Annotated in this window: 46 protein-coding genes (2 of these 46 cut by a window edge); 29 read left to right on the forward strand and 17 right to left on the reverse strand. The window is 62.2% G+C overall.

Annotated elements, in window-relative coordinates; translation table 11 throughout:
• The 10 genes from AC5P74_RS09915 to AC5P74_RS09960 all read left to right on the forward strand — a co-directional run.
• A protein-coding gene (locus tag AC5P74_RS09915; RefSeq protein ID WP_133050543.1) for an iron-containing redox enzyme family protein crosses the window boundary here: on the forward strand, positions 1-412 show its 3' portion. Its footprint begins 263 nt before the window's first position; the window shows 412 of its 675 coding nt (coding positions 264-675); its start codon lies off the left edge, out of view; it ends in the stop codon at positions 410-412.
• Positions 412-1,272, forward strand: coding sequence for an SDR family oxidoreductase (locus tag AC5P74_RS09920; protein ID WP_133050544.1), 861 nt, complete (start codon positions 412-414; stop codon positions 1,270-1,272). Before AC5P74_RS09915 ends, AC5P74_RS09920 begins: the two co-directional genes overlap by 1 nt.
• Positions 1,253-1,915: a tetratricopeptide repeat protein gene (locus AC5P74_RS09925; RefSeq protein WP_311638570.1), complete on the forward strand. Its 663-nt coding sequence runs from the start codon at positions 1,253-1,255 to the stop codon at positions 1,913-1,915. The genes AC5P74_RS09920 and AC5P74_RS09925 overlap by 20 nt, the downstream gene beginning before the upstream one ends.
• A 24-nt stretch (positions 1,916-1,939) precedes the next feature.
• Positions 1,940-2,614: a response regulator transcription factor gene (locus tag AC5P74_RS09930; RefSeq protein WP_495204901.1), complete on the forward strand. Its 675-nt coding sequence runs from the start codon at positions 1,940-1,942 to the stop codon at positions 2,612-2,614.
• A 17-nt stretch (positions 2,615-2,631) separates the two neighbouring features.
• Positions 2,632-4,020, forward strand: coding sequence for an ATP-binding protein (locus AC5P74_RS09935; protein ID WP_495204914.1), 1,389 nt, complete (start codon positions 2,632-2,634; stop codon positions 4,018-4,020).
• Between the two features lie 224 nt (positions 4,021-4,244).
• Positions 4,245-5,687 (forward strand): putative bifunctional diguanylate cyclase/phosphodiesterase, encoded by a 1,443-nt coding sequence (locus AC5P74_RS09940; protein WP_133050546.1) that lies wholly within the window; start codon positions 4,245-4,247, stop codon positions 5,685-5,687.
• A 149-nt stretch (positions 5,688-5,836) separates the two neighbouring features.
• Positions 5,837-6,826: a GGDEF domain-containing protein gene (locus AC5P74_RS09945; protein ID WP_239507146.1), complete on the forward strand. Its 990-nt coding sequence runs from the start codon at positions 5,837-5,839 to the stop codon at positions 6,824-6,826.
• A 183-nt stretch (positions 6,827-7,009) separates the two neighbouring features.
• Positions 7,010-8,137, forward strand: a complete 1,128-nt coding sequence (locus AC5P74_RS09950) for a hypothetical protein (protein ID WP_495204902.1) — start codon at positions 7,010-7,012, stop codon at positions 8,135-8,137.
• A 51-nt stretch (positions 8,138-8,188) separates the two neighbouring features.
• On the forward strand, positions 8,189-10,168 hold the full coding sequence (locus AC5P74_RS09955; RefSeq protein ID WP_495204903.1) for a BCCT family transporter: 1,980 nt from the start codon (positions 8,189-8,191) through the stop codon (positions 10,166-10,168).
• A gap of 122 nt (positions 10,169-10,290) precedes the next feature.
• Positions 10,291-11,535, forward strand: a complete 1,245-nt coding sequence (locus AC5P74_RS09960; RefSeq protein WP_495204904.1) for a DUF2254 domain-containing protein — start codon at positions 10,291-10,293, stop codon at positions 11,533-11,535.
• A 91-nt stretch (positions 11,536-11,626) separates the two neighbouring features.
• On the opposite strand, the gene AC5P74_RS09965 is transcribed toward AC5P74_RS09960, so the two are convergent.
• On the reverse strand, positions 11,627-12,715 hold the full coding sequence (locus AC5P74_RS09965; protein ID WP_495204905.1) for a serine hydrolase domain-containing protein: 1,089 nt from the start codon (positions 12,713-12,715) through the stop codon (positions 11,627-11,629).
• Between the two features lie 281 nt (positions 12,716-12,996).
• Between AC5P74_RS09965 and AC5P74_RS09970 the strand changes: the two genes are divergently transcribed.
• The 3 genes from AC5P74_RS09970 to AC5P74_RS09980 all read left to right on the forward strand — a co-directional run bounded on the left by AC5P74_RS09970 (position 12,997) and on the right by AC5P74_RS09980 (position 14,916).
• Complete coding sequence (locus AC5P74_RS09970; RefSeq protein ID WP_111150515.1) at positions 12,997-13,446, forward strand: GNAT family N-acetyltransferase; 450 nt, start codon at positions 12,997-12,999, stop codon at positions 13,444-13,446.
• Between the two features lie 113 nt (positions 13,447-13,559).
• On the forward strand, positions 13,560-14,261 hold the full coding sequence (locus AC5P74_RS09975; protein WP_146256392.1) for a hypothetical protein: 702 nt from the start codon (positions 13,560-13,562) through the stop codon (positions 14,259-14,261).
• Positions 14,262-14,337: 76 nt separating this feature from the next.
• Positions 14,338-14,916 carry an MltR family transcriptional regulator gene (locus AC5P74_RS09980; RefSeq protein ID WP_495204906.1) on the forward strand — a complete coding sequence of 193 codons (579 nt, stop codon included), beginning with the start codon at positions 14,338-14,340 and terminating at the stop codon, positions 14,914-14,916.
• A 1,366-nt stretch (positions 14,917-16,282) separates the two neighbouring features.
• On the opposite strand, the gene AC5P74_RS09985 is transcribed toward AC5P74_RS09980, so the two are convergent.
• Together AC5P74_RS09985 and AC5P74_RS09990 are read right to left on the reverse strand one after the other, a co-directional pair.
• On the reverse strand, positions 16,283-17,857 hold the full coding sequence (locus AC5P74_RS09985) for an AAA family ATPase (protein ID WP_428986906.1): 1,575 nt from the start codon (positions 17,855-17,857) through the stop codon (positions 16,283-16,285).
• Positions 17,858-18,089: 232 nt separating this feature from the next.
• Entirely contained in the window at positions 18,090-19,169 is a 1,080-nt protein-coding gene (locus AC5P74_RS09990; RefSeq protein WP_495204907.1) for a site-specific integrase, read from the reverse strand.
• Between the two features lie 103 nt (positions 19,170-19,272).
• Here AC5P74_RS09990 and AC5P74_RS09995 point away from each other — a divergent pair, with 103 nt between their 5' ends.
• A complete protein-coding gene (locus AC5P74_RS09995; protein WP_111007712.1) occupies positions 19,273-20,190 on the forward strand; it encodes a DNA-binding protein in 918 nt (305 codons plus the stop codon).
• A gap of 338 nt (positions 20,191-20,528) precedes the next feature.
• Here the strand turns inward: AC5P74_RS09995 and AC5P74_RS10000 are convergent, their stop codons facing one another.
• Positions 20,529-20,990 (reverse strand): hypothetical protein, encoded by a 462-nt coding sequence (locus AC5P74_RS10000; protein WP_495204908.1) that lies wholly within the window; start codon positions 20,988-20,990, stop codon positions 20,529-20,531.
• Positions 20,991-21,192: 202 nt separating this feature from the next.
• A complete protein-coding gene (locus tag AC5P74_RS10005) occupies positions 21,193-21,522 on the reverse strand; it encodes a YegP family protein (RefSeq protein WP_080376385.1) in 330 nt (109 codons plus the stop codon).
• Between the two features lie 1,554 nt (positions 21,523-23,076).
• Between AC5P74_RS10005 and AC5P74_RS10010 the strand changes: the two genes are divergently transcribed.
• Positions 23,077-23,505 carry a DUF3653 domain-containing protein gene (locus tag AC5P74_RS10010; protein ID WP_346607215.1) on the forward strand — a complete coding sequence of 143 codons (429 nt, stop codon included), beginning with the start codon at positions 23,077-23,079 and terminating at the stop codon, positions 23,503-23,505.
• 36 nt (positions 23,506-23,541) lie between these two features.
• Here AC5P74_RS10010 and AC5P74_RS10015 read toward each other — a convergent pair whose 3' ends face one another.
• The 5 genes from AC5P74_RS10015 to AC5P74_RS10035 all read right to left on the reverse strand — a co-directional run bounded on the left by AC5P74_RS10015 (position 23,542) and on the right by AC5P74_RS10035 (position 37,304).
• Positions 23,542-23,967, reverse strand: coding sequence for a hypothetical protein (locus tag AC5P74_RS10015; protein WP_346607214.1), 426 nt, complete (start codon positions 23,965-23,967; stop codon positions 23,542-23,544).
• A gap of 9 nt (positions 23,968-23,976) precedes the next feature.
• Positions 23,977-24,618, reverse strand: a complete 642-nt coding sequence (locus AC5P74_RS10020; protein ID WP_346607291.1) for a TraX family protein — start codon at positions 24,616-24,618, stop codon at positions 23,977-23,979.
• Positions 24,619-25,721: 1,103 nt separating this feature from the next.
• A complete protein-coding gene (locus tag AC5P74_RS10025) occupies positions 25,722-26,120 on the reverse strand; it encodes an Imm10 family immunity protein (protein WP_180832634.1) in 399 nt (132 codons plus the stop codon).
• Positions 26,121-26,133: 13 nt separating this feature from the next.
• A complete protein-coding gene (locus AC5P74_RS10030; RefSeq protein WP_346607213.1) occupies positions 26,134-31,551 on the reverse strand; it encodes an RHS repeat-associated core domain-containing protein in 5,418 nt (1,805 codons plus the stop codon).
• 113 nt (positions 31,552-31,664) lie between these two features.
• Positions 31,665-37,304, reverse strand: coding sequence for an IPT/TIG domain-containing protein (locus tag AC5P74_RS10035; RefSeq protein WP_346607212.1), 5,640 nt, complete (start codon positions 37,302-37,304; stop codon positions 31,665-31,667).
• Between the two features lie 161 nt (positions 37,305-37,465).
• Here AC5P74_RS10035 and AC5P74_RS10040 point away from each other — a divergent pair, with 161 nt between their 5' ends.
• The gene (locus AC5P74_RS10040; RefSeq protein ID WP_180832631.1) at positions 37,466-38,497 is read left to right on the forward strand and encodes a cytochrome-c peroxidase; all 1,032 of its coding nucleotides are present in this window, start codon (positions 37,466-37,468) and stop codon (positions 38,495-38,497) included.
• Here AC5P74_RS10040 and AC5P74_RS10045 read toward each other — a convergent pair.
• From AC5P74_RS10045 to AC5P74_RS10055, 3 genes are all read right to left on the reverse strand, one after another.
• Positions 38,494-38,910 (reverse strand): hypothetical protein, encoded by a 417-nt coding sequence (locus tag AC5P74_RS10045; protein ID WP_146146946.1) that lies wholly within the window; start codon positions 38,908-38,910, stop codon positions 38,494-38,496. The two genes, AC5P74_RS10040 and AC5P74_RS10045, sit on opposite strands and share 4 nt — an antisense overlap.
• A gap of 891 nt (positions 38,911-39,801) precedes the next feature.
• A complete protein-coding gene (locus AC5P74_RS10050; RefSeq protein ID WP_206620807.1) occupies positions 39,802-40,122 on the reverse strand; it encodes a hypothetical protein in 321 nt (106 codons plus the stop codon).
• A 71-nt stretch (positions 40,123-40,193) separates the two neighbouring features.
• Positions 40,194-40,673, reverse strand: coding sequence for a GNAT family N-acetyltransferase (locus tag AC5P74_RS10055; protein ID WP_206620806.1), 480 nt, complete (start codon positions 40,671-40,673; stop codon positions 40,194-40,196).
• 133 nt (positions 40,674-40,806) lie between these two features.
• On the opposite strand from AC5P74_RS10055, the gene AC5P74_RS10060 reads away from it, so the two are divergent.
• Together AC5P74_RS10060 and AC5P74_RS10065 are read left to right on the forward strand one after the other, a co-directional pair.
• Positions 40,807-43,002 carry an AsmA family protein gene (locus AC5P74_RS10060; protein ID WP_346607211.1) on the forward strand — a complete coding sequence of 732 codons (2,196 nt, stop codon included), beginning with the start codon at positions 40,807-40,809 and terminating at the stop codon, positions 43,000-43,002.
• 73 nt (positions 43,003-43,075) lie between these two features.
• Positions 43,076-43,561 (forward strand): TspO/MBR family protein, encoded by a 486-nt coding sequence (locus AC5P74_RS10065; RefSeq protein WP_235648142.1) that lies wholly within the window; start codon positions 43,076-43,078, stop codon positions 43,559-43,561.
• A 16-nt stretch (positions 43,562-43,577) separates the two neighbouring features.
• Here AC5P74_RS10065 and AC5P74_RS10070 read toward each other — a convergent pair whose 3' ends face one another.
• Complete coding sequence (locus AC5P74_RS10070) at positions 43,578-43,871, reverse strand: hypothetical protein (protein ID WP_235648141.1); 294 nt, start codon at positions 43,869-43,871, stop codon at positions 43,578-43,580.
• 127 nt (positions 43,872-43,998) lie between these two features.
• On the opposite strand from AC5P74_RS10070, the gene AC5P74_RS10075 reads away from it, so the two are divergent.
• From AC5P74_RS10075 to AC5P74_RS10090, 4 genes are all read left to right on the forward strand, one after another.
• Positions 43,999-44,586 (forward strand): biliverdin-producing heme oxygenase, encoded by a 588-nt coding sequence (locus tag AC5P74_RS10075; protein WP_329843520.1) that lies wholly within the window; start codon positions 43,999-44,001, stop codon positions 44,584-44,586.
• Between the two features lie 115 nt (positions 44,587-44,701).
• Entirely contained in the window at positions 44,702-46,942 is a 2,241-nt protein-coding gene (locus AC5P74_RS10080) for an ATP-binding protein (RefSeq protein WP_346607210.1), read from the forward strand.
• Positions 46,939-47,406 (forward strand): response regulator, encoded by a 468-nt coding sequence (locus AC5P74_RS10085; RefSeq protein WP_049414761.1) that lies wholly within the window; start codon positions 46,939-46,941, stop codon positions 47,404-47,406. The genes AC5P74_RS10080 and AC5P74_RS10085 overlap by 4 nt, the downstream gene beginning before the upstream one ends.
• On the forward strand, positions 47,399-49,798 hold the full coding sequence (locus AC5P74_RS10090; protein ID WP_495204909.1) for a response regulator: 2,400 nt from the start codon (positions 47,399-47,401) through the stop codon (positions 49,796-49,798). Before AC5P74_RS10085 ends, AC5P74_RS10090 begins: the two co-directional genes overlap by 8 nt.
• A gap of 2 nt (positions 49,799-49,800) precedes the next feature.
• On the opposite strand, the gene AC5P74_RS10095 is transcribed toward AC5P74_RS10090, so the two are convergent.
• Genes AC5P74_RS10095 through AC5P74_RS10105 form a run of 3 tightly spaced genes read right to left on the reverse strand, consistent with a single transcriptional unit; the run spans position 49,801 to position 51,801 of the window.
• A complete protein-coding gene (locus AC5P74_RS10095) occupies positions 49,801-50,493 on the reverse strand; it encodes a Rossmann-fold NAD(P)-binding domain-containing protein (protein WP_206620799.1) in 693 nt (230 codons plus the stop codon).
• A gap of 13 nt (positions 50,494-50,506) precedes the next feature.
• Positions 50,507-51,181 carry a ChrR family anti-sigma-E factor gene (locus tag AC5P74_RS10100; RefSeq protein WP_346607208.1) on the reverse strand — a complete coding sequence of 225 codons (675 nt, stop codon included), beginning with the start codon at positions 51,179-51,181 and terminating at the stop codon, positions 50,507-50,509.
• On the reverse strand, positions 51,178-51,801 hold the full coding sequence (locus AC5P74_RS10105) for a sigma-70 family RNA polymerase sigma factor (RefSeq protein WP_053496654.1): 624 nt from the start codon (positions 51,799-51,801) through the stop codon (positions 51,178-51,180). The genes AC5P74_RS10100 and AC5P74_RS10105 overlap by 4 nt, the downstream gene beginning before the upstream one ends.
• A gap of 131 nt (positions 51,802-51,932) precedes the next feature.
• Here AC5P74_RS10105 and AC5P74_RS10110 point away from each other — a divergent pair, with 131 nt between their 5' ends.
• From AC5P74_RS10110 to AC5P74_RS10140, 7 genes are all read left to right on the forward strand, one after another.
• Positions 51,933-52,700, forward strand: a complete 768-nt coding sequence (locus tag AC5P74_RS10110) for a hypothetical protein (RefSeq protein WP_206620798.1) — start codon at positions 51,933-51,935, stop codon at positions 52,698-52,700.
• An 81-nt stretch (positions 52,701-52,781) separates the two neighbouring features.
• Positions 52,782-53,732, forward strand: coding sequence for an acyl-CoA desaturase (locus AC5P74_RS10115; protein ID WP_053496655.1), 951 nt, complete (start codon positions 52,782-52,784; stop codon positions 53,730-53,732).
• Position 53,733: 1 nt separating this feature from the next.
• Positions 53,734-55,011 (forward strand): NAD(P)/FAD-dependent oxidoreductase, encoded by a 1,278-nt coding sequence (locus AC5P74_RS10120; protein WP_329843515.1) that lies wholly within the window; start codon positions 53,734-53,736, stop codon positions 55,009-55,011.
• Positions 55,008-55,775, forward strand: a complete 768-nt coding sequence (locus AC5P74_RS10125; protein ID WP_053496657.1) for a DUF1365 domain-containing protein — start codon at positions 55,008-55,010, stop codon at positions 55,773-55,775. Before AC5P74_RS10120 ends, AC5P74_RS10125 begins: the two co-directional genes overlap by 4 nt.
• Entirely contained in the window at positions 55,772-57,031 is a 1,260-nt protein-coding gene (locus AC5P74_RS10130; protein WP_346607207.1) for a class I SAM-dependent methyltransferase, read from the forward strand. The genes AC5P74_RS10125 and AC5P74_RS10130 overlap by 4 nt, the downstream gene beginning before the upstream one ends.
• Position 57,032: 1 nt before the next feature.
• Entirely contained in the window at positions 57,033-57,578 is a 546-nt protein-coding gene (locus AC5P74_RS10135; RefSeq protein WP_065196725.1) for a DUF2878 domain-containing protein, read from the forward strand.
• Positions 57,575-57,671 carry the 5' portion of a DUF1295 domain-containing protein gene (locus AC5P74_RS10140; RefSeq protein WP_346607206.1) on the forward strand. It continues 689 nt past the right edge of the window, so only the first 97 of its 786 coding nucleotides appear in the window; it begins with the start codon at positions 57,575-57,577; its stop codon lies off the right edge, out of view. The genes AC5P74_RS10135 and AC5P74_RS10140 overlap by 4 nt, the downstream gene beginning before the upstream one ends.

Raw genomic sequence — 57,671 nt, forward strand, 5'->3', positions numbered from 1 at the left:
GGACGATATTGCAGCTGCCGGTGGTGATCGGTCCGCTGCTGCAACATCCGAACCCGCACTGGCCACCGAACTCATGGTCAGCTACGCCTACGACACCATCCAGCGCGGGAACCCTGTGGGCTTCTTTGGCATGGTACTGGTGCTGGAGGGCACCAGTGTGGCGCTGGCAACGCAGGCTGCAAACACCCTGCAGACGTCGTTGGATCTTCCGCGCAACGCCTTCAGCTATCTGCTTTCGCATGGCGATCTCGATATCGAGCATGTCGGCTTCTTCAAATCGCTGATGGACAGGCTGGATGATCCCGGCGACCAGCAGGCCGTTGTCCACGCGGCACGCCGCTTCTACGTGCTGTACGGCGATATCTTCCGCACCCTGCGCAGTGGCGGTGCGCGTATGGCGGAGGCGGCCTGATGGACCTGCGTGGACGTACGGTCGTTCTGACCGGAGCCAGCGGCGGAATCGGAAGGTTGCTCTGCGGCGGCCTGGTGGGCGAGGGCGCGCAGGTCGTGGCGGTGGGGCGGGGCCGCGATCGGCTGCAGGCGCTCACCGACACGTTGCCGGAAGGGGGTGTCATACCGGTCGTTGCCGATATCGGCACGGCGGCGGGCCGCGGCACGTTGCTGGCGAAAATCGATGCGCTATCCAGGCCGCCTTCGGTGCTGGTCGTAGGCCATGCAAGCGCCGCCTTCGGACTGTTCGGCGCGCAGACCGAACAGGCGTTGGAGCAGCTGATGCAGACCAACCTGGTTGGCTCCATGCTGCTGATCCGCGCCTTGTTGCCCTTGTTGGAGCGGCAGTCGCACGCCAGCGTGGCCGTTCTCGGCTCGACGTTCGGCAGCCTGGCCTTCCCGGGTTTTGCCGCTTACAGCGCCAGCAAGTTCGGATTGCGCGGCCTGGTCGAAGGACTGGGCCGCGAGTATGCCGGCAGCACAGTCAAGTTCCAGTACCTCTCACCACGCGCCACCCGCACCGATTTCAACAGCGGCGCCGTGGATGCCATGAACGCTGAACTGGGCGTTTCCCACGACTCGGCCGAGAAGGTCGCGACGGCCTTGTTGCAGGCACTGCGCTCTGGCAATCCGCGCTTGCAGATTGGCTGGCCAGAGCGGCTGTTCGCTCGGTTGAACGGCCTGCTGCCCGAGCTGGTGGACCGTAGCCTCCGCAAACAGTTACCCATCGTCAGGCGCCACGCCAGCAGTGGCACCACCGCAGCGAGTTCTTCCGCATCCCCTCCCAGCAAGGACACCTCCCATGAAGCGCACGCAGGGTAAGACCATGTTCTATCTCATTCTTATTGCCGCCGCCGTATTGGTCGGGGTCGCTGCGGCTGCCGAACCATCAGTGCCGGTGGCGCAGATCCGTGACCGCTGGGCCCAGATCAACTACCAGACGCCCAAGCCGCAGCGCGAGGCGGCGTTCATGGCCCTGTCCAAGCAGGCCGCGCAAGCCCGGCAAGCGGCCCCCAGGGATGCCGCTGCGCTGATCTGGGAGGGCATCGTGCTGTCCAGCCTTGCGGGCGAAAAAGGTGGCATGGGCGCACTCAGCCTGGTCAAGCAGGCCCGCGCCGATTTCGAGGCCGCGCTGAAACTGGATCCCCGGGCCCTGGATGGTGCGGCGTATACCAGTCTGGGCGCGCTCTACTACCAGGTTCCGGGGTGGCCGCTGGGCTTCGGGGATGACGATCAGGCGCGGCAGATGCTGAAGAAGGGGCTGGATATCGACCCCAATGGTATCGATGCCAACTATTTCTACGGCGATTTCCTGCGCGATCAGAAGGAGTGGGGCCCGGCGCAGGCGGCGCTGCAGAAGGCACTGGCAGCACCAGCCCGGCCAGGAAGGGATGTGGCCGATGCCGGCCGCCGGCATGAGATCGAAGCCAAGCTGCACGATGTGATGGGCCATCTTGCAAAGTGAAGTCCGCGACTGGACACTGCCTTCATGCGCATCCTCCTCGCCGAAGACGACCGCTCCCTGGGTGAAGGCATCCGGACCGCACTTCGACGGGGCGCCTTCGCCGTGGACTGGGTGGAAGACGGTACGGCCGCACTCCTGGCTGCGCAGGATGGGGATTTTGATCTGGTGGTGCTCGATCTGGGTCTGCCACGGGTAGACGGCATCGAAGTGATCCGCCGCCTTCGGGCGGCGGCAAACCCGGTGCCGATTCTGGTCCTCAGTGCCCGTGAACGCCCGGCCGACCGTACGCTCGGGCTGGACGTTGGAGCAGATGACTACCTCGGGAAGCCCTTCGATACCGCCGAGCTGCTGGCACGCGTCCGCGCGCTCGTCAGGCGCAGCAGCGGACGTTCGCATCCCACGCTGGACGCCGGTGACCTCCATCTTGATCCGGCGACGCTGGAGGCGCGATGGAAAGGACGGACGCTGGATCTGACCCGCCGCGAGTTCTCGCTGCTGAGATTGTTGATGGAGCAGAACGGGCGGCCAATGGCGCGAGAAACGATCCAGAAGCACCTCTACGGCTGGGATGAGGACGTCGCCAGCAACGCGGTGGACGTTCATGTGCATCAGCTGCGGCGCAAGGTCGACCCTGCGATCGTGCGTACCGTGCGAGGCATCGGGTATGCGCTGGGGCAGTCGCCGGAGGCGGATGCATGAGGTCGATGCGACGTACTCTGCTGCTGACCCTGCTGAGCACCTTGGCGGTTCTGATGGCCGTGGCTGGATTCTTCAGCTATCGCGCCGGCCTACAGGAAGCGGGGGAAATGTTCGATGCCCGGCTGGTGCAGTCCACGCGGGTACTGATGGGCCTGGTAGATGAGCCGCTAAGTGATCTGACTGCGTTTCCGGGCGACCCCATTGTGCTGCATGGTTGGCACGGGCACGCTGAAGGCGTGGGCGACGCGCTTGCGTTCAGCGATGGGCATGCCTACGAGAGCAAGCTTGCCTTCCAGGTGTGGGACGCGAAGCAGCGCCTGTTGCTCCGCTCGGATAGTGCTCCCACCCGGCCACTGGCTTCATTGGTGGCCGGGTACGCCAGTCCCGTGATCGACGGCGAACAATGGCGCACCTTCACGCTGCAGACCCGTGGGGGCCGATGGTTCCAGTCTGGCGAGCGGTCGGACATCCGCGAAGAGTTGGCCGAAGATATTGCAGGAGGCACCTTGCTGCCGTTGTTGCTGGCGCTGCCACTTATGGCGCTGGTGATCTGGTGGAGCGTCAATTACGTGACCCGCTCGCTGCAGAGCGTCTCGGACCAGATCGGCAGGCGTGATCCCGAGCGCATGTCGCCACTGGACGCGGCTGACGTGCCGCGCGAGGCGCGAGGACTGGTGCAGGCAGTGAACGGTCTGCTTGGGCGATTGAACGAGGCACTGGCGCGTGAGCGGCGATTTGTAGCCGATGCCGCACACGAGTTGCGCACACCGATCAGTGCGCTGAAAGTGCATGCAGACAATGCACGCATGGCGCCGGATGATGCAGGAAGGGTTCGCGCACAGGAGATGGTCAGCGACTCAGTGGCGCGGCTGGAGCGCCTTGCTTCGCAGCTGCTCACACTCAACCGCGCAGAAGCCGTATCCCGATTGACTTCGGTGCGCCTGAGCCTGGATGGCTTGGTCGGCATGGAGGTGGATGCGCTGCGTCCTATCCTTTCCGTAAATCGACAGTACATCGAACTGAAGCTGGACAGCGCGGAGATCAGGGGTGACGAGGCCGCGCTGAGCGCTCTGGTTCGCAACCTGCTGGAGAACGCCGTGCGCTACACTCCCGTCGGCGGTCGCCTGAATGTCTGCGTGATGCAGGAGGAGGGCAGGGCGTTTCTCATCGTCGCCGACAGCGGTCCGGGCATCGCCGAGGAAGAGCGCGATCGCGTCTTTGACCGCTTCTACCGAGCGCTGGGGAGCCGGGTGCAGGGCAGCGGGTTGGGGCTGTCCATTGTCAGGGAGGTGGCCGATGCCCACGGCGCGGGCGTGACGCTGGGCACCTCACAGAAACTGGGCGGACTTGAGGTGAAAGTGACCTGGCCAGCAGGATCAGCGTATCGAGCCGCGAGTGACAGCTGAGTGCCAGGCGAGCGCGTCTGGCAGGGCGCTCAGCTGCATTGCACTACCACCACACGTGCTGCGACCTGCGCCATAAAACCGACGTTTGGGTGTCCTGCGTTGCTTTGATATTCTCCGGCATGCCGCCTCGCTCCAGCACGTGACGCCCTCCAAAGGCTGAGCTGACATTGCCAAGCACGGGCGGATTCAGGCTAGTGGATGGGCAGTCAGAGGAGCCTCTGGTGATGAGGGATGGCGCGGTACACGCTGGGCTTGGGGTCCTGAAATTCAAAGGCGCAGCTCGCCGCGACAAGGTGTCGGCCATACTGTCCCTCGCAGGAATCTCCTGCATCTGCCTGGGCCTGGCCTGGACATCCTGTTACCTGTACTTCGGTCGGGCCGAACTATCCATTGTGTTTGTTGGCTTGATAGCCGTCGGCATCCTCGCGCTGCTACGAAGCAAGCGCAGTGACGGCACATCAATTCTGATCGTCGCCCACGGAGTGCTGGCAGCTGTCTGTGCGATTGCGGCCATTGATGCGCCCATTGCAGGCGTGCCACGTTCGGTTCACCTGTTCCTTCTGCCCTTGGCCGCAGGTGCTGCTTTCACATTCGAAGCGCGCGAACGCTATGGCTCCCTGGTCTTTCCGTTGCTTTGCCTGGCAATGTTTGCAGCGTTCGCGCTGGGGGCACTCGATCGAATTGCACCTGGCATCTCACCGCCAGTAGAGGTTCGCCACTGGGGCGCACGCTTCAACACGGCGATCTCCATGGTGCTTCTGGCGGCGATCTTCGGCATCTACCGACTGGATATCGGCAAGCGCCTGCGCCTGGAGCGTGAGCTCGGACGCGCAGTGCGCAACGGTGAGATAGAGGTTCACTACCAGCCACAGGTGCATGTCGACGCCGACGTGATCGGCGTTGAAGCACTGGTTCGCTGGCGGCATCCGTCGGCGGGCCTGTTATCGCCAGACTCGTTCATACCGCTGGCCGAAGAAAGCGCATTGATCAACGAGATAGGGCTGGAGGTACTTCGACAGGCCTGCGAACTGCTCGATGGATGGTCCGGGCACGTCCATACGCGTGGCATGCGGGTGGCCGTGAACATCAGTCCGGTTCAACTCTTGGGTGAGGCATTCGTCCCCTCGGTAGCCAAGCTGGTCAATCAAAGCGGAATCAACCCAGCCTTGCTGGAACTGGAACTCACCGAATCCGCACTATCCACTGATACGGCAGAGATGATCGACCGAATGCTTGATCTTGAGGCACTGGGCGTGACCTGGGCACTGGATGATTTCGGCACGGGCTATTCGTCCCTGTCCACACTGCGGACCCTGCCTATTCGCAAGCTGAAGATCGACAGGCAGTTCGTGCAGGAGGTCGCCACCCAGGAGAGTGCTCAACGTCTGCTGGGCAAGATTGTTGAGATCTCCCAGGTGATGGACATGAGCGCGCTGGCGGAAGGGGTCGAGACGGCGGAGCAACGCGACCTGTTGATCTCGCTGGGCTGCGAATCTTTCCAGGGCTACTTCTTCGCGCCACCGATGCCGCTGCCCATGCTGTCCGCCTGGCTGGAGGAACGCCGCGGCTTGTCCGTATCGCACTGCACCGGCGAGATTGAGGGGTCGCTGAGGTCGGGCGCTGTCACCTCGGGCGGGAGCGATACAAGCCGCCGCCGCCTGCGTTGACCTGCCGTTGACAGCAAAGGGACAGACTGCGCAGGAGCAAAGGGCGCCTGGGGACATCATGGACACGGGTGAGGGAAGCGATGCCATTCTTCACTGATTCGGACGAGGTTGCGGTTGAGGGCCTGGGGGCTGCCCGCCGGATTGGGTGGATGCGCTTCGTGGGCGCCTCGCTTGCTGCGCTGCCCATTGCATCGGTGGGTCTGGAGCGCGGCATGGGCAGGTCGGCATGCGTGTTTCTTCTGGTCAATGCGCTGGTCTGGCCGGCCATTGCACAGCTGCTGACACGGCACGCCGCCCGGCCCGCTGTCGTGCAATTCCGTTGCATGGTTGTCGACTCGCTGCTGGGCGGGGCATGGATCGCCTTCATGGCTGTCAGCGCTGTGCCCAGCGCGCTCTTCGCTGCGCTGCTGGTGGCAGACAAGATCGCGGCCGGCGGTACACGGCTGGCGCTGAAGGCCACGGCTGCGCTTCTGCTCGGTTTCCTTGCTGCATGGCTTGCTATGGGCACGCCCTGGCAGCCGGCCACTTCTTCCCGAACATTCCTGCTCAGCCTTCCGTTCCTGTTTGTCTACGGGATCGGATTGAGTGCACTGAGTTGGCGTCTTGCGCGCCGGGTCAGGTCACAGAATCGGCAGTTGCAGCGACTCAGCCGAATGGATCCACTGGTGGAACTGGCCAATCGCGGCTATCTCATGCACCGCGCTCAGCAGATGATCGAAGCGGGGCGCGCTCTGGGCCGCAGGGATTGCCTGCTGATGCTGGACGTGGATGATTTCAAGCGCATCAACGATACCTTGGGCCATCGCACTGGCGATGAAGCACTGCGTCGTATAGCCGCGGTCCTGCGCAGCGTGTCACGCCCTGGCGACACACCGGGACGCCTGGGCGGAGATGAGTTCGCGCTTCTGCTCGCCGGGCAGACGCCGGCTGAGGCCATGCTGCTGGCAGAGAAGATCAGGAGCCTGCTCCACGCTGATACGGGCAGTGATGCCACAATGCTGGACCTGAGCGTGAGCATCGGCATTGCCGCCGCGCCCACGACGACCAGTGCTGAAGAGTGGCTCGCAAGAGCGGACCAGGCACTGTATGAAGCCAAGCGACACGGCAAAAACACGGCGAGCTGCGGCACGGATTGCTGAGCAAACCTGACGCATCGTGGTCGACGTCAATCGCTGACGCCCTGATCGTTGCCAACATCTGACGATCAGGTCGCTTCGTTCGATGGGGACACTGTCCACTCCTGATGACGCGGAAATGTACTGCGTCGGCCATCGGCCGACGCGTTCTTCACAACATGCAGCGTTACACTGGCGCGCTTTCGCATGTGGAACTCGGAGGCAGACAGCCCGATCGTGAGAGCAATTTCCTCTATTGCCATTGCCTTGCTCGCCAGCGTTTCCTTACCCACGGAGGCATCCGAACCTGGTCGGAGCGGCGACTCCTACTTTGAGCCTGGTGGTGCGTTAAGGTTCAATTACGGGTGGCTCGACTACGGGCCGACCAGCCGCCTTCAGCTTGAACTGATGCGTGCAGACCTAGACGCTGGAACCGGACCTTTTTCCTTCTCTGCCCAGTACCGCTGGTACGATGGCTTCGACGCCATACATCACGCCTACGCGGGCTGGCAGTTCTCCGATGCTACCCAGCTGAAGGCAGGTATCCAGCAAGTCCCGTTCGGGCTGCTCCCCACCGTTTCGCAGAGTTTCTGGTTCGGCTCCGGCTACTACCTGGGCATCGAGGATGATTACGATCCGGGCCTTGTGGTGATTCACCGCAGCGGCGGCACGACCTGGCATCTTGGCTGGTTCTCCGGAGACGAGTACGGATCGGGGGCTCGCTACGATCGCTACTCCTTTGATGTGGCGCAGACCGAGGCGTTGCCGTATCGCGAGCGGCAGCGACTGCATGCACGCGTGGAGAACGCGCGCGACTGGGGCGGCGGCGAACTGTTGTTGGGCGCATCAGCGTTCGCTGGCAAGGTGCAGAATACTCAGACACGGCGCCACTACGGACATCAGGGCGCTGCCCTTCATGCACAGTGGCAGCGCGATGGTTGGACCGCACAGTTGCAGTGGGCGCGGTACCGGTATGACGTACCCGGAGATCGCATCGCGATGTCGGCGTTCCAATCCCCCTTCGAAATTGCAGCGCAGGCGGATGTGCCAAGCGCCAACATCGCCTATTCGTTCGGCCAGAAAGGCTGGATGGATGACATCACCTGCTATAACAACCTAAGCATGACTCGCCCAGTCGGGCACCACGCGGGCCTTCGTGATTCGTGGCAGAACGTGACCGGCTGCAGCCTGCAGAAGGGCATCATGCTCACCTATGTCGACTGGATCGCTGGGCGCAACATGTGGTTTGCCGGTGGTGATGGTATCGGCCTCGACGAGGGAGGCCCTTCCCGCTGGCATTCACGGCTGAATTTCAACATCGGCTTCTACTTCTGATCGGCCTCGCGCAAGCCGGAGGCTATTTCACCCAATAGCACGGAGGTATCCATGCAGAGCACGGCTCCGCAACATCCCCCCGTTCGCCAGCGGATCCTTCCGCAGGTGTTCATTCCCACGGCAACCATCGTCATCGCGCTGCTGGCGCTTGCTGCCATCGCGCCCGATAGAGCCACGCGATGGTTCACCGCTGCAAAGTCATGGACTGCCAATGATGCAGGCTGGTTCACCATCCTTGCAGTGGCCGGCTTCCTGGTCTTCGTCGTCGGCGTCGCCATCAGCAGTTACGGCCGCATCAAGCTTGGCCCTGACCACAGTACGCCGGACTACAGCTACGGCTCCTGGTTCGCCATGTTGTTCGCTGCCGGCATGGGCATCGGTCTGATGTTCTTCGGCGTTGCCGAGCCCATCATGCACTACGCCACCCCGCCGGTCGGTTCGCCCGAGTCAGCCGCCGCTGCCCGCCAAGCCATGCGCATCACCTTCTTCCACTGGGGTATCCACGCATGGGCGATCTACGCGGTGGTGGCGCTGTCGCTGGCGTACTTTGCCTACCGGCACAATCTCCCGCTGCGTGTCCGTTCCGCGCTGTATCCGCTCATCGGCGACCGTATTCACGGCCCGTTGGGACATGCCGTAGACACGTTTGCCGCGCTGGGTACCATCTTCGGCCTGGCCACCTCGCTGGGACTGGGCGTCATGCAGATCAACGCCGGTCTGAACTACCTGTTCGGCCTGGAGGTCAGTACGCTCGCCCAAGTTGGCTTGATCACCGTCATCACACTGGTGGCCACCGGCTCCGTCGTGGCTGGCCTGGACAGCGGCGTACGCAGGCTGTCCGAGCTCAACATGATCCTGGCGGCGGCTCTGCTGGCCTTCGTGCTGGTCTGTGGACCCACCGTGCACCTGATGCAGGCACTGGTGCAGAACACCGGCATGTACGTTTCCCAGCTGTTCTCGATGACCTTCAACCTTTATGCCTACGAACCCACTGGTTGGCTGGGTGGCTGGACGCTGTTCTACTGGGGCTGGTGGATTGCCTGGTCGCCCTTCGTTGGCATGTTCATCGCGCGCATCTCACGTGGACGCACCGTCCGTGAGTTCGTGGTGGGGGTGTTGCTTGTGCCGCTTGGCTTCACATTCCTGTGGATGACCATCTACGGTAATACCGCGTTGCACATGGTGCGGGCGGAGGGCATCCAGCAGTTGGTGCAGGCGGTCTCAACCGACAGCTCGATGGCGCTCTTCGAGTTCCTGGAGCACCTACCGCTGACCATGCTGACCTCTTCGCTGGCGGTCATCTTGGTTGCGCTCTTCTTCGTAACCTCAGCGGACTCCGGTGCCCTGGTGATCGACATGCTTACCTCGAAGGGTGAGGAGGAATCGCCGGTCTGGCAGCGGATCTTCTGGGCGCTGCTGGTCGGGGGCCTGGCGATTGCATTGCTGGTGGCTGGCGGACTGGAATCGTTGCAGGCTGCCACCATTGCCAGCGCGTTGCCATTTACGATCGTCATGATCCTGATGTGCTGGGGACTGCTGAAGGCCATGCATCTGGATGCCACCAAGCGCTCGATCCTGCGCGAGGCACGTATCCTGCCGGGAACTAGCGAGGATTGGCGGGCGCGCCTGCGCCTGCTGGCGCACAACCCGTTGAAGATCGAGGTGACCGGCTTCATCGAGCAGCGTGTCATCCCTGCATTGGAGGAGGTTGCGGCTGAGCTCCGCAAGCAGGATCTGCCGGTGCAGGTTTCCAAAGGGGAGGATGGTCGTGCGTGGCTGCAGGTTGGCCATGGCGAGGAGATGGACTTCTTCTACTCGGTACGTCCCCAGCCCTATGAGCCGCCGACGTTCGCCCTGCAGGATCCCCGTCGGCCGGTCAGCGAGGGTACCCGTCATTACCGAGCGGAGGTCTATCTGCGGGAAGGCGGGCAGGACTACGACGTCATGGGGTGGACCAAGGTTCAACTCATCCACGATGTGCTCGATCAGTACGAGCGCCACCGTCAGTTCCTGGACAAGGTGCGCTCGTAGAATCCGTACACAGATGCCGCCCAGATGAGCGGCATCTGCCTTGGGCCGGGCGTAACCGTTCGTTGACGTGGCCTCGGCGCCCGACCGTGCTATTGATGGTCGAACTACCCAGGAAGTAGCCCGTGCTCACCAGATTGAGGCTTGCAGCCAGCAAAGTTACAAAGCGGATGTGGTTCCGCTCGACCCTGTATGGCGCCCTGGGCATCATCACAGCCTTGGCCGGCGCGTTCCTGAAGTTCCTCATTCCCACCGGTCTTGCCGCACGGATCGGCGCAGATTCCGTCGGCAACATTCTTGGCATTCTTGCCGCGTCGATGCTGACGGTCACCACCTTCTCGCTGTCCACCATGGTCTCGGCATACGGGTCCGCGTCCAGCAGCGCCACGCCGCGCGCGGCCCGCCTGCTGATCGAAGACACCCGGGCCCAGGGTGCGCTGGCCACCTTCATTGGTGCGTTCCTGTTCTCGATCGTGGGCCTCATCGCGCTCAGCACCGGCATCTACGGGGACAGCGGCCGGCTTGTGCTGTTCGGGGCAACCATCGCGGTCATCATTGTCATCACAGTAACGTTGCTCAGGGCTATCGAGCAGTTCTCACGCTTTGGCCGCGTTGGCGAAACCATCGATCTGGTGGAGCGGGCGACCAAAGCGGCAATGAAGCGCCGCGCCGAGGAGCCTCGGCTCGGCGGAGCCAGTGCGGTCCCGGTAGGGGAGGGGGCGGTACTGCTGGTTGGCGATCAGGTTGCCTACGTTGAACATGTGGACGTCGCCCGGATCGACGGCATTGCACAGGAACATGATCTGCGCGTTCATCTGCTCTGCCAGCCGGGTACGTTCGCAACTCCGGCCCGTCCCTTGATAGCCATCGAGGGAAAGCCACTTCCGGACGTGCAGAGAGAAGTGATCTCAGCCATTTCCTTCAGTGACGCGCGCTCCATTGAGAATGACCCACGGTTCGGGCTGGTCGTGCTTGCGGAAATTGCCCAGCGCGCCATGTCACCTGCAGTTAACGACCCTGGCACCTGCATCGACGTCATCGGGACCTGTGTCAGGCTGCTCTGCGCATGGGCCAGCCACACTGGGGGCGCTGCGACGTGTGATGTACTTTATCCGCGTGTGCACGTGCAGTGCCTCGATGTCCGCGACATGTTCGAGGATGCATTCACACCAATCTCCAGGGATGCGGCCGGCTCGCTGGAGGTCAACATTCGGCTGCAGAAGGCATTCGGGGCGCTAGCAAGGTCAGCAGACCCCGCCGTTGTGAACGCGGCAGGAGAGCACGCTCGTATAGCACTGTCCCGAGCTATCCAAGCACTCCAGTTCGAGCTTGATCGAAAGGCAATTCAAGCCGCGGCGTTGGAGCGATGATCCTGCTACGCGGTACTCTCAAGCTGGGGACAACATTTGGCAGCTGGTTGAATTGGGTTCGCTAGCTAGCGTGAGTTGGCACCCGGGCGGTTCAGCCCTTGCTTGCGCGCGACCCCAGGTCCAGGCGCTCAGCGATGCCCTGCGGGCCGATGTCTCCGGCGCGATTGACAAGCACTACGACGGTTCGTCGCAGCGAAGGAACGTGTCGGATGTATCCCGTAAAGCCTGCCGTTCCGCCGCCATGCCCCACCACGTCGCCGTCCTCAGTCAACTCCCAGCCAGCGCCCCAGCTGGCTGTAGTACCGTCGGCAAGGCGTGTGCCGCGCCACATCTCACGCAGCAATGTATCGGGGAGCAGCTTGCCCCGGTCCAGCGCTACCGCGAAACGTGCCATGTCGTCGATGCTGGCGAGCAGCCCTCCAGCAGCCCAGGCGGAGCCCGGTGCGGTGATGGGCGGATCGAGCCAATGTCCATCCTGGTAGAGGTGTCCTTGGGCAATGCTGCGGTGGTCGCCGGTGCGACGAGGTCCGGCATCGCGCATGTCCAGCGGCCCCAGAATTTCGTCCTGCAGGAACTGCCAGTAGTCCATGCCCGTCACCCGCTCAATGGCAAGGCCGAGCAGGATGTAGTTCGTATTCGAATAGGCGAATCGTGTTCCTGGGGCGAACTCGAGAGGTGCTTTCCCGACCATTGCCAATAGTTCTCTAGGCGCAGGATCCATCGGCATCAATTCGATAAAGTTGCTCTCGTTCAGATAGTTCGGAATGCCGGATGTATGGCTCAGCAGGCGCGACAGTGTAATGGGCTCCCATGCCACTGGTAATGCATCCACGTAGCGTCCTATAGGCGCGTCCGTATCAAGCCAGCCCCACTGCCGGAGCCGGTACACCAGCAGGGCAGTGAATACTTTGGTGATAGAGCCGATTTCGAACACGGTATGCCGATCGACCCGCGCGGCGCTGGCATCCCTGCGCAGTCCCGCAGTGCCTGTTTCGGCGACCCGTCCTCGCTCCACGACGACTGCAGCCATTCCCGGCTGGTGCTCAGCCTCAAGCAGGGCCGTCAACGACTGGCGGCTCCCAGACAGTCGCCTGCTTGCTCGGACGCCAGGCACAATCAGCCCAGCACCTACGGTGAGCAGGGCGGTACAGAGGCGGCGTCGTGTCGGGGCGTTCGGCATCGGCGATGAGTTGTTGGCTCCGTAGGTGGCGATGATAGAGGGACAATGGCGACCACGACTATTGACGGACCCTTTCTAACGCGCCGACCTTCCCCATCTCTACGGAACGCTTAAGCCGTGCACGCGATGTTGCGACCCCGGGTCGTCGGGCCGGTAGGGAGCTAAAGATTGGGGCTTTAGTCGCCAGCCCAAGCAACCTTGAAAACGCGGCTGCAGCTCGGTAGCCTCAGATAGGCTTCCAGGCATATGGTCCATTTCCTCACCTATTCAGGAGTGAAGCAGTGAGCGTGAATGTCCGTGTCGCAGACGTGGCTGACCTTGAACAACTCGCGGTGCTTTTTGATGAGTACCGCCAGTTCTATGCGCAACCTAGTGACCTGGGTTTAGCAAAGCGATTTATGCGGTCGCGCCTATCTGAGGGTGATTCACTAGTTTTGGTTGCCGAGAATGAAGGAACGGGCGTTGCGGGGTTTACCCAGCTTTATCCGTTGTTCGACTCAGTAAGTACTTGTTCGAGTTTCATTCTCTACGACCTCTACGTCAACAAGCCCTCGCGGCGTTCGGGATTGGCGCGAGCACTCATGGTCGAGGCGGTCGAGCAGGCGCGCCGACGCGGAGCAGGTAGAGTTGAGCTTCAGACCGGTCGAGCTAACATCCCTGCTCAAGCACTCTACGAAGGGCTTGGGTGGGAACGCGATAACGACTTTTACATCTACGCCATCCACCTGTGAGCATATTGTTGGGGAATGGCGAGATCTAATGGGGTATGTCAGATGTCCACTTCTGGCCGGAAGCGAACATCTCCGGGGCATGGGATTAGGGATGTTTATCGAGGGTAGGGTGGATGTCCGTTTCTGGCCGGAAGCACTCGTGGGCCCGGCATGGCAGCACCCGGCCCAAAGTAGCCATTGGTGCGGCCACCGATCGCTACCACCGGGTCCGTCTGTCCGCTGCCTTGTTAGCCGGACCGTGCCGCCCTAAGATCGAGCTGTATCAAGGGGAAGGCCTGGTGCAAGGGGCCTTGCGGATAAATCGTTTGACCGGACCCAAGGGTCCGCCTGTTAAGCAGCTTGCCACCAAGGGGGAAATCATGGATGAACTGGTGATTGGCGTTGTATCTGGCCTAGTTGCATCATTCATCGTGTTTGTGCTGCACAAGCTCTATCTATCGGTGATCCGACCGTGGATTGAGGACCGTGTGTACAAAGACGCGCGAATCGAGGGCCGCTGGTGCATCAGCTACCCAGAAATGTCAGAAGTCGAAGAACAGGTCACGCTGGAACGATCTGCTCACAAGGTCACGGGCCAGATCAACTGCACGAAAGGACCGGATGCAGGAAAGATCTACGACGTCGAGGGGACCTTCAGGAACCTCCTCCTTACTTTGACCTACGCATCCGCGGATCGTTCCGCACTTGATCGTGGCGCGTTCGTTCTGCAACTGAATGGCAATGGTGGCTCGTTCTGTGGTCACTCGTCTTACTACTACAACCAAGATCACTCCATTGTTGGCGCTGCATGTGAGTGGCGCCGCATTGCAGGTTAAGAACTCATTCAAGCCGAATCCGCTTCGCGAGTGGGATTTATTCAAGCGCCAGCCCCCTTCCAGAGATTTGTAGCGTATGCCCGAAAGGCCATTAGACGATGAGGGTCGCGACTTTCCGGAGTCGGATGATCCTGACTTTGAATCAATCAATAGATTCAATCGTGCCCTTTCGGCGCACGACGAGCGCGGCCTCGCTCTCGCACTGGCTGCTTTCGCCGAGGACACGCTGGGCCGCCTACTGCTGACTTACCTTATTGATGGCAAACAAGCAAAGGATCTGGTCGAAGGTTTCAATGCGCCTCTTGGCACGCTTGCTAGTCGCATGAAGGCCGCTTATGCAGTGGGCCTTCTCACAAGGGAGCAGTACGAAGATCTTGAGATCGCACGAAAGATACGCAATGTTTTCGCTCATGATTGGGAGGGCGTCTCCCTGAATCAGCCCAACATCAGAGCCATGATCGGCCAGTTGCATGGTTACAATTTCGATCAGGCTCCTATGACCAGAGAGCCGCGTGATCGACTTCAGCAATCCATTTCAAATGTGCTTACCGAGCTTCGCATCCAGATCGCACAGCACCGTAAGCATCGCAGGCGTGCGCCACAAGTAGGATCTCGCCTCACTACTATTAAGCCGGGCTCAGGCAATTGGGCCTAACGACTCATTCAAGCCCAAGCCGTTCCGCGACGCGGCTTAAATCTAGAGTTGAACGTCCAGTCCTGGCCGGAAGCGGACAGCTGCGGGGCATGGGATTAGGAAGATTTATCGGGGGTAGGGTGGATATTCGCTTCTTGCCAAGGTCAGGCCTTCGATGCCTAGCTCAAGCTGTGCCGCGCAGCAGCATTAGCCTGACTGAAGTATCAACTGCTAATCGATACAAGCACGATTCCAATAGCGGGCCAGTACCACTCGCATAGATTGCTAGGGAATGCAGCAAGCTCCAGGTTCCTCTGGGCCAGTGACCGCATTCGGAGCGAGCCGCCTATGACGCCCCTCGATGCCGAAGTGGATGACCAGCTAGGTAATGATGCGGTTGATCTTTACTGCATTGCGGCTAACAGCGTGTTCCGTTGCGCCTCCTCCTCCTGCGTCGCCAATCGGACCGCCACGAGTGGTGTAACCCAGCTTGTGTTGGTCGAACGCAACAAGGGCCGTGGCTCAAACAACCCGTGAACGCCTCAGGCGCGGAACATGATGGACCCCGCCAGCAACGCCCTCTGCCCCTGGCGCTCCCCATCGCACAATGTTCGCTGGCGAGATTCCAATTGGGCTACCTGATGCATCCACAAAGTGAACATCCCAGTGATACGCTGTCCCTGGAGTGTTCGGATCAGACCATCCGTTGCCGACTGCGTCGGTCCATGCATGCTTTGATTGATGAGCACGAAATGGCTTTACATATCCTCTGTACCACTTGGATGGAGGCTGGAAGGCAAATCCATCCGGAGGGGCTGTATCCGGCAACCTATCGTCAAAGCGCGTAGTCCACGGAACTTCAATATTCCGCAAGGAGGCAACGCATGGAACAGAAGTAATCCCATTAAGACTAGGCGCGCCAATGTGCATACGCCAGCGCGTCTTCTCCACCAGTATCGAGTGGCCAGTGCTATGCGTCCTAACGTTCCGACCTTCTAGGTAGCGAGTAAAGAGCACCACTGACTCGTCGGCAGCGTGCAGTTCGGCCGCTATCGATGCATATCCGCTCGGCCAATCCTGCCCGTCATCTCGGCTGAGCATCTGCTCGAAGCCCCATGCATCTAGACGCCGATCCGCGTTTGGCACGACAACCCTCAGACGGTTTCGCAACAGCTGCAGTGGAGTTCGCACGGCGGGCTCATTGAAAGCGGCAACTACGGGAGCGATGTAGAGGCTTTGAAGCTTTTGCCATAGGTGCCGGGTTGACACCACCTTCGCGTCATACTTGACAGTAAACTTGGTGAGTTGCTCCAGGGACCTCCTCAACGCAGCCGCCTCTGTCTCGGTGCAGTGGCGAGCATCACGAAAAGGAGCGAGCAGCTCAGGGTCAATCAGGACGTTCATAGGGCTCATCCTCCGAAGAGTGCGCCACTTCTGGAAGCTGGCCCTCCACATCGGCATCCTTCCCGAGGCCTGCGACATATATGACCTCCTCCATCAACTGAGCTTGACCCATAAAATCTTTCGGCCAGGTCTCGAGGTCGCCATTCTTGTGCAGGTGGGATGCAGCAACCCTGCTAACTCCGTCAATCTGCTCTACCTCCACAATCGACACGAAACGGCCAAGCCACGACTCCATAGGGGAGTCGGGGTTGGCTTGAGCAATAAGATACCGCAGTCTCCTCACCAGGTGATCGCTGTGAGTTTCTACTATTACTTGCCTTTTCCCGATTGCCAAGGCTACAAACCAGTCCGCCAACATTGCTTGCAGCTTTGGGTGAAGGTGCGCCTCAGGTTCCTCAAACGCACACACTGAGAAGTTGGCTCGCATGAAAGTCAACTGTCGATCCTTCGCAGAGAAAAGCGTAGGGTCTCCAACAAGCCCCATCTCAACGATCGGCAACAAGTATGTAAGGCCACGCCCAACGTGCTGCAGGGTGGCGTTACCGAACAAGAGCCTAAAACCGAGGTCGCCAATCTTCTGAATGGAGAGCGGGGCACTGATGCCCAGCTCGCGCAAGACATGACCCACTGCCTCCTGAAGTGTGGAGACCACTGGCGTCGGGATTTCGTGCAGCGCGGCAGAGCTTGGAGGATTGTACAAGACCCTCTTATCCTGACTCGCGTGAAGGAGCTGCGCAGCCAGCTCACCAGATACGCCAACACCTTCCGGCGCGACAGATGCAGACCGATAAATTGCTGGCTGAATATCGCGTGTCGATGAAAGATAGTTGAGGCCTCTCAGAATGCTCTGCAGATCATCGAGAGGCTGCAAGAAGACTGCCTTGAAACCATTCACCCACGCACGCTGCCTATCACGCGGCCCAATGTTCCTCGTATTAATCGAAATGTACGGAATGAAGTGATCAAGGTTAACCTGGATGCTCTTTCCAACCTCGCCATTACAGCTGACCTCGTAGGCTCCATCATCCATTAGCTCGAATGCGAAGATCAACCATGGCACAACGGCACTGTTCGCATAGGACGCCAACTCAATGTGAGTAAGTGATAGCTTTCCTGACACTTGCGAGAATTGCAGGCTGATACTCGTGACTGCTTCGACGGTCGACTCTGTAGGAAACTGGTGAAGCCATCCGCCACCAATCCGTTCAGCAGCAACTGAAAGTGGCCCCTCTCCCATCTCCTCTAGAACGGCCCCCGTCTCTATGTCGGAAACCCAACTGATCTGGAATCGCGGACCAATGAAGTCTTCACCGTCCGGCCAGCCATAAGTCAGCTCTCGCAATGAGTTGGCATCCACCGCCCCAGCGAGGTGAAGCGGCACCTCCACGCGCGGGAAGTGCAGGGTCTGCTGCAACAGAAGCAGGGCCTGAACAATAGTGCTCTTGCCGCCATTATTGGGTCCGACAAGAACCGTGAGCGGACTAAGCATAACCCGCGTTTCCGCTCCGTGACTCTTGAATCTTTCGACGGAGATCTCCGTCAGACGAGCATTTGACATTTCTTCCTCGTCGGCATCGGCCGATTGACTGGCGGTTTAACCATGATGCGAAGCTCTAGCAGGGCGGCCTCCTATTGGCGATAGACGCCGACCAGCCATGCGAGCCTGGCAACCGTGGCGCTCCCTTCAGCAGGAGCCTCCGGCGGTATATCTCACGCAAAATTGTGGATCTAGGTTATCCGATGACAAGAGCACAGGCGACTAGGGTGAATTGCGCCCCACACACACGTGCCTACTTGAGGAGCCTTGCAGCTGGGTTGTCCTCCACAGCACCCGCCTGGAAGTAGCCTATGACACTTGCCACCGACCGGTGCTCAGTCATAGCCATCACCGCTGGCAACGGAACCCCTTGCTTGCCCGCCTCTGTTACGAACCCTGATCTCAGGCTATGCGCCCCAAAGTCCCCCTCTAACCCTGCCAGGCTAGCCCGCCGTTTGACGATGGCGGCTACAGACCCTGGAAGCAGGGCAGGGCCCACCCGCCCCTTCCAGATTCGTCGGAAGATTGCCCCCTCATGGATATCTGCCGCCTCCAGCCAGATCGCTAACGCTTCAGCACTGCGGCCGAGGATGGGCTTGTCCGGCGTCGAGTCCGCCTTGACTCCGCACTGCTGCGTCTTTGAGTACTCCAGCCGATAGATGTAGCCGTCCTCACCGACCTTGCGAAGGTCTCGCATGTCTGCGGCAGCGATCTCACTCCGCCGGCGCCCGCCGCTGGCAAACCCAAAGCAGAGCAGGGCACGGTCACGCAGGCCTTCTAGGGAGTCCTCGCAGGTGGCCAGCATGGCCTCCAGCTCTGGCCGCGTGATGGCGGTCTTCTTGGTTGGCCGCTCACCGCGCTTGACGGAGGCGCGGCGGGCACGGCTGAGCAAGGTCCGCACGCTCGATAACTCGCAGGGATTGACCAGACGCTTGAGCTTGTGCGCGGTGGACAACACGGCCACGCGCTGAACAACCGTCGACAGCTTCAGCGGCCCGATCTTCGCCTTCAGCCCAGCGGCGACCAAGGCCTGATCCAGCACCGGCGGCAGTTCGTTGATTAGGCCGGTTTTGCTCCTGCGCTGGATATGGTCGACCAGAAACTGGATCAAAACGGCCTCGCTGACCGGCAGCGCCAGCTCGATGCCATAACGCCCCTGATGCCAGCCCGCCCAGTAGCGCAGCGCAGTCGCATAGCTGCGGGTGGTGTTCGCCGCGGCTGCCTCGGCGAGCAATTCGCGCACAGCATCGGCGGCCTGCTGAGCCAGTTGCTGCGGCAGGACCAGATGAGTGGCGGTCTCCGGCAAGGTCGAAGTAGTGGAATTGCGCTTCATAGTATGTAATGTACGCTATGAAACACGGCTCCTACTAGTGATAATCATCACTTATCGCGAGTACGTTACCAGCAGAGTAGGGCGTCAGTACTGGAGACTTCGCATGGCCCGCGGCATCACCGAATCCGACGTCCACACCGCCGCCGACGAGCTGGTGGCCAAGGGCGAGCGCCCGACCGTTGAGCGGATCCGGGCTCACCTGGGGACCGGCTCGCCGAACACCGTGACTCGCTGGCTGGAAACGTGGTGGAACCAACTCGGTACGCGCCTGCAGCCAGCGCGGCCGGACCTGGACGATGCGCCAGCGGTGTTGGCGGAACTCGCCGGGCAATGGTGGGAGTTGGCGTTGAAGCATGCACGGGAGGTCGCCCATCGAGAGCTTGCAGAGGCTAAGCAGTCGTTGGCCGCCCAGCGTGATGCACAGGAGGCAGAATCCCGGCTTATAGCTGACGAGCTGACGCAAGTCCGTTCAGAGCGTGACGCTGCAATCACTGGCGAGAGGATCGCATCGACACAAGCTGCAGAGCTGCAGCAGCTGGTTGACCAGCTCCGTCTGCAGATCTCAGAACTCGCAGAGCAGCGAGACCTCGAGCTTAGAAGAGCCGATCGAACTGAGGAAGCGAGACAGCAACTTGACGTCCGGCTTCATGAAGCCCTAGAGACGGCGAAATCTGAGCGGGAAGACTGGACCGAGTACGTCAGATCTGTCGAGAATCGGACACTGAGCGACGTCGATCGAGCACGTCAGGAGGTCAAGGAACTCCAAGCGCAGCTAAGCAAGGCCTCCGAACACCACAGGGCCCTTGAAAACCAGCTACGCCAGGATATCCAAGCCGCCCAGTCGGCGGCAGCTACGGCCACCCAGTCTGCGGACATCCTGCGCGGCAGATGTGACGCTCTCGAGGGGCAAATTTCGAGCCTTCGAGATCTGCCGACGCAGCTAGAGGCGGCACTCAAACGATCCGAAGAATCTCGCATAGCTACTGATGTTCAGCCCAAACGAAAACGTTCGAAACAGTGAAAATATGGCTAACAGGCGCCCTCAGGGAAGCCCTAGCGTGTGGGGGAAACGTCTCAGATCTGTCGAACAGATAGCGGCTTTCGTTTCCGTACAGGAAGCTGGACCGTCTTGGGCGTGCCGAGCTCCGCCGCTATAGTTGAACTACAAGAAAATTACCCCAGTAGACGACCATGAACCTCTTGCAAGAAATGCTCCGCGCGTTCGTCCAAGGCGCAAGAGAAACGCCCGCCGGATTCTTCTCGCCGATCTTTGGGATATGGCGAATCATGACTACCCAGACCGACCGAGCAATTGCCCGACATCAGCGCTGAACGCTCTCCAGTGCAGTAACGGCATAGTCAGGATTCGCCCTGAAACTCCACACATGCGGCGTTCAGAACGCGGCAGGGGTCCGACGCCAGCATTTTGGATGGGGTTCCACCATCGAGCATCGCGTGCGGCGACAGAAACCACTCGACTTCTCCCCAATAGGTGCTTCGCCGCAGTCCGCTTGGCTCATGCTCAAAAGGACCGAACTCACGCAGCACAGCCAGAATCTCGGCCAGGTGGTCCACAGGCTGGCCGCTCGGCAGGAACTGCCAGGTCGGGTAGCGGTAACTGGGCGACGGATTGGTGACGTAGACCCCGAGCAACTTGCCAGCGCGGCGCAACTGGCTGATCAGGCGGCCACCGTTCGGAGCATGAGAGCCAAGCCCCTGACTGACCTGTGCTGCAGTGAGCCATTGCTCAGCAAGTGCTTGGCGCGCGTCAGCCGCATCTCGGAGGATCCGTTGAGCGGGCGTAAAGGTGTCGAAGTGCATTCAGCCGCCTCGCACTATGGAGACCACACAGGACACGAGTCTAGCAAGTCGGAAGATTGTGGGCGATCTGTGGGGAAAACGTCCCAAGCCTCGCGAATAGGACACGCCCGCGGATCTGTATTTTTGGCCGGTGGGTGTGGCAGGCACCGAGGGCAGGGCGGGGTAGCCGAGAATGGGGAGCGGCATGCTCCCCATTTGGAATTCAAGCCTGGTCGTCAACTGGCGCAGTTGGCCCGTTGTTCTTAACAGCCTGAATTCCTGCCTCGCGGGCTTGGGTGGAAGAGTAGGTCTCACTGGTACCAATGCGCTCGCCATTAGCGGCCTTGAGGTTGAACATAGGCTGGCCGTTTGCCGCGTTCTTGCGCTCATAGCGCGAATCGTCAGGAGAGTTCACCTTGACTGAAGCAATTCCAGTCAGTGCCCCCTGCTTGGAGGCATACAATTCACTGGTGAGGATGATCTCGTTATTGCCGGCCTTAAGGACAAAGCGGTACTGCGTTCCCGAACGACTCAGAACATATCGAGCTGCCATGCAAGTTCCCCTAGCTGCGCCTGGATTGGCCAAGCGAATCTGTCAGAGGAAATCCTGAGTGTCTATCAGGGAAAGCCGCACCTCGACGAAAGATCGGCAGCATCCGGCAAAAACCGAAGCCATATCGACATTTACATCGCCCTGACAAACATAAGATACGTTATGCGAAGTAACGCATTGATTGTATTATATTTTTTGAGTGCGACCCGATACTACATCGAGTCGTCAACCTCCTCAATACCTGGCGCTGCCCAGGACGCACGTAGCACGAACCGCATGGGCATCATCATCAGCGCGGCCGGGCCACGCCTAGTGGCCGTCTGAAAGGCGAGCTAAAAGCGTGGGGGAAACATCCCGAATTGCCTGGCCAAGGTTCAGCCCAAGGATCACGGTTCACCAGCGGCCATCATCGCTAGAAGACGAGAATTCTTGCTTGGCCACGGCCATGACCAGATCCGGGTCCAGAACAAGTACCTCTGATGGCTTCGCGCCGGACAATAGAGCATGCGGAGCGACCAGCCACTCGATTTCCTCCCACCCAGACGTAGGTTCGCCGCTTGAAACGCCATATGGCTCAAGCAGTAGCGCCAACACTGCAGAGAGGCCAGCCCAAGGTGTCCCAGCAGGGTCGAGCTGCCACTGTGGAAAGAGATAGAGCTTCCGTTCTGCGATCCATACGCGCAAAACGCTGTCAGATTGAAGGCAGTGCTTCAGGGGCCGGCCCGGGAGGGCAGCCGGGCTCAGCAACGCTTCGAAAGTGTCCGCATCGAGCCAATCTGTCGCGACATCAGCTGCTTGCCGCAAGAATGCCACGGCTCGCCACTCAGGTAACCTGTGGGGGAAACGTCTCAATCCATCTGACCAGTCAGGTCGAGGGGGGCCCACAAGCGCAGCTAGCCGTCGGCAGCGCGTGTTACGGTGCAGTACCGATACACCTGATCCACCATTGGGCGAGGTGACGACCATGAATCTGATGATTGCCATGCTCCGCGGATTCGTCCAGGGCGCCAGGGAAACCCCGGCCGGGTTCTTCTCTCCGATAACTGGCCTGTGGCGGATCATGTCTACTCAGACAGATCGGGCCATCCACAGGCACCGGCGGAAAGCGCTTCGTTGAGGACGGACAGGCCTTCGATAACGTAAGAGGCTCCTTAAACAGCGAGCTCAACTGGTCCTGTAACGGTAGAAATCTGTGCAACGGGCCAATCTACAGCCAGAAATCTCTGCATGGGTTCACGGCGAGCCAGTACTGTCTGCCTGAAGGGGCAGAATCTCTGCCTGATCAGGGCAGAATTGTCTGTCGACGAACACAGCTCGCGGCCTTCGGGTGTGATCAGGCGATCACCGAGGAAAACCGGCCCCAGGGCCAGTCAAGTCGATACGGTGGTGCAGGTCGAACTCAATCATGCCGCGATCTCATCCTTGGCCGGGGACTGAGGGCGCAGGCAAGAGCCGAGCCAGAGGCCCAGCCATTGCCACGCCGAGGACACGAACGCCACCACAGCCCGATACAGCATTTCGCATAATGTATATTATGTTCTAGCTGCTGCGGGGATGGCTGGCACGCCGCTTGCCTCGTCCCCTGATCCCACTGCGGCATGGAGCCTGATTGTGCGTGATCGGAACCTGACCGGCCCTTGGGCCGGTTTTTCGTTTAAGGCTGGTCGACTGGTCACGCCCGAAGGCCGCGAACTGGAACCGCAGGATCTGGCCTGGCTGTCGCTCACTGCTGCACAGGCTCAGGAATGGCGTCGCATGATGGGCGAACTTCGCGGGGATCCTCGATCGGGACACCCTCGAAACCGTTGCAGCACTAAGGCTGCAAGAAAAGGCTTTCCTGCAGTGCCGGCTGAAGTGATCGAGGTGGCCGCCCTGATGGCTCGCCGTCAAGAACGGTTGTCCAGGGTGATGGCTGGCCCTGACGCCGAACCACCAGCGGCAGTCCTCCCGGTACCGGGGCCGAAACGCCGCCAGCGCGTGTGAGGCGTTTGCGTAGGGGCGCTGCCCCTACACCCCCGTTCATTGCTCCCGGCAGCGCTGCCAGCCACCAGCAGGCGACGAAACTTGCGCCCAGCCGTTGGGGAGCTTGCGGAAAGCTTGGCCGCCGATGCAGGCGAACCCGGAGCGCTTGGAAGCTTCGGAGCCAAGAGACGGCAGGCCGATCACGCTGTCGGAAGGTCCGGGCCGACCGGCACGATGCGCCTCATCGGAAAGTGTGCGGGCCTCAAGGCGCTCGCAGTACGCCTTCATGCCCGGGTGGGGGTGATTAGGCCACGCCAATTCCTGACAGTTGAAGGGCGTGGTGGTCTTAGACATTGAGTTATGAGCAGCCTTGGGTGCAGCAGCCAATGGCTTTGGTCTCGGCCCGACTGCCGATTGAAGCTGCGCGGTGGCGGCTGGCGACAGCGCCAACAACACAACACAAACGACGAAACGGATATCCATACCCTACTCCTAAGTGGCAATGCCGATCCCTGCGCAGGCTACCACGGCGCCCAGAACCGCCAAATGTCCCACGTAATAGCCATAGAACAGCCTACCGGAACGCGGCACTTGGACACTGAGATGGCCCAGCCGTAATGCTGGGATAGCGAGCAATGCCCAGGCATTGCCGTTGTACAGGCAGACGAGGCCCATGCAGAACCACACCGGCCACGGATGCCTGCCCTGCCCTCGGTACCAATACCAGCCCGCCAGAACGAGCCAGACGCCCGGCCACGCGTAGTCCAGCACCATAGGGGCCACAACAGCGAGGAGGATCACCAACACCCACTGCCGCCGTTGAATTGCCCAAACGACGCCGGCCGCAGCTGCGAATGTAAGAAGCACGTTCAATGGCAGCCATTCGTCGAACGCCAGCACGGCGGCCGGAGTGGCGACCGCACCCCACAGCAGCAAACGCCGTCCGGACTTCGCTGCTTCAATGCCGGGTTGCGCGAGGTTGTACGCCATCACCAGGGCGAACACGGGAAACGCCACCCGGCCCAGCTCAGACACGACGGGCACATAGCCAAGCCCAAACACTTTCAGCACGTGGTCGCCCGTCATCAGTACCAGAGCGAGCCATTTCAACAGTTCGCGTCCTCCACTGGTCATAGCCGATTCTCCCCCATTGGGGTCGTCATTGCTCACCTGCGCGTGCGGCTTTGACCTTATGAATGAGTCAGCTTCCGCCTTGCAGAGGCAGCCCCACCCCACTGCTGCGGCGTACTTACAGGCCTACCTCAACTGGTGCGGTGAGCAAAGACGTACAAGTCGGCTGATCGTAACTCCAGGGGCGCACATTGATCCCAGCAGGATTTCCAGCCTTGTGGACCTCCCTCCTGGTCTGGCGCTACGCCAGGCCAGGAGGGTCTGCAACCCTAAAAGATACAGACTCACGACACACCTAGACCAGCAATCACCACCAGCAGGCGCAGACACAGCACGACGTGCAAGCCATGCAGACCTTGAGGACGACTCAGGCCCAATCCTCCGTCACATTGACCAGAATGCCGCCAAAGGTTCCCGACGAGATCGATCAGATCAGGCCTTTAGCCATCAAAGTGAGCGAGTCACCGGAGCTCGAGATCAACCAGCTCCGGATGGATGGAGCAGCTACGCCGCGACGAGGCCAGGTGGGCGCTATCGAATGATTCACCCCAACTATTTGAGCTTTGTAGATGAAATCTTGAACAAATTCAGCCACTTCAGCGAGCAACAGATCGACAACGGGAAGCTTGATCCACGAGTGAGGCTGGCGGTGCTCGCCCAGGGCTACGCGGAAGGCATCTTTCTCTCGAGGCATGAGGCAACTTGAGCGAGCTTGTGGAGCGCTATAGATCGCCCAGCCCCATTGCACTTTTGGATACGGGCCATCCACACGAATTGCGTATGGCGTTCGGATAGCACACTCTCCAACTGACGCATCGCCCGCCCCCTTCTCTAAGTTCCTGACGTGCAGCAGCCCTGCGCAATGCTGGCTTGGTCTCGAGCGGTGCCGCAGCCAATCCTTGCTTCGAGCCTCGCCTCCATCAAGAGGCGGGGCCGGCCTGTAGGACGATCATCGGGAGCTGGGAAGGCAGCCCCTGCCCCCAAAAAAACATTGAAAGCACCGATTGAACTGCAGCGGCGCAGAATACCCACACTTACCACTTCTTCCCCATACGCTTCGCTGTGCTCAGCGCTGGTCATGCAGGCATCGCCACAAAGCGACGCAATCAAATCTTCCCAGCTGAACTCAGCGCGAACGGAATCTTCTCTGAAGCGCAGATCTGGCCTAACGCCATCTCCAGCGAACCAGGCTTATCCAACGTTTTCAGCGTCACCGCTATCCCACCTTTGATACCAAGCTTCCTCTGCGCCACTTCGGAGAGCAGCAGCTGGAGCTTAGTACCCAGCAGGGACACTTCCTCCAACCCGCCATAGCATGGCTCCAGACCGCCGCCAACCTCAAGATGGGCATGATCCATGCCTAACTTCTTATCTTGATCGTCATACTTCTTAGCATTCTGAATTATGACGTAGCGGGACGGATCGGTTGGGCTATCTGCCAATCCGACCACGATGCAGTAGTCATCTTCCTCTACGGAAACCACTTCTGCAGTGAACTCATACATCGCCTGATCCTCATTATTGTCCGCCAGTCGTCCAGCGCCTAGTTTGGCCACCCTCCCGCCACTGGTATCTTACCGTGGCACCCGTCTCTTGAGCAGCGCGATTCATGTACCCCTTGCAAGAAGGGCAAGGGGGCCGCTCACCAGTGATGGTCATTGTGTCGCCTCTTCTGAGCGGCGTATGAGTTACAGCGCGAGCTTCAGTATGTGATGCCAGCGTATTGCGGGGGAAGCCTAGCGCCTTCTCCGCAGGCGTCATGTTGCCGCTTACCAGTCTTTCATGGCTGATTATTTGCCCGTCCGCTCCTCTTACCATCACGTTTGCGTTGTGATGTCCGCGCACAACCCCCTTGGGCCCAAGCCTTTTGACTACGCCTTTTGCTGCAGTTCCATAGCCACCACCTGGCGCCGCAAGTCCGATACCAAATGATATAGCTGAAATTACTTTTGTTTCTGTGGTTTCACAAGGATCTAGAAGTGTCTTTCCTGTCTCAACCGCATCATAGATCGATAGGGCAATTTCTATCCCAGCCCATATCAGCGGCAGCACGACAAACCAAGCGATATGCCCCGAAGGATCGCTGTAACTGATCGGGTTACCCAGAGCGTAGGCGTAGAAGTTCACATCCCCTGACGCGAAGCCATAGGAATCTTCGCTGATGAACCGGCCCATGTCCGGGCTGTAGTAGCGCGCGCGATAGTAGTAGAGCCCGCTTTCGTCCTGCTCCCGCCCTGTGTAGCGGTAGGGGTTGTTGGAGTTCCCTGCAGAAGCCTGCAACTGCCCATAGGGCGTGTAGTCGTAGCGCTGCAGCAGCTCGCCGGCCCCATTGGTCAGGCCCCGCGTACTGCCCAGGTGGTCGGTCAGATAGTAGGCCCTCCCGCCCGCGTCATTGCGGGCGAAGCGCTGATCAACGCCGAGGCCAGTCAGTATCGGGTTGACCGTGCTTCCGACTGTCTCCTGCACGGCATTCTGGCCGTCATACAGGTACTGGGTGGTGATACCCGCTTCGGTACGAACGACACGTCTGCCCAGCGGGTCATAGCCGAATGTGGCCACAATGCTGGCCCCTTCCCGTATCTCCACCAGCTGGTTGCGCACGTTCCACACGTAGCTGCGGACGCCATCGCTTGTGAGATTGCCGTTGTCGTCGTAGCTCAGCGTGCGGCCATTGTGCGTCAGCTGGCGGTTCGCATCATCGAAGCTGCTCGCGCCTGTAGTCGCGGCAGGCAGGGTCTGACTTGCAAAGCTGCCGCTCTGGTTGATGATCTGGCCGTTGCTGTCATATCCGAAGCCCAAGGTGCCGATCGCCTGTTGACCAGGCTTCTGCCACGCCAGGCCTGTGAGCTGGTTGCCGGCGTCATAGCTCTGGGCTACTTCGATGCCGTTGGGCAGGGTCAGATTGCTCAGACGGTCAGCGCCGTCGTAGGTAAACTGGACCGATTCCACGCCCTGATCAAGCTGACGAAGACGGTCAGCTGCGTCATAGGTGTAGCTGACTTTGGCCTGTGCCGCCGCGCGCATTTCTGTGCGTCGGCCTACGAGGTCATGGGCATATCCCACTGTCCCCTGAGGGCTGGACTCGGCGATCAGCGCGTCAGATTCATCGTAGTCCCAGCTCAGCGCACCAACCGCACCGGTATCGGTGAGCGTGCGGATTCGATTGCCGGCATCGTAGGAATAAGTAGCTGTGGATCCGTCAGGGAAGGTGGTTGTCTTCGGTCGTCCCAGCACGTCATACGTGTTGGTGACGCTGCGCTGCATGCGATCGGTGTAGCTGGTGACACGATCGGACAGGTCGTAGGTCCACTGCTCCACCTTGCCTGAGGCATCGGTTCGCGTCAGCGGACGATCGCGACTGTCATAGGTGTAGGTGATGCCGTTGCCGTTGGGCAGCAGCACGGCATCAACGTTCCCGTTGGCGTCGTAGCCGTACTCAACCCCTGCTCCGTGCGCATCCAGCAGCTTCCTGACACGCCCCATGATGTCGTACTCGCGGCGCACGACATTACCCAGTGGGTCTTCGGTCGCGATCAAACGCCCCAGAGAATCAAAACGATAGCTGGTACGCCGGCCTAGAGGATCAGTGACGCCGACAAGATCGTATCCGTCGTAATGGAGCTGCAGGGTCCTTTGCAGCGGATCGGTCGCGCTTACCATCTGGCCTGCTGCGTTGCAGCGATAAGTCGCAGTACGGTTGAGCGGATCGGTTACCGAACTGAGGCAACGGTTGTGGTAGCCCAGCTTAGTCACGCGGTTCAATGGATCAGTGATGGTCGTCAAATCACCATCAGCGTTGTACGCCATGCTGACCGTGCGCGCCTTACTGGTGCCGGCCAGCGCGGTGATCTGCGTGGTTTGGCCATCGTTGTTGTAGGTGTACTCCGTCTTCCGCCCCAACGGATCTGTGCTACGAATCAACTGGCCATTGCTGTTGCGCTCGTAGGTGACGGTCTGCGCATCGGCGGTCCCATAGGCAAACGTTTCCGATGCCGGGTACGGCGTCCCCTGGGCGAATACGATCCTGCGCTTGCTGCCGTCAACCTCGGTAACCAGGGTGCCGGTCACACCATTGTCGACATGAGCGTAGTTCACGTTGATCTCGCCGCCATCGGCCTGGATCTGCTTGATCACCCGGCCAGTCGAAACACCGTTGACCACCTCGAACTGATTCAGTAGCAGGCGATGCCCACGCTGGTTGGTGATCGATTCAATTCGGTGCTGTACGACACTCCCGTTCTGTATGCGGGTCTGGAAGGTGTATTGACGGGAGGTAGCATCTGGATAGGTTGCCCTTGAGAGCAGCCCATTGCTGTCGTAGGTATAAGACCATTCCCTACCGGTGTGGTCCCGCAGCGATTTGATGCGATTGCTGCCGTCGTAGGCAATGGTGACGGAACGCCCGCTGGGCGAGGTGATTTCCGACACCAGGCCTGCGTTGTAGAGAAGCGACGTCCGATTACCGTGACGGTCCTCAATCCAGCGCACGCGGATGTCGTTCCAGCTTGAGAACTGCATGCGTGAGCCATCACGAAGCGTAAGCAGGAACGCGCGTCCCCAAGGCTGGGTTGGGTCCGAATCATAAACCGTCTTTATCAGTGCGCCGGCGAAGCGTGTATTGGAGCCGGCTTGGCGCCACTCCCCCTGATTGCCAGTGCCGGAGATTCTATCGAACCGAACTGCCGAGCCATTGGGCTGCACCAACTCCAGCACGTCGTAATTGGCGGTATTGGGACGATTGAGGGTGTAGCCCCAGTTCCACGACATGCCGATGCCGAACACACCGCGCTTGAGGTCGTTCGGCCGGTAATTGCGCCCCACCGTGATGGGCACCACATCATCGATGGCTACATCGGTTTCCGCGTGTGTGAACTCACCGGTCTTCAGATCAATGGGATCGCCAGCCACGGCCGCGTCACCGCTACACCCACATTGACCGGAGTTGTCAGGGGCCAACCCAAGCTCACTGGCTCCATTGCCACCCGGGACGCTGTACATGCCCCCCATCGTCTCGTGCAGAGCCACGCCCTGTTCGGGCACAAAGTGGCGCCCATCATTGGATACCGTGCCGCGCCCATACACCCGCCAGCCATCCGTCGGATCGTAGATCCAGAAGTCGGCTTCAGTGCCCTTCTTGTAGCTGTCGTAGTTTGGGTAGTAGACGCGGATACCATTGCGGACATTGGGATCCAGGCCTCGCACCTGGGCGGCGCCAGGCTCCACCGTGAACGCCATAGGGTGGTTTTCCATCACCGGGAACGGCGCCCTGTTGACCGGCGTCGGAACGATGGCGATTTCGTTGACCAGTCGCCCCTTGCGATCATGGATGACCGTGCCTTTGGGGATGTGCAACTCCAGCCCAGGGATGTCTGGATGGCTGACAATCAGGTCTTGCCTCAGCGGCGAGGCAATTCGCACCTTGTCGCGTGCACTGATCTTGGGCAGATGCATCAGGTACGGCAGCTCGTTCAGCTGCCCAGCCTTGACCTCTACACCAACTACGAACTGTCCATACTGATCATCGCCGACATTGGCTGTGCTTCCGTCGACGTACAATTCCTGATGGCCCGTGGGCAAGTCAAACAACGCGAACCAGCCGTCAGCATTGGTTCGGGTCGAGATACTACCAACGCTGACTTCCACGTTTGCAACCGGCATCTGGTCCACTCGAACTACCCGGCCGCGCAGGGCAGTCACCTTGTAGCGTGCTGCCATCGCGGCTGAGTACGCGGCAGGCTCGACACGCTTGTCCCCGCCATAGATCCGCCAGCGGTTATCGGTGTTGTCGCGCCCCGGATACCAGACACCGCTCTCGACCACGCCACGCGCGCGGCAAGGTTGGTAGCCGTTGGCCGCCTGCTCGCAGTTGGCTTGGTTCCCCGCCTGACCAGTAGTGACCCGCTCACCTGCTGGCTCCACATCGGTACCGCCCTGATCAACCGTACCTCCTGAGGCATCGAGGGCAGCGGTTCCAAAATCGAGCGCCACCAACGGCTGCGCCTTGCCCTCCGTGGTACGCACACCATCGATCATCAAGGTGTAGTGTGAAGCAGGGAACAGCGACCGCTTCGGTGACACAAACAGGAGCCGGCCGCCTTCGACCGGCATCACCTCGATGGGGGTAGATCCGCCAGGACCAATCAGAGTGACCGACGTCGCGGAGAAGTCGGCCATGTTGATGGGCTGGGTGAAGCGCACTGACAAACGCTGTGAGGGCAATACGTCCCTGCTGCCTTGGGCGGGAATCGATCCCCCCAGCCCCGCCTGCTGACGATCCTGATGTGCAAGCGCGTTGGAGAATCGCCCATCCTGCTGGCTGTAGATCAGTTCAGCATTCTGCTGAGTGCCACGTCGATCAACGCCCCCAGCAAGGCGCACCCGACCATCACTTAGCAGCAGTGCGGCGTGCCCGCGGCGCGCGATGCTGGTTTCATCACCGAGAGCGAGCGTACGGTTGCTGCGCTCGTTCCACAGCTCGGCAGGCATCCCCTCAACACCGGTATCTCCGCCGGCGAACAGCACGCTGCCGTCTGTAAGCACCGTTGCCGTGTGACCCGCGCGTGGCGACAGCGTCAGCTCATCAGCTGGCGCGAGCTCATCTTTTACAGGGTCATACCAGAGCCCGTCACGGTGCAGGGTTCCGTTGTTGTCGGTCCCTCCCCAGACAAGAACCCGACCACTGGGAAGCAGTGTCAAGCTCGGATTGAGCCGCACTGCGGGCAGGACAGTGGCCTTGGCCGCTCCCCTTGGACTGCCTTCCCCTTTCAGAAGCCGGGTTCCAGCAGCATTCAACGTCAACCAACGCCCATCATTGAGCTGTGTTCGCTGCTCCCGTCCCGGCAACGGCTGCCATACGTCACTGGCACTTGCATCCGCTGCACGTGCTTGTGCGGGGGGCAGCAGGCCTGCATCAAGATGCCAGAGCGAACTGGCCATTGACAGTGCACCCAGTAGCAACCCAGTGATGAACACCTTGGGCCGACCTGTCCTGACTGCCCGGACCTTGGAGATTCCATTCTTCATAGTCGTTGATCTCTTCGCTGCTGCGCTCAGGGCGAGTTCGAGACGGAAACGGTCGCGTTGGCGGACCTTCCGAGATCCGGATCCGCCAGGATCCAGTACGTTCCCGTCTCCGGCAACGTAAGGTTCAGGCTTGAGGCGGTCGTCGGCCCGGTCGTTCCTATCGCATATCCGCGGCGCCGATCACTGGGCTTGAAAATCTGATAGACGACGCGACCTCCGGCGGGCTGCGTGGCCTGCCCTGCCACCTGCAGCGTGACCTTTTCGCCCTGCGCACCCGCAAAGGTCAGCAGGCCATCCTGACCGCGACGCGACAACGCGAGAGGAGCACCAACCCCGCGTTGCAGGGCGATCCCAATGTTGGACGACAACGTTGCACTGAACTGCATCGTCTGTCCTGGCGCCACTGCCTGGACCAGGATGCTGTAGTCCCCGGCCACGGTGTTGTAGAAATCGATATCGCAGCCCCCGTCGCTGACATAGCAGTACGACGTGTCAGCAATGCTGGCGCCACTGGGAGAGTACGCGTACACACGGACGTGATTCCCTTCGCTGAGGGTCAGGCCACTGATGGCGAACCCGAGGTTCCCCCCCGCCGTTGCCTGGAATCGGAAATGCGCCGACTGACCCTGTTGGCTAGAGGCAAACTGGGTATCCGGGCCATCCACAACCAGCGGGTTCAATCCGCCGGTGGACAAGGTAACCTGCCCATTGGTAGTGGCACCGTTGTCTGGATCTGCCCAGACCCAGTACGTTCCAGACTCTGGCAGAACCAGATTGATCGACCCTCCCGATGTCGGCGTGATGACGCCGACCTCGTAGGTGCGACGCCGATCACTGGGCTTGTATATCCGATATCGAACCGTCTTCGCCGATGGCGTGGTGGATTGCCCGGCAACAAGCAGGGCTACCGACTCCCCTGCAGTCCCGGTGAAGGTCATTACTGCATCCTTGCCACGACGATCCAATTGCAGATTCAGTGAAACATCCCGAGCGAGTGCAGGGCTGATGCTGCTGCTCAACCCTGCCTTGAACTGCATGGTCTGTCCTGGCTCCGTCGCCGAGACGATGACGCTATATGTTCCGGAGGTAGGGTTATAGATATCAATGTCGCAGCCGCCATCAGCGACGTAGCAGTAAGAGACATCGCCCACGCTGTCGCCATTGGGGGCGTATGCGTAGATGCGCACATGGTTGTTGCTACTGACCGCTAAGTCGCTGATCCCGAAGCCCAGGTGCTGACCAGCTGCCACATTGAAGCGGAAATGGGCTGACTGTCCGGGATGAGCCGAAATGAACTGAGCCACTGCTCCATCGCGCTCCATACCACTGGCCGTTCCGGTGGAAAGTGTCACGTGCGAACGGGATGCTGCCCCCTTGACTGGATCAGCCCATATCCAATACGTACCCGTCTCCGGCAGTACCATGTTGATCGAACCGCCGGTCTGCGGACTGACCGAATGGATGTAGTAGCCGCTCCGCCGATCGCTCGGCTTGTAGACCCGATAGATCACCTGACGATCTCCGGGCACCGTTGTCTGCCCAGCCACCTGGAAGGCCAAGCTTTCCCCCTGCGTGCCGCTGAACGTGATCAGCCCATCCTGACCGCGGCGCGTCAGATCGAGTACCGCAGGAACATCGCGCTCCAGTGAAATACCCCTGCTGGACGAAAGCGTTGCATTGAACTGCATTGCTTGGTCGCCGTGCTCCGGAACGATCATGACACTGTAAGTACCCGCGGTCGGGTTGTAGATGTCGATGTCGCACCCTCCATCGGCAACATAGCAGTACGAGTCATCCTGGATGCTGCTGCCATTGGGTGCGTAGGCGTAGATCCGAACTTGCGTCCCACTGCTTACAACCAGATCGCTCAGGCCGAAGCCAAGATGCTGGCCAGCAACGGCATTGAATCTGAAGTAGACCGTCTGTCCAGGAAGGATGGTTTCCACAGGTACTGATCCGCCGCTCTGGGACAGGCCACTAGTGGTCCCCGAGGAAAGCGTGACCTGTGCGCTGGCGGTTGCGCCATTGTCAGGATCGGCCCATACCCAGTACGTGCCAGTCTCTGGCAGCGACATGTTCAACGAACCGCCGGCAAGTGGCGTGATCGAGCCGAAGAAGTATCCGGACCTTCGATCACTCGGCTTGTAAATGCGGTAACGCACGCTGTTGCCAGCGGGTGCGGTCGCTTGGCCTGCCACCTGCAGTGCCACGGTCTCACCCTGAGTGCCATTGAAGGTGAGCACCCCGTCCTGGCCGCGACGCGAAAGCGTCATCTGGCTTGGGCTGTCACGAATCAGTTCAGCCGGTGCACTACTGGACAGCGTCGCGGTAAATTGCATGCGCTGCCCTGGCACGGATGGCACCAGCACCACGCTATAGGTACCCGGAACCGGATTGAAGATGTCGATGTCACAACCGCCCCGCTCGACATAGCAATACGAATCATCCTGGAAGCTGTCCCCGTTGGGGGTATAGGCGTATATCCGGACATGCGTGCCATCAGAAACCGCCAGGTCACTGACGGCAAAGCCAAGATGCTGGCCCGCCGCCGCAGTGAAGCTGTAATGTGCGGATTGCGCGGGCTGATCTGCGACAAAGGCCGCCGCCGCACCATCCAGTACCATGCCACTGGTGGTGCCGGTGGACAGTGTGACCCTGGCACTCGCGGCTGCTCCAAATTCAGGATCAGCGTATACCCAGTACTCGCCACTCTCAGGCAGGCGAATATTCACTGCCCCGCCCGTTTCCGGAAGGATGCTGGCGATGTGATAGCCCGCCCTACGGTCGCTGGGCTTATAGACCCGATAAGCAACCGTCCTGGCTGCAGGTACGGTGGATTGACCCGAGATCTGGAAGGCCACGGTCTCACCAGCCATGCCGCTGAACGCCAGCAAGGCATCCTGGCCACGCCGATCCAGGCTCAGATTGAATGGTACATCCCGCGAAAGAGTGGAGCGCAGCGCTGACGAAAGCGTAGCCCGGAACTTCATCGTCTGAGTCGTACCCACCGGGCGCATGACGATGCTGTAGGTTCCACTCACAGGGTTGTAAAGTTGTACGTCGCAACCGCCATTGTTCACATAGCAATATGTTTCGTTGCCCACACTGGCACCGCTTGGCGCGTAGGCATATATCCGGACGTGCGTGCCATTGTTGACGCTCAGATGACTGACGCCAAAGCCAAGGTGCTTTCCTGCCACCGCATTGATGGTGAAGGACACGTCCTTGCCTGCAGCGCTTTGATATTCCCCTATGCTGCCGTCCTGCTCCATTTCACCCAGAACGCCCGCTTCCAGGGTCAGCGTTGACGTCGTAGTTGCACCGTGTTCCGGGTCAACAAAGACCTGGTACGTGCCGGCGACATTGGTGTCTATCAACAGGGTTTTCTCGCCCGCAGCGTAGCCGGAAGCGATGGTCGTGCCATCCGGACGAAGCGCCCGGAAGTACACGCCCGCTCCCATTGGCTCTGTGGTTTGCGCTGTGATCTTGAGAGCAATCACTTCGCTGGCAGATGCTGGAAAGACCAGGCGTGCATTCTGGCCGTGGCGAGGCAAGACCAGAGCAGTTGGTGTGCCACGTGTCATGTTCACCACAAGATCGCGGGACACGGTTGCGTTGAACGTCATGGTCTGGGTTGAATCCAGGGGCACGACTTCCACGCCATGAACGCCCGCTTCCAGCGACGACAGGTTCAGATCGCAACCGGAATTCGCCAGGTGACAGGTTGTGTTAGCCAACAGGACGCCATTGGGACGATACACATTCACAACCACGCCGCTGCCGTCCGCGATGATCAGGTTGCTGATACCAAGGCCCAGAGAATCCTCTTGGGATGCGTTGATCTGGAAATATGCAGCCTCCCCTGCCCGCGAAAGTGCGTGAGTTGAAGTGGCGCCATCAATGAAGGGACTTCCCTCACCGGCACTCAACAGTACTTCCGTTGCAACTGTTTCCCCGTATCCAGCGTCGATCACGACGTCATAGGTGCCGGTGGCTGGAAGGGCCAGGTTCATTACCATTCCACTTGCTACGGCTAGGGACTTCCAGAGGGTTCCATCTGGATGGTGAACCCGATAGTAGACATTGCGACCTGCGGGCAGGGTCGTCTGACCAGCAACCAAGAGTCCAAGCACCTCACCTGCCGTTCCGGTGAAGCTCAGCCTTGCATTCTGCCCAGGGCGCAAAAGGGAAATGGGCAACGGCGTGGCGCGCGCCAAAGTGTGCTGCGAGTCAGTGGACAACGCTGCCTGGAAGGCCAACAGGCGAGTGCCTGACGCTGCAGGTGCTATCAGAATTGCGTGCCTGCCCGTACTCAGGGCCGAGAGATTGAGGCTGCATCCGTTGTTGGCCTGCGTGCACTGCTGGAATCCAGCCTGCCCTCCATCAGGCCCCTGCACAGTCACTGTTGCCGAACCCCACGCTGGAGGACCGGTCTTCTCCGCCAAACCCAGCCCCAACGGCACTCCCTTGCGAGCGTCGAACACCAGTCGACGACTCTGTGCTGCAACGCTCGTACTTACCTCCTGCAGCGTGCCATCAACATCCAGGACGGCGGACCGCTCCAACTGCAGCTTCCATGCCAGCGGCCCCGCCTTGGGAGTCAGCACCAGCAGGTGAGTGCCCGCAGACTTCAATGCAGGCATGTGGAAACTTGGCGAGTTGGCCGAGACTGTGCCGGAGGCCAGGCGTTTGTTGCCGACTCCATAGAGAGCAAAGTTGAGCTCGCTGGCCAGTGCGGAAAATTGGGCGCTGATGTAGTCCCCGCCCTGCGCATCGAACAGGATGGCAACGCCTTGACCGGCGGCAGTCGTCGAAAGATCGTTGAGTTGGCCATCAACAGCCAGTCGTTTCACAGCTCCAATCGTCGACTCGTCGATTCCCGGCGGTACAACGAGTACGTCGTCCGTACTCACTGCGCTTCCATACGGTGTGGTGACCCGGACTCTGCCGCTGCTCGCGCCACTTGGAACCGGGGCCTGAAGTGCGGTGTTGCTAGCCTGTTCCAGGGACAGTGGGGCCATGCCGAGGCGCGCACTGGTCTGCCCGGCGAGCGGGAGCAATGACTGCCCGCTGATGGTCAGCGCGCCCCCGGTTGTGGTGATGTGAGGGCTGACTGCGGTGATGAGCGGGGCGCGAGGTTGTGCATCAACGACGAATGGCACGTCGCTGCTTGCCGTCTGCGCACCCACGGTAACGGTCAGCACACCAGTGGTGGCCGCCGAGGGAACGGTGACTGTCAGACTGCCTCCACTGGCGGCGATGACGCTGGCAGGCACTCCATTGAAGTGAACGGTGTTCTGCGCCGGCGCAGCGCTGAATCCCCGCCCTTTCAGCGTGACCCGGTCTCCTGCGCCGCCGTGACGTGGTGCGAAATCAAATATGGCGAGCGCGCCAGACGCCAGGCGTTCAACCCGCTTGATGTTACCCAGCGTGTCGTAGTGATAACGCGCCGTGTCGCCGGCGCTATTGGTCACCGCGATAAGGCGACCGTTGGCGTCGTACACGTAGTCGGCAGCCAAAGTCGATTCGCTTCCCAGCAGCAGGGCAACGAAGCCAGCAATGCGCAGCCCGATACGGCGCACAGCACTGGGCCCAAAGCTGCGCGCACCGAGAAGCGCATAGAGCCAGCTAGCACGTCGTGAAACGCGGTATTGCGGAACGTCCATATCCCTTGGTCCCGTCTGCTAGTGCACATGTTGTTCAACGACAGCACGTGAGCCCGCTTGCGTGGCCCGGCATGCCTTCCATTGGCAGTTCCACAGCTTCAATAGTAGTTGCATAATTTCCAAGGGCGTGTCAAGTAACGACATCCAGGGCGATGGAGCGCATGGCGTTGAGTGGAATACTTCAGACCATTCTTGTGACATCCGTCATGTTTTTCGCCATGAGCGGACTTACGGGATGCGGCCTCTCCCCGCCGAGCTCCGACACCAACGGGGACGCGACCTCAATCGCCTTGGGGCGGGAGCTGTTCTTCGATCAAAGTCTGAGTGCCGATGGAACCATCAGCTGTGCGAACTGCCACGTTCCCTCGAAGTCATTCACAGATGGCCAGGGTGTCTCAATCGGCGTCCGTGGCGTGCCTGGCACACGAAACGCCCCAGACCTCTCTGATGCAACTGCCTACTCCACGTTGTTCTGGGACGGCCGGGAAAGCGAACTCAAGGTGGTGGCGCTGCAAGCATTCACTAATCCCAGGGAGATGGGATTGCCTGACGAAGCTGCGCTGCTTAAACAGATCAACACCCAGGAGCGCTACGCGCGTTTTGCGCAGGGTCGCCCTCTGAATCAATCAGACATCGCTGAGGGCCTTACGCAGTACTTACGATCTTTGCCACGGCAACCGACACGCTACGACCGCAGCATCGGTGAACCTTCACTTCTAAGCATGGATGAGCGCGCTGGTCTTGCACTGTTTGCTGGCAAGGCAGCCTGTACGGAATGCCACCTGCTTGCTGGAGATCCGGCCGCGTTGACTGACCAGAGGTTCCATCACGCCGGCGTTGGGTTTGAGCAGATCGCCGGGGACGTAACTGCATTGCTGGGGCGGCTTGAACAGTCCACGCGCACGGGGCAGCCCTTGGGTGAACTTGTGCTCTCCGAGCGGGAGATTGCGGAGCTTGGTCGCTTTGCAGTGACTCGGAGACCGCCTGATCTGGGTGCGTTCCGCACTCCCAGTCTGCGTAACGTCGCACGCACAGCGCCGTACATGCATGACGGGAGCGTGGCGACCCTCGACAAGGCGGTAGAGCGTGAAATCTACTACCGCAGCTTGGGGCGAGGCCGCGCCGTGAACCTGACGGTTACTGAGCAGGCGCAACTGACCGCCTTCCTGCGCGCCCTGTCCACCGAGAATTAGTGGGCAGGCGCCGGCTCGTTGATATCAATATCACGCGTGGTCAGCAAAGTGTCGCCGACACTGACTTCGAGCAGATACCGACCCGGCTCCCACTCCCGCGCGTTCGTTGGCGCAAGTGTCAATCTAGCTTGCTTGGTGGTGGCAGTCTCGGATGCAGAGGACGCAACCTGGCCTGTGGCCAGGTTGATGAAACGCGCCTGGAGTTGGCCGGCGTTCTCTGGCGGCACCGTATTCAGCACGACATCGACGGTCAGATTGTCCTGCACGGTGAAGGGTCGTGTGCGCACTGAGCCATGCGCATCCCCGCTATCAATCGTCAGGGACTGCAGCGAAACGGGGCTGATCGCCGCCAGTTCCTGTGATGGGCCTGCCTTTCCGCAGGCGGCTGCCGCTGTTAGCACGAAGAGCATCACGGGGAGAGTCCTTGCCTTCATAAGCACCACGCCTTTCCATGACTGAGCTGACTGGAGTATGGCACCGCAAGCAGGTCATGCGCGAGTTCCGTTCCGCGCACCGCCCCTCGGCTCATGTCGGTTCTGGCCGAAACAATGGCCGCTAGCCCGAGCCTCCCTGGCCGCAGCGCCAGCCATCATCGATGACAAGCCGACGAACCTTCTACCGCACCATCAGCAGCTGCTCTGGAGGGGCCCTCACATGGCACTGCTTGAACGTGAATGGCACAGGATCCCCGAGCGCTACCGGTCGCCCACACCAATTGCGATCTTGAACTGGGGAGACAACCCAGAACTGGCTATGTCACTTGCATAGCGCGCAACAAGGCTAGAGCCATTCCGACTGAGGAGTTACCTGACCCTCCATTGGCATTGCCCCAACTTGAGAGCACTGCATTGGCAATGCACCAAAGTCACAACCTAGGATTGTTCAATGTCCAACTTGCCCACAGTGATCCGTGCGCCATCTTGGTGCATTCCGAGGACCCCGTCCTTACAAATCAACAAGATGAAATTCTTCAAACTCCGAGCGTGCAACAATCCACTCCAGGCGCCGGCCTGATTGTCAGTGATTCGATCACTGCCAACCGCCCTTTGGGCTTCCCTCAACCTCTGCAGGAATGGCAAAGGATCTTGCGGATCTGACAGTGACCGGTAAAGACAGCTTTGCGGGGGTAGTTTTGCCGCTGATCTTGCCGTGGCTGCACGCCCGCCTGGCAAGAGCGCTTTCGCCGATTCGGCACCAACGACCGAGGCCTCAGGAGCGCGTTCTGGCACCCCAGCCGTAGCCACTCACTGGTCGTGACGCGTCACGCTATTCGGCTCGTTCCATGCCGGCGAGTTCCATGCCATCTAGGCGCGGGCCCGCGTCGATGCGCTGAGGATGAGCGTCACATACGCAATCAACGTGCCGGCCGCCAAACCCCAAACCTCCATCTCCCAGTTCCTCCGGTACGGGGATGGGCCTGTCACCGCCCAGACCAACAGCAAGGCGGCCGTCACCAGCACCGTCCTGTTGGCGATGGAAATGAGCTTGTCTGCAGATTCATGGCCCAGATTGGGATCCCATCCGAAGAGCCAACGCAGGCGCTTCCAGTAGTCGTGCCCCACAGCCAACAGAAAGAGGAACGCGCCCGCCAGCAGACTCAGCAAAAACTGTACCAATGGATTCAAGGGACATCCTCAGGAATTGTGCAGCCAGCCTCGGCTGGATATCGCCGACCACGTGCGACCAGCGCATCGCATCACAGGAACGTGTGCATCACAAAGACATCCACCAAGCCCAGCGTCCCATGCCGGAACGCCTTCGGTAGCGTTCCCACCACATCGAACCCCAGCTTCCGGTACAGCGCCACGGCCGGGGCATTGGTACTGACCACGTAATTGAACTGCATGGCCAGGAATCCTTCCGCCCTCGCCCGCTCCAGGCTGTGTTCCACCAGGGCCCGGCCCACACCTTGCCCTTGTGCCGGCGCATCCACCACATACGTGGCGCTGGCCACATGCGCCCCAAGGTCAGGGAAATTCGGGCCCATCTTGTACATGCCCACCACTCGGCCCTGCAGAACGGCCACATAAGGTGCCTGGGCCTGGAACCAATGCGTGCGAAACGTCTCGACAGCGAAAGAGCCAGCAAAGGGCAGCGCATCCTGCGCCGCAATGGCCGTCTTGAACATGCCCCACATCGCGTCGAAATCGCCTGCACGGGCGGGCCGGATCTCCATGCGTCTCCTGCAGATCTGTGGTCGTGACCAGGCCGGACACTACCAGAATCCAGCACCCGCCCCGTAGCTGCTTCACGCGCCACCGCCATCGGCTCCGTAATAGTTGTGGAAATTCCGGCTCTCAGAGCAGTAGATGTCTCCTGTTTCCGTGCACATCCCGCACCGGCTTCGACGGTGGCGCGTCCCCGCCTACGTCCTGCTGGGCATCTATCTGCTGTACCTGCTGGCCGGCAACATCTTCCTCAATACGCCACTGTTCGATCAGGTCACCAACCGCAAGCCGCACAAGTTCGTGATGACCACCGGCCCGGCCATCACGCTGCTGCCCGGCCATGTCATCGCCTGGAACGTGCACATGCGCGGCCACGTGAACCACACGGTCTACGTGCTGCATGCCGAGCGCGCCAGCGCCCGGTTGGCGGTGCTGCCCCTGTTCCAGCGCGAGGTGCGGGTTCCGCGCTTGCAGGCGACGGGGGTTTCCGCCGAGATCAGCCGCGTCGAAGAAGCCATCCCGCCACCGCCGCGCAGCGACCGCGGCTGGACGCTCCGTTTCGACGCCATCCACAGCGACAGCATCCGCAGCGCACGCTTTGGCAAGTTGCTGATCATTGGCAAGGGCCGGGGTATGGTGGGCTTCCTCAAGCAGCTGCGCGGCGGGCCGTCGGAGCTCTTCGAATCCGAGGTGGCGTTCAGCGATGCGGACACCAGTTTTGACGGCGTGCAGCTGTTGGGCGACATGGATCTCACAGCGCGCTTCAGCTATCCGCGCCACTATCGGGACCAGGCGCCCGGTCTGGCCAAGTTGAAGTTGCTGCATGCCCAGCTCGAGGTCGACGCCCGCAGCCAGGGCCTGCGCATGGACACGGATGCCACAACGCCGAAGATCTCCAGCGCGCCCGTGCCCGGACGCCTGCAGCTGGCGCTGCACCTGATCGACGGCCAGCTGCAGCCCGGGGACCGCGCGATCTGGCAGGTGCCGCTCTACCTGGGTGATGGTGCCCCCAATCGCGGCGTGCTGGCCCTGCAGCTCAATGTGTCCAACGACCTGCGCCTGCAGGCCCGCCTGCCGCCAAAGCCCGGCTCAGGCAGCGAAGTGGATGCCGATCTGCACATCAGTGGCCGGAACATTCCCTTCCAGCAGCCCGCCCAGCTGCTGGAACGCAGCTCCGGCACAGTGCGCGGCGAATGGACGTTCACTTCGCTCAACTGGATCCCTGCCCTGTTCGTTCGCAAGCCGTGGCTGCAGCTGGACGGCGGCGGCACGCTGAAGGCGGACCTGCGCGTGCGCAACGGCGAACTGATCGAAGGCAGCACCGTGGACATTCCGGCCGCCGAAGCCGTGGCCGAAGTCGCGGGCGTACGACTGGCGGGCACGGCCAGCGCCCATGGCGAATTGAAGGCCGGCAGCCCCAGCCAGGCACAGCTGGCTGTCCGGCTGCCACGATTCACTGCTCGGCCAACCGATGCCAAGGACGTGCGCCTGTTCGACGGCCGTGATCTGGCCCTGGACCTGAGCGGCGATGGTCGCCTGCAGGAGCTGCGCAAGGGTGTCCGCGCGCACCTGCGATTCAGCCAAGCAACCATTCCCGACCTGGCCGCCTACAACCGTTACCTGGGCTCGCCGCAGGTGCGGCTGCTCCGTGGCACCGGCAGCCTGAGCGGCGATGCCACGCTCGACACCGATGGACGCGTCGGCCATGGCACTGCCCGGCTGCTGGGGCGCAATGCCAGTGCCAAGGTGGCAGGGCTGGACATGGGCGGCGACATCGACGTGAAGGCAACACTGCGCCGCGGTGACTTCAATCAGCGTCATTTCGATCTGTCCGGCACCACCGTCGAACTTCGCAATGTGCAGGTGGCGGGCGCAGAGCGGGCAAGCGCATGGAAAGGTCGCGTGGCCTTCAAGCGTGGCCGCATCGACGCGCAGTCGCCCTTCCAGGTCGATGCCACCACGGACCTGGATCTCAGCGATGCCCGGCCGTTGCTTGCACTGTTTGCAGAGCGTACCGACTACCCGCGCTGGACCCTGTCGCTGCTGGATTCCGGCCAGGTGCAGGCCCGGGCGACGCTGCGCTGGCGCCCGGGCCATCTGATCATTGATGGACTCCAGGCCGAGAACGATCGGCTTTCGGTACGCGCGCGGCTGGATCTGCTCGACCAGCGCAAGCGCGGCGATCTCTATCTGCGGTGGGGGCTGCTGGGCGCGGGGATCGAGCTGGACGGTGACCAGCGCCAATGGCACCTGGCGAAGGCAAGGGAGTGGTTTGACCAGCGACCTTCCCTGCTGCCAGCGAGCCAGGGAGCGGGTGCCGTCGGTTCTTCAGATTGAAGGCCAGCAACCTGCATCCATTCGCTGCCTCTGTGCGTAGACAGGCAGCACAAGCATCAGGGAGCTGCACGCTATGAAGCGGAGTTCACAGGTTTCCGGATTTCTGGGATGGGTGGCAATCACTTTCGTCGCGGCCACGCTGGGGGCATGGGCGTCCACGTCCGCGGCAAGCTTCTACGCTACCCTCACGCTTCCGGCATGGGCGCCACCGGCCAGCGTCTTTGGTCCGGTGTGGACGCTGCTCTACGCCATGATGGCGGTTGCCGCGTGGCTGGCCTGGCGCGAACGTGGCTGGCGCGGGGCACGACCCGCGCTGCTGCTCTATCTGGTGCAGTTGGCCGTCAACGCACTGTGGAGCTGGCTGTTCTTCGGCTGGAAGCTGGGCGCGCTTGCCTTCGCCGACATTCTTGTATTGATCGTGTTGGTGTGCGCGACGATCGTCGCGTTTGCGCGTAGCCGCCCGGCCGCGGCGGTGCTGCTGCTTCCCTACCTAGCCTGGATCCTGTTCGCCTCGGCGCTCAACTTCGCCGTCTGGCGGGCCAATCCAGGGCTGCTGTGACACGCGGATCCAGCGTTCATGCCTGGGCCGCGGCCTGTGGGCGCCAGGTCCGCAGCAGGGCCGGCTTGAACGCCTGCTGCCCGCAACCGGTGGGGCACCGCACCACCCGCGCTGCAGTATGGCTGACCAGGCCCTGCCCTTCTTCTGCCTTGAAGATCGTCTCGCAGGAAAGGCAACGCGCTACCAGCGAGTACAGGTGCAGCAGCCGGCCACTGGCTGGATCCTGCAGTGCATCCACATCCAGCAATTCAAATTGGCAGCTGTCAGGAAGCATACGGTACTGGGGCGCGGGTGCGGTCTGCAGGTTCACGGGCGTGGCATCTGTTGGAATTGCAGTCACCGTAGGGCAGCCGCTGTCTAGCTGGCGTGCAGCGCAGATGTGCTGGCCGCGAAACCTGCACCGGTCTCTGCATCGAAATCTGCTAGGGTGCGCGCCGATGCCTACATCCACATTGCCAGCACAACCCGATCACCCCATTGCCCTCAGCGCCGCCCTGAAAGCGCACACCCGAGCGGCCCACGATCGCCTCGACCAGCACCTGTTGCAGCAACACATCTTCGCGTCGCGCCAGCGTTACCTCTGCTTCCTGCGCGTGCAATGGCACTTCCATAGCACTGTTGCGCCGCTGTACCGGATGCAGGATCCGGGCGCGACCCGCTTGCCGCTGATCGAGGAGGATCTTCGCGACCTCGGCGCTTCCATGCCGGCACCCCATGCCTGGCAACCGCAGCCGCATGTGTTCTCGAAAGCGACCGTTCTGGGCTGGCGCTACGTGGCGGAGGGCTCGACGCTGGGGGCGGCCGTGCTGTTGAAGATGGCCGCTGCGTTGCAGCTTCATGCCGGATACGGAGCGCGCCACCTGCGCCCTTCCAACCTCGGTGTGGCCGAATACTGGAGACGCGAGCGGGAGGAACTGGATGCCCTCGTTTTAAGTGGCCAGGAGCGCGCGCAGGCATGCAGGGGCGCGACAGACGCCTTCCAGTTCATCCGTCGCTGCGTAGATGAAGAATTCAGGTTCGAATGAAAGGCCCTTCACACTCACGTGGTGGTATGCGGCGGCACGCTTTTGCTTCACCATCCATGCACACCGGATGCAGTGCTGGGCCGTTCCAGCCATCCACGAATCATGAGTCCCGCCCTTGACGCCTCCTGCCGAATCCGCGCACGACACTGCCCTGTCCCGTTGCGCGCGCGAACCGATCCACACCCCCGGCGCGATCCAGCCCTACGGTGTGCTTCTGGTCGTTGAACCGCAGTCCCTGCAGGTACGCGAGCGCGCCATCAGCCACCCCGGGCTGCTGAAACAGTTCGGCGAACCGTTGATGCAGCACGTCAGTGAAGTGCTGGGCGGCGTGCTGGCACCGTTCCAGGGCGTGTTGCAACAGGCGACGGTGGGCAGCAGCGCGCATGTCGGTGCCGTGCACCTGGATGGGCACGGCCGCCATCAGCTGCTGGTGCACCGCTCCGCCACGGATCTTCTGGTCGAGCTGGAGGCGCCGGTTCCCGGCCAGCCCGGCTCGCTGGAAGAACTGTATCCAGCCATCCGCGAGCTGATGACCGGCATTGAATCGGCAGCGACGGTGGAAGACCTGTGCAGGCTTGGGGCCGCGCACATGCGGCGGCTCACCGGCTTTGACCGCACCCTCGTCTATCAATTCGATCCCGGCTGGAATGGCATCGTGGTGGCCGAAGATGGCAATGGCCTGTTGCCGTCCTACCTGGACTTGCGCTTCCCCGAGTCGGACATTCCCGCACAGGCCCGCGAACTGTACCGCCGGAACCGGGTGCGCCTGATCGCGGACAACAACTATACCCCTACCCCGCTGATGCGGGCCGAAGACCACCGCGAGGCGCCACCGACCGACCTGAGCCTGGCCGTGCTGCGCAGCGTGTCCCCCGTGCATCTTCAGTACATGCGCAACATGGGGACCGGGGCGTCGATGTCGGTGTCACTGGTACATGAGGGGCGGTTATGGGGCCTGGTGTCCTGCCACACCGTGCAGCCACGCCGCCTGCCCTACCACGTGCGTACCGCCTGCGAGTTCATGGGCCAGATCCTGTCGCTGCAGATTGCACTGAAGGAGCGCGCGTTCGCGATTGAAGAACGCGTCGCGCGTCGCTCGATACTGGTCAAGCTGCTGGGCCGCATGGCCGGCGACGAAGAATTCATGGCGGCCCTGCGCCAGGACGAAGGCAGCCTGCTGTCGCTGACCGGCGCGGCCGGGGCTGCCATCGTGCACAAGGGCGACTGCATGCGCGTGGGTGAGTGCCCGCCCGCCAGCGACGTGCTGGCCCTGGCCGATTGGCTGGCTACCCGGCAGGCCGGCCAGGAAACCTACTGCACCGACCACCTTGCCGCCGACTGGTCGCCTGCCGCGCACCTGGCCGATGTAGCCAGCGGCCTGCTGGCAGTGTCCATTTCGCAGCTGCATGACAGCTACCTGATGTGGTTCCGGCCGGAGGTGGTGCGAACCGTGCGCTGGGGGGGAGACCCCCGCAAGACCGCAGCGCCCGGCGTCGCACTTTCCCCGCGGAGCTCCTTCGACGCCTGGAAAGAGACCGTGCGGCAGCGCAGCCTGCCGTGGACCGACGCCGACTGCGATGCGGCACACGAGATGCGCACGGCCATCGTCGATATCGTGCTGCGCAAGGCCGAGGAGATGGCGGAACTGAACGAGCAGCTCCTGCGCAGCAACAAGGAACTGGAAGCCTTTTCCTATTCGGTCAGCCACGACCTGCGCGCCCCCTTCCGCCACATCGTGGGCTATTCGGAGCTGCTTGGCAGCTCGGCGGGCGACCGCCTCAACGAGACCGAGCGCCGCTTCCTGGATACGATCGTCGATTCGGCAAAGTCCGCCGGCACACTGGTGGATGACCTGCTCAGCTTCTCGCAGATGGGACGCTCCACGCTGGGGCGGGTGCGGCTGGACATGGCTGCGCTGGCCGAGGACGTGCGCCGGAGTCTGGCGCTGGATTACGCCGGCCGCGACGTGCAGTGGACGCTCGCGCCGCTGCCGGAGGTGGAAGCCGACCCGACGATGCTTCGCCTGGTCTGGCAGAACCTGCTGGGCAACGCGATCAAGTTCACCCGCGAGCGCGAGCACGCGATGATCGAGATTGGGCACGACTGCAGCGACGCCGAAGATCACTTCTTCGTGCGCGACAACGGCTGCGGCTTCGACATGCGTTACGTCGACAAGCTGTTCGGCGTGTTCCAGCGCCTGCATCACGTCGAAGAGTTCGAAGGCACCGGCATCGGCCTGGCCAACGTGCGCCGCATCATCGGCCGCCATGGCGGCCGTACCTGGGCCGAGGGCGAGCCCGGCAAGGGCGCCACCATTCACTTCACCCTACCCCGCTCCACAGGAGAACACCCATGAGGGACCTGCGGCCGATCCTCCTGGTGGAGGACAGCCCCAAGGATGCAGAGCTGACGATGGCCGCGCTTGCGCGCTGCCAGCTGCTCAACGATGTCATCCATGTACGCGACGGCGCCGAAGCGCTGGACTACCTGCGCTGCGAAGGCAAGTTTGCCGGCGCCATGCACGGCGGCCCGGTGGTGGTGCTGCTGGACCTCAAGCTGCCCAAGGTCAATGGCCTTGAAGTACTGGAACAGGTGCGCGGCGATGCGAATCTGAGCAGCACGCCGGTGGTGATGCTGACCTCCTCGCGCGAAGAGCAGGACCTGGTGCGCAGTTACGAGCTGGGGGTCAACGCATTCGTGGTCAAGCCGGTCGACTTCAAGGAATTCTTCGACGCCATCCAGGGCCTGGGCATGTTCTGGGGCATCACCAACCAGCCACCACCCCATCGGCCCAACGGTTCGGGGCAGCGCAATGCGTGATGGATCGCGCCGCAGCGAGCGCCTGCGCATCCTCATGCTGGAGGACAGCGCGCTTGATGCGGAGCTGATCAGCGCCCAGCTGCAGCGTGCCGGCCTCGATTTCGAGGCTGAGCGCCTGTGGACCCGAAACGCGTTCATCGAGGCCATCGAGAACCGCCCGTTCGACGTGATCCTCGCCGATCATGTCCTGCCAGGCTTCGATGGTGACGCAGCACTTGCCCTGGCGCGCGAGCGCGTGCCGCAGACGCCTTTCATCTTTGTTTCCGGCACCCTGACCGAGGAACTGGCGGTACAGGCACTCACGCGCGGCGCCCGCGACTACGTGGTGAAGCAACGCCTGCAACGCTTGCCCGACGCCATCCGCCGCGCTCGCCAGGAGGCGCACGAGCGCACCCAGCTGGCCAATGCGCAGGCCGCGCTGAACGAAAGCCAGGCCCAGCTGCAGCAGGTCACCGATGCCGTCCCGGCGCTGATCGCCCAGTTGGACAAGGACCATCGCTACCGGTTTGCCAACAAGGCGTTCCTGGACTGGCATGGATTCAGCCTTGCAGAACTGCTGGGTCGGCCGGCTCGGGATGTCAGCGGCATATCCGCCTTCGAGCACGCCCTGCCCAGCCTGGAACGCGTACTGCAGGGGGAGCGAACCCGCTTCCAGGTCGAACTGATCCATCGCAGTGGCGAATCACGATTCGTTCAGATGGACTGCGTGCCTGAGCATGCCGCCGATGGCAGCGTGGCCGGGTATATCTGCCTGGGCAGCGACGTTTCGCTGCTGAAGCAGGCCGAGCTGGCCCTGCGCGAAGACAACCAGCTGCTTGAGCAGCAGGTACAGGCACGCACGGCCGAGTTGCGCGCCAGCAAGCGGCGCCTGCAGGCGATCTTCGAATCCAGTTTCCAGCACCAGGTGCTGCTGGATCTGTCCGGACGCGTGGTCGATGCCAATGACGCGTCACTGGCCGCGGTGCTGGGAGACAAGAAGGACGTCGTTGGCCAACGCTTCGCCGAATCGGTCTGGTTCGGCACCACCGAGGGCATCAGCGCGCTGATCGATCGGGCCGTGGCCGCAGCCGTACAGGGCCGCAGTTCACTGCATGCGCTGGAACTGGAACTCCCGACCGGGCGGCGCAGCTTCGATTTCTCGTTCCGTCCACTGCTCGATACGGAAGGGGGGGTCACCGCTGTGGTCTCCGAGGCCGTGGAAACCACCGCGCGCGTGCAGGCTGAGCATGCGCTGCGCCAGTCACAGAAAATCGAGGCGGTCGGCCAGCTCACCGGCGGCATCGCACATGATTTCAACAACATCCTGACGGTCATATCCGGCAACATCGAGCACGCCATGCTGCTCAGCGAGCGCGCGGGCGAACCCGGAGCGATGGTGAGCCGTGCGCTGGACAATGCACTGAAGGGTGTCGGCCGTGCCGCCAGCCTGACCCAGCGTCTGCTGGCATTTGCCCGCCGCCAGCCGCTGCGCAGCCAGGCCGCCAACCTCAACGAGCGCCTGCTGGACATGCACGACATGCTGCAGCGTGCGCTGGGTGAGCTGGTGCAGTTGGAGATCCGCAGCGCCGAGGACATCTGGTGTGTCGAGATCGACGTCAGCCAGCTGGAGGCCTCCGTACTGAACCTGGCGGTGAATGCCCGCGATGCGATGCCGCACCGCGGCCGGCTGGTGATCGAGGTCGACAACAGCCACCTCGACCACGACTACGCTGCGCTGTTCCCGGATGCGACGCCGGGCGAGTACGTGATGCTGCGGGTGCGTGACAACGGCCACGGCATGGATGCAGCGACGCTTGCCCGGGTCTTCGAACCCTTTTTCACTACCAAGCAGGTTGGCCGTGGCACCGGCCTGGGCCTGTCGATGGTGCACGGGTTCGTCAAGCAGTCAGGCGGCCACGTACTGATCGATTCGGTGGAAGGCGGCGGCACCAGTATCACCATGATGTTCCCGCGCTCACCGCTGGCCCTGCCCTCCGAAGCGCGCACCCCGCAGACCGGCCTGGCGGGCTACTCGCCGCGCGAGGAAACCATCCTGGTGACCGAGGACAATGACGATGTCCGCGCCCACACGGTGGATGCACTGCGGCTGCTGGGCTACCGGGTGTTGGAAGCCCACGACGGCCCCTCCGCACTGCGGCTGCTGGAACGCCCTGATACCAAGGTGGACCTGCTGTTCTCTGACGTGGTGATGCCCGGCATGTCGGGCTGGGAGCTGGTGCGTGAAGTCCGTGAACGCTGGCCGGAAGTCGCCGTCCTGTTCACGTCGGGCTATCCGCGCGATCACGACCAGGTGGGCAGTCAGGGACGGGCCGTTGCACTGCTGCCGAAGCCGTTTACCCGCAGTGACCTGGCGACTGCGGTGCGCACCGCGCTGGAGACGGTGCCACACTGAGATCAGGACGCCGGATCGCGCGCGCCGGCAGCGATCCGGTTGATGTCCGCGCATTCCACCGTGCCCGGCGGATGCTCCCGCCCGGCCAGTGCGATCATCGCCTGGCCCAGCGCCAGATTGCTGGTCATCAATGACGGCGCAACGGCGCCGGCCAGCTTCATCAACGGCGCGCCACCCCAGTACAGGGGCTTGAGCAAGCCGTGACGCGTGCCGGTTCCCGGCACCGGCCGGACGCCCCCCGGGCGCAGCATCACCGAGCGCATCGGCAGGGCCTGCAATGCCACCTCGGTCTCGCCCTTGATCCTCAACGGCATCAATCTGCTCTGTGGATCCGCGCCGGCACCGGATACATACAGGAAACATCCCTCGGGATTCGCAGTTGCCCAGGCGCGGGCCACCGCCAGCGTGATGTCCCGGGTCACGCGTCGATACTCGGCCTCAGCCGTGCCGACCGGTGGCGCACCGGCACAGTAGAAGCATGCGTCGAACCCGGCCAGTTCATCCGAGCGCCCCTGGATATGCAGGAAGTCAGGAACAACCAGCTCCCTACCCGCTCCGCTGAGGCTGCCCGGGCGCCGCACCAGCGCGGCCAGATGGCCGACCTGCGGCGAGCGCTGGCAGGCCAACGCCACGCCCTGCCCGACCAGGCCCGAGGCACCGGTCAACAGAATCCTCAACGCACTTTTCCCGGTCATGGTCGCAGCCACGCTAGAGTTTCACGAAACGCTGGATCTTCCGCGCCAACCAGCCACTGAACACCAACGGCGCGTCCAGCGCTGAAACGCAGATGCAGGGAACACCCGGAGCAGTTACCGGTTGATGCTCTACCTCCTCATCCAGGTCCGCCACGTCGCCCGGCGCGAACAGCCCCAGCGCGTCGTTGTACGAGCCCCGCAGGATCTGGGTCAGTTCGCTGCGGCCATGGCTGTGCATCGGCAGGCACTTGCCCGGGGCAATCTTCAGCATGATCAGCGAGGGCATCTGCTCCGCCCTGATGCAGTGCACGCCGGGCGCCATCCAGCGCCAGCGCAGGGCACTGAGCGAAGCGCCGAAGTAAGGATGCAGCGCGGCAGGCAGATGATCCGGATCGGCCTCGGGCCGCTCCCTCGGCACAGGGCGCCTGGTTCCGGCGATGGCGCTCGGCACTTCCGAGGCCAACTGCATCAGCATGGCCTCGCGCAACTGCTCGCGACGCGCATCGGCTGCGGGCGATTGGGTCTGCTCCAGCAGCACCGAGCCGATCGCCTCGGCATCGCGCAGGCGCTGGCGGCAGTGAGGGCACTGCTCAAGGTGGGCACCGGCCACGATGCTCAACGGCGCCGGCAGCGCGCCGGCGGCATAGCTCATCAGCGTGGATTCGTGCAGGTGGTGGTGCGGATTCACAGCGCACCTCCCACTTTGGCCTGCAGTTGCAGGAACGCACGTCGCAGGTGTGACTTTACCGTTCCCAGCGGCATGCCCAGCGCCTGGGCAATCTCGCTGTGGCTCTTCGCCTCGAAATAGGACATCCGCACCAGCCTCGCCTGCACGGCAGGCAGCTCGTTGATGCGCTGGCGAAGGCGCGCCTGGTCGGCGAACTGCTCGGCGCTGCTGCGCTCGATCATCTCCACGGCAGCGGCGTCTTCCACCGCTGCCTGCACCTGCATCCAGCTGCGCTCGCGACGGATGCGGTCGATATGCAGGTTTCGCGCGATCCGGTACAGCCAGGTACTCAGCGCGCCTTGGGCCGCATCATACTCGGCCGCCCGCAACCACAGGCGCAGCAGGCACTCCTGCGCCATTTCCTCGGCCACGGCGTCGGGTGCCCCCAGGCCACGCAGATACACGCACAGCCGCGGCATGAAGTAGTCATAGATCCGCATGAAACAGTCGCGGTCGCGCAGCCGCGCCACACTGTCCATGTCATCGGCCCAGTTCGTCGGCTCGCTGCTGGGCTGCTGGGAACTGGACACGGTGCGTGCGGTATCGAAGTTGAGGAGGGTGCTGGCAGCGTCAGGGTACATCTGCGTGAGCGGCGGGCAGGTGAAGGTCTGTCCTCTCTACGCGCAGGGGCGGCCATTGGATGCAGCAGGCACTGTGCATCCAAGCAGCCGCGCCCGCCGTATGACCTGAGCCTCCCTACCGGATGAACACCATGCGCACTGCCTGGCTGCTGCTGTGCCTGCCCCATGCCGCGCTGGCGGCGCCCTGGCTGCGCAACGAGGGCGTGGCCACCTCGGCGCAGGGCGATCTGCTCTATCGTGAAGTGCACTGGCGGCGCGGCCCATCGGAGGGTGCCGAGCGCTGGGTGCTCTATCAGTGCCCGGATGGCCGCCCCTTCGCCCGCAAGCATCTGCCGGCCAGCGCCCGCCCGCTGGCCCGGGGCTATTCGCTGCAGGACAGCCGTAGTGGGCAAACCGCTGACGTCGACGCCAGTGGCGAGTCGGTGTCCATCGCCTGGAAAGAAGATGCCGCCAGTGAGCTGCGTCATCGTCGGCTTGAGCTGGCTCCGGATGCGGTGATCGACACGGGCTTCGACGCCGCGGTGCGCCAGCATTGGCCAGCGCTGCTGCGAGGTGAACGCATCAGTCTGCCTTTCCTGGTGCCGGGGCGGCAGCGCTTCTTCCCGGTGCAGGTGCGGCACACCGGCCCGGTTCGCTGGCAGGGCATCGACGCCCAGGCCATCGAGGTCAGTCTGGACACCTGGTACGGCGGCATCGCGCCGCGCCTGTCGCTGGTCTATGCCAGCACCGACCGCCGCCTGCTGGAATTCCGCGGAACCAGCAACCTGCGCGATACCCGCGGCACCTACCCACAGGTCACGGTGCGCTTCAGCTCGCCGGTGGCCGAGCGGTCCGCCAACGAATGGCAACAGGCCTGGACGCAACCCCTGGTCGGGCGCTGCAGCGTGATGCCCAAGTGAAGCCGAAATTCTCCACAGCCGGCCGCATCCATTGCGCGCACTGCTGCGTAGAGGAAGACACGACACCCGCCGAGATCCGCCATGGCCTCTGTAGCGCCCCTCCCCCGCCGACGCTGGCGCCTGCTGCGCACCCTGAAGCGCTGGGTCGACACCGGCAGCGCTGCAGACCACGCCGCTGGCGAGCCCGGACGCATCGACTGGCTGCGCGCCGTACCGTTCGCGTTGATGCACCTGGCCTGCATCGCGGTGATCTGGGTAGGTATCTCGTGGACGGCAGTGATCGTCGCCGCAGCCCTCTACGCAGTGCGCATGTTTGCGATCACCGCCTTTTACCACCGCTACTTCTCGCACCGGACGTTCCAGGCATCGCGAACGGTGCAATTCGTGTTCGCGGTGATCGGCGCGTCCAGCGTGCAACGTGGGCCGCTGTGGTGGGCGGCCCACCATCGCCATCACCATCGGCATGCCGACCAACCGCTGGACCCGCACTCGCCGCGCGAAGGCGGCTTCTGGCGCAGCCACATGGGCTGGTTCCTCACCCGCGAGGCATTCGCCACGGATCTATCGCGCGTGCCTGACCTGGCGCGCTTCCCGGAGCTGCGCTGGCTGGACCGCTTCGATACGGCGGTGCCGGTACTGCTGGCCGCTGCGCTGTACGCACTCGGCGCCGGCCTGGAGCGCTGGGCGCCCGGGCTGCACACCTCTGGTCCGCAGTTGCTGGTGTGGGGCTTCTTCATCTCCACCGTGGTGCTGTTCCACGCCACCGTCACCATCAACTCGCTGGCCCATCGTTTTGGCCGGCGGCGCTTCGAGACCCGCGACGACAGCCGCAACAACCTCTGGCTGGCGCTGCTTACCTTCGGCGAGGGCTGGCACAACAACCACCATTTCTTCCCCGGCACCGTCCGCCAGGGGTTCCGCTGGTGGGAGATCGACCTGACCTGGTACGGGCTGCGCGCAATGGCGGCCATGGGCCTGGTGAAGGGGCTCAAGCCCATCCCCGAGTGGGTACTGGCCAAGGCGAGGTACTGACATGCGCATCGCGATCATCGGCTCCGGCATTGCCGGCCTGGCCAGTGCCTGGTGGCTGGACGGCGAACACGAAGTGACGCTGTTCGAGGCCAACGATTACCTGGGCGGACATACCCACACCCATGACGTGCAGGTGGACGGCACGCGCATGGCGGTGGATACCGGTTTCATCGTGTTCAATCCCCTGCACTACCCACTGCTGACGGCACTGTTCGAAGAACTGGGTGTGGCCTCGCAGCCGACCACCATGAGCTTCTCCATGCACAGCGAGCGAAGTGGCGTCGAGTACAACGCCACTTCGCTGGATGGCCTGTTCTGCCAACGTCGCAATCTGGTTTCGCCACGTTTCTGGGGAATGCTGGCCGACCTGCGCCGGTTCTACCGGGATGCGCCGCTGCTGCTGGCGGAAGACGAAGGCCCGACACTGGGCCAGTACCTGCGCAGCCAGCGCTACGGCACCGCTTTCATCGACGAGCACCTGCTGCCGATGGCTTCGGCACTGTGGTCGTCACCGACCGCCACGGTCATGCAGTTCCCGGCCCGCTACCTGGCCCAGTTCATGGCCAACCACCAGATGCTGCAGATGACCGGGCGCGCACCCTGGCGGGTAGTCAGCGGTGGCTCGGCACGCTATGTCGATGCCCTTCGCGCCCGCTGGCGGGTGCGCGAGCGGCTGGAATGCCCGGTTCACTCGGTCGAACGCATGCCGTGGGGCGCGCGCGTGCACAGCGCGGCGGGCGTGGAGGGTTTCGACGAGGTCATCATGGCATGCCACAGCGACCAGGCGCTTGCCCTGCTGCGTGACGCCGATCCGGCCGAACGCGAAGTGCTCGGCGCCATCCGCTACCAGCCCAACGAAGCAGTACTGCATACCGATGCATCGTTGCTGCCGCGCAACCGCAAGGCATGGGCTGCATGGAATGCACACGTTCCCAGGGATCCAGGCGCGCCCTGTACGGTCAGCTATTGCATGAACCTCCTGCAGGGCCTGCCCGGTGACACCCCGCTGGTCGTGACCCTCAACCGCAGCGAGGCGATCGACCCGGCCAAGGTGCTGCGCAGGCTGCACTATGCCCACCCGGTGCACGATCATGCCGCTATCCGTGCCCAGCAGCGCTGGGCAGAGCTGCAGGGCCGCCGCCACACCTGGTTCGCGGGCGCATACTGGGGCTGGGGCTTCCACGAAGACGGCATCCGCAGCGCCCGCCGCGTGGTGGACGCGATGCGCGAGTGCGCCGCGCACCGTGACAGCGTTGTACCCGGCGAGGTGGCAGCGTGAGTGCCAGCGCACTCTACTTCGGGCAGGTGATGCACCGACGGCATCATCCGCAGCCCCACGCATTCCGCTATCCGATCGCGCAGCTGCTGCTCGATCTTGACGAGCTGGAGACCGTGTTCGCCGGGCGCTGGCTGTGGTCGGTCAATCGCCGCAACCTGGCCGAGTTCCGCCGCAGCGACTACTTCGGCAATCCCGCACAACCACTGGCCGATGCGGTGCGCGACCGTGCCGCGTCCACCCTGGGCTATCGGCCTACCGGCCCGGTACGCCTGCTCACCCATCTTCGCTTCGCCGGGCACGTATTCAACCCGGTCAGCTTCTACTACTGCTACCAGTCCGATGGCAGCACCCTGGACTGCATCGTCGCCGAGATCACCAATACGCCTTGGAAGGAACGGCACGCCTATGTGCTGCCAGTCGCCACGGCCACCCACGAAGGCGCCTCGCTGCGCTGGCGGTTCGACAAGCGCTTCCATGTCTCACCGTTCATGCCGATGGATTGCCACTACGACTGGCGGTTCAACTGCCCGGATGATGATCTGCGCGTGCACATGCAGGTCTGGCGCCAAGGCGTTCGCCAGTTTGATGCCACCCAGACAATGCAGCGGCACGCGCTGGATGGCCGCGGGCTGGCCCGGGTCCTGGCCTGCTATCCCTTGATGACCCTGCAGGTGATGGCCGCCATCCACTGGCACGCGCTGCGGCTGTGGCTGAAGCGCAACCCCGTGCATGACCACCCTGCCCTTGCCGAGAAACCGCGATGAACTCGATGACTCCCCTGGTCGCCCTGCCGCGTCCCGGCGCCTTGGATGCCTTCCTGCGCCGCCGCCTGCTGGAACAGCTTGCCCCCATGCGCGACGGCCGCCTGTGCGTGCGTGATGCACTCGGCGACGTCTGGCTGGGCGAAGCCCATGGCGAACTGCAGGTGACCGTCACCATCGATGACCCGGCGTTCTACCGCAAGGTTGCAGCGCAAGGTAGCGTGGGCGCAGGTGAAAGCTACATCCAGGGCGAATGGCACTGCGATGACCTGGTGGCGCTGATCCGGCTGCTGGTGCGCAATCGCGACCTGCTCGACGGCATGGAGCGCGGCCCGGCCCGCGTGGGTGGCTGGCTGCTGCGCGGCTGGAACCGCCTGCGCCGCAACAGCCGTGAAGGCAGCCGCCGCAACATTGCCGCGCACTACGACCTCGGCAACGACTTCTTTGCCCTGTTCCTGTCGCCGGACCTGATGTATTCCTCCGCCCTGTTCGACACAGAAGACGAGTCGCTGGAATCCGCCTCCCGGCGCAAGCTGGACCGCATCTGCCAGCAGCTCCAGCTCAAGCCGGGCGATCGCGTGGTGGAGATCGGCACGGGCTGGGGTGGTTTTGCGCTGCACGCGGCGCAGCACTACGGCTGCCACGTCACCACCACCACCATCTCCGCCGAGCAGCACGCGCTGGCTGCCCAGCGCGTGCAGGCGGCCGGCCTGCAGGACCAGGTCACGCTGCTGATGCAGGACTACCGCGACCTGCAGGGCCAGTTCGACAAGCTGGTGTCGATCGAGATGATCGAAGCCATCGGCGCAGAATACCTGGACACCTACATGGCCACGCTGCAGCGCCTGCTCAAGCCTGATGGCGTTGCCCTGCTGCAGGCCATCACCATCGAGGACCATCGCTACGAGCAGGCCCGGCGCAGCGTCGACTACATCAAGCGCTATGTGTTCCCCGGCAGCTTCATTCCGTCGATCAACGCGATCATGGCCGCCAAAACGCGGTCCAGCGACCTGCAGCTGATCGCCCAGCAGGACTTCGGCCACTCCTACGCGCTGACCCTGCGCGCTTGGCGCCAGCGCTTCCTCGCCCGGTTGCCCGACGTGCAGGCGCAGGGCTTCGATACGCGCTTCTGCCGCCTGTGGGAGTTCTACCTGGCCTACTGCGAGGGCGGCTTCCTGGAGCGCTCGATCGGGGTCTCCCATCTGCTGATGGCGCGCCCGGGGCATCGCCCGGGCGCCTCATCGGGCCAAGGCAGCTGAGATGCGCAGGTTCTGGCCCAATCTGCTTGGCAACCAGCTGGTCTGGCTGTGCGCCGTAGCCGGCGCAGGGCGCGGCTGGCAGTGGCCGGCGTTGCTGGCAGCCTCTCTCTACATCGGCAGCCAGCTGCTGACGTCGCCGCAACCACGGCTGGATCTTCGGTTGATGGTGTTGGCACTGGCCTGCGCATGGCTGGTCGACGCCAGTGCTGCCGCCAGCGGCACCGTGCGCTACGCCGCCGCCCCGCTGGGCTGGGTGCCGCCTCCCTGGATCATGGCGCTGTGGGCCGCGTTCGCGATGACGCTGACCACCTCGATGCGCTTCCTGCTGCGCCACCCTGCATTGCCGGCCCTGTTCGGCCTGCTGTTGGCACCGCTGGCCTACCTCTCCGCAGCGCGCGGTTTCGATGCGGTCCGCTTCGCCGCACCCACGTGGCAGGGCCTGCTGGTGCTGGGCGCGGGCTGGTGCATCGCGCTTTCGCTGCTGTGCGTCACCGCTCGTCGCGGCTCTCGCACCACCCCGCCCTCCCTGGCCGGAGCATCGCCATGATCAATCTGCTGTGGGTACTGCTGTATGCCGTGCTGGTGATGAGCTGGGGTTGGGCCTGGCAACGCCGCCACCAGAACATCGGCGTCGTGGACG

Source organism: Stenotrophomonas sp. YJH_SMC_94-11, from assembly GCF_059370435.1.

Bases quoted from the DNA above. Each gene is read 5' to 3' on its own strand.
- AC5P74_RS10090 (WP_495204909.1), top strand. From the start codon at position 47,399: ATGCGTGATGGATCGCGCCGCAGCGAGCGCCTGCGCATCCTCATGCTG.
- AC5P74_RS09945 (WP_239507146.1), top strand. From the start codon at position 5,837: ATGCGCTTCGTGGGCGCCTCGCTTGCTGCGCTGCCCATTGCATCGGTG.
- AC5P74_RS10095 (WP_206620799.1), bottom strand. From the start codon at position 50,493: ATGACCGGGAAAAGTGCGTTGAGGATTCTGTTGACCGGTGCCTCGGGC.
- AC5P74_RS10075 (WP_329843520.1), top strand. From the start codon at position 43,999: ATGCCTACATCCACATTGCCAGCACAACCCGATCACCCCATTGCCCTC.
- AC5P74_RS10035 (WP_346607212.1), bottom strand. From the start codon at position 37,304: ATGGACGTTCCGCAATACCGCGTTTCACGACGTGCTAGCTGGCTCTAT.
- AC5P74_RS10060 (WP_346607211.1), top strand. From the start codon at position 40,807: ATGTCTCCTGTTTCCGTGCACATCCCGCACCGGCTTCGACGGTGGCGC.
- AC5P74_RS10130 (WP_346607207.1), top strand. From the start codon at position 55,772: ATGAACTCGATGACTCCCCTGGTCGCCCTGCCGCGTCCCGGCGCCTTG.
- AC5P74_RS10030 (WP_346607213.1), bottom strand. From the start codon at position 31,551: ATGGCCAGTTCGCTCTGGCATCTTGATGCAGGCCTGCTGCCCCCCGCA.
- AC5P74_RS10115 (WP_053496655.1), top strand. From the start codon at position 52,782: ATGGCCTCTGTAGCGCCCCTCCCCCGCCGACGCTGGCGCCTGCTGCGC.
- AC5P74_RS09985 (WP_428986906.1), bottom strand. From the start codon at position 17,857: ATGTCAAATGCTCGTCTGACGGAGATCTCCGTCGAAAGATTCAAGAGT.
- AC5P74_RS10135 (WP_065196725.1), top strand. From the start codon at position 57,033: ATGCGCAGGTTCTGGCCCAATCTGCTTGGCAACCAGCTGGTCTGGCTG.
- AC5P74_RS09950 (WP_495204902.1), top strand. From the start codon at position 7,010: ATGTGGAACTCGGAGGCAGACAGCCCGATCGTGAGAGCAATTTCCTCT.
- AC5P74_RS10005 (WP_080376385.1), bottom strand. From the start codon at position 21,522: ATGGCAGCTCGATATGTTCTGAGTCGTTCGGGAACGCAGTACCGCTTT.
- AC5P74_RS09980 (WP_495204906.1), top strand. From the start codon at position 14,338: ATGCCCGAAAGGCCATTAGACGATGAGGGTCGCGACTTTCCGGAGTCG.
- AC5P74_RS09990 (WP_495204907.1), bottom strand. From the start codon at position 19,169: ATGAAGCGCAATTCCACTACTTCGACCTTGCCGGAGACCGCCACTCAT.
- AC5P74_RS09975 (WP_146256392.1), top strand. From the start codon at position 13,560: ATGTCCGTTTCTGGCCGGAAGCACTCGTGGGCCCGGCATGGCAGCACC.
- AC5P74_RS10085 (WP_049414761.1), top strand. From the start codon at position 46,939: ATGAGGGACCTGCGGCCGATCCTCCTGGTGGAGGACAGCCCCAAGGAT.
- AC5P74_RS10025 (WP_180832634.1), bottom strand. From the start codon at position 26,120: ATGTATGAGTTCACTGCAGAAGTGGTTTCCGTAGAGGAAGATGACTAC.
- AC5P74_RS10040 (WP_180832631.1), top strand. From the start codon at position 37,466: ATGGCGTTGAGTGGAATACTTCAGACCATTCTTGTGACATCCGTCATG.
- AC5P74_RS10120 (WP_329843515.1), top strand. From the start codon at position 53,734: ATGCGCATCGCGATCATCGGCTCCGGCATTGCCGGCCTGGCCAGTGCC.
- AC5P74_RS09965 (WP_495204905.1), bottom strand. From the start codon at position 12,715: ATGCCGAACGCCCCGACACGACGCCGCCTCTGTACCGCCCTGCTCACC.
- AC5P74_RS09925 (WP_311638570.1), top strand. From the start codon at position 1,253: ATGAAGCGCACGCAGGGTAAGACCATGTTCTATCTCATTCTTATTGCC.
- AC5P74_RS09995 (WP_111007712.1), top strand. From the start codon at position 19,273: ATGGCCCGCGGCATCACCGAATCCGACGTCCACACCGCCGCCGACGAG.
- AC5P74_RS10110 (WP_206620798.1), top strand. From the start codon at position 51,933: ATGCGCACTGCCTGGCTGCTGCTGTGCCTGCCCCATGCCGCGCTGGCG.
- AC5P74_RS09930 (WP_495204901.1), top strand. From the start codon at position 1,940: ATGCGCATCCTCCTCGCCGAAGACGACCGCTCCCTGGGTGAAGGCATC.
- AC5P74_RS10015 (WP_346607214.1), bottom strand. From the start codon at position 23,967: ATGGATATCCGTTTCGTCGTTTGTGTTGTGTTGTTGGCGCTGTCGCCA.
- AC5P74_RS10020 (WP_346607291.1), bottom strand. From the start codon at position 24,618: ATGACCAGTGGAGGACGCGAACTGTTGAAATGGCTCGCTCTGGTACTG.
- AC5P74_RS10055 (WP_206620806.1), bottom strand. From the start codon at position 40,673: ATGGAGATCCGGCCCGCCCGTGCAGGCGATTTCGACGCGATGTGGGGC.
- AC5P74_RS10065 (WP_235648142.1), top strand. From the start codon at position 43,076: ATGAAGCGGAGTTCACAGGTTTCCGGATTTCTGGGATGGGTGGCAATC.
- AC5P74_RS10000 (WP_495204908.1), bottom strand. From the start codon at position 20,990: ATGCACTTCGACACCTTTACGCCCGCTCAACGGATCCTCCGAGATGCG.
- AC5P74_RS10105 (WP_053496654.1), bottom strand. From the start codon at position 51,801: ATGTACCCTGACGCTGCCAGCACCCTCCTCAACTTCGATACCGCACGC.
- AC5P74_RS09955 (WP_495204903.1), top strand. From the start codon at position 8,189: ATGCAGAGCACGGCTCCGCAACATCCCCCCGTTCGCCAGCGGATCCTT.
- AC5P74_RS10010 (WP_346607215.1), top strand. From the start codon at position 23,077: ATGGCTGGCACGCCGCTTGCCTCGTCCCCTGATCCCACTGCGGCATGG.
- AC5P74_RS09920 (WP_133050544.1), top strand. From the start codon at position 412: ATGGACCTGCGTGGACGTACGGTCGTTCTGACCGGAGCCAGCGGCGGA.
- AC5P74_RS09940 (WP_133050546.1), top strand. From the start codon at position 4,245: ATGAGGGATGGCGCGGTACACGCTGGGCTTGGGGTCCTGAAATTCAAA.